The sequence below is a fragment of the Neorhizobium sp. 2083 genome (assembly GCF_031455615.1).
In the GTDB taxonomy this organism is placed as follows: Bacteria; Pseudomonadota; Alphaproteobacteria; order Rhizobiales; family Rhizobiaceae; genus Neorhizobium.
In genome coordinates, this window is record NZ_JAVDTC010000005.1 from 392,741 (window position 1) to 448,915 (window position 56,175).

The 56,175-nt window shown below is 62.9% G+C and carries 52 protein-coding genes and 2 tRNA genes (1 of these 54 running past the window's edge); 16 read left to right on the plus strand and 38 right to left on the minus strand.

What is annotated here, in order from left to right; all coding sequences use genetic code 11:
* Positions 1-263: 263 nt before the first annotated feature.
* The 5 genes from J2X76_RS21220 to J2X76_RS21240 all read right to left on the minus strand — a co-directional run bounded on the left by J2X76_RS21220 (position 264) and on the right by J2X76_RS21240 (position 5,631).
* Positions 264-3,095 (minus strand): valine--tRNA ligase, encoded by a 2,832-nt coding sequence (locus J2X76_RS21220; RefSeq protein ID WP_310219270.1) that lies wholly within the window; start codon positions 3,093-3,095, stop codon positions 264-266.
* Positions 3,096-3,214: 119 nt separating this feature from the next.
* Positions 3,215-4,096 carry a DUF2497 domain-containing protein gene (locus tag J2X76_RS21225; protein WP_310219272.1) on the minus strand — a complete coding sequence of 294 codons (882 nt, stop codon included), beginning with the start codon at positions 4,094-4,096 and terminating at the stop codon, positions 3,215-3,217.
* Between the two features lie 272 nt (positions 4,097-4,368).
* Positions 4,369-5,022, minus strand: coding sequence for a protein-L-isoaspartate O-methyltransferase (locus J2X76_RS21230; protein WP_310219274.1), 654 nt, complete (start codon positions 5,020-5,022; stop codon positions 4,369-4,371).
* 164 nt (positions 5,023-5,186) lie between these two features.
* Positions 5,187-5,384, minus strand: coding sequence for a hypothetical protein (locus J2X76_RS21235; protein WP_113128855.1), 198 nt, complete (start codon positions 5,382-5,384; stop codon positions 5,187-5,189).
* Between the two features lie 173 nt (positions 5,385-5,557).
* Positions 5,558-5,631: transfer RNA gene (locus J2X76_RS21240), tRNA-Cys, on the minus strand.
* A gap of 189 nt (positions 5,632-5,820) precedes the next feature.
* On the opposite strand from J2X76_RS21240, the gene J2X76_RS21245 reads away from it, so the two are divergent.
* Positions 5,821-6,171 (plus strand): DUF982 domain-containing protein, encoded by a 351-nt coding sequence (locus J2X76_RS21245; protein ID WP_162732299.1) that lies wholly within the window; start codon positions 5,821-5,823, stop codon positions 6,169-6,171.
* Positions 6,172-6,488: 317 nt separating this feature from the next.
* Here J2X76_RS21245 and J2X76_RS21250 read toward each other — a convergent pair whose 3' ends face one another.
* A complete protein-coding gene (locus J2X76_RS21250) occupies positions 6,489-6,773 on the minus strand; it encodes a hypothetical protein (RefSeq protein ID WP_310219275.1) in 285 nt (94 codons plus the stop codon).
* A 393-nt stretch (positions 6,774-7,166) separates the two neighbouring features.
* Here J2X76_RS21250 and J2X76_RS21255 point away from each other — a divergent pair, with 393 nt between their 5' ends.
* Positions 7,167-7,823 (plus strand): exopolysaccharide biosynthesis protein, encoded by a 657-nt coding sequence (locus tag J2X76_RS21255; RefSeq protein WP_310219277.1) that lies wholly within the window; start codon positions 7,167-7,169, stop codon positions 7,821-7,823.
* A 12-nt stretch (positions 7,824-7,835) separates the two neighbouring features.
* On the opposite strand, the gene J2X76_RS21260 is transcribed toward J2X76_RS21255, so the two are convergent.
* Positions 7,836-8,090, minus strand: a complete 255-nt coding sequence (locus J2X76_RS21260; RefSeq protein ID WP_310219387.1) for a hypothetical protein — start codon at positions 8,088-8,090, stop codon at positions 7,836-7,838.
* A 191-nt stretch (positions 8,091-8,281) separates the two neighbouring features.
* Here J2X76_RS21260 and J2X76_RS21265 point away from each other — a divergent pair.
* Positions 8,282-8,356: transfer RNA gene (locus J2X76_RS21265), tRNA-Asn, on the plus strand.
* A 136-nt stretch (positions 8,357-8,492) separates the two neighbouring features.
* On the opposite strand, the gene J2X76_RS21270 is transcribed toward J2X76_RS21265, so the two are convergent.
* The 3 genes from J2X76_RS21270 to J2X76_RS21280 all read right to left on the minus strand — a co-directional run bounded on the left by J2X76_RS21270 (position 8,493) and on the right by J2X76_RS21280 (position 12,361).
* Positions 8,493-9,596 carry an amidohydrolase family protein gene (locus J2X76_RS21270; protein ID WP_310219279.1) on the minus strand — a complete coding sequence of 368 codons (1,104 nt, stop codon included), beginning with the start codon at positions 9,594-9,596 and terminating at the stop codon, positions 8,493-8,495.
* 5 nt (positions 9,597-9,601) lie between these two features.
* On the minus strand, positions 9,602-10,654 hold the full coding sequence (locus J2X76_RS21275; protein WP_310219280.1) for an amidohydrolase family protein: 1,053 nt from the start codon (positions 10,652-10,654) through the stop codon (positions 9,602-9,604).
* Between the two features lie 78 nt (positions 10,655-10,732).
* Positions 10,733-12,361: a GMC family oxidoreductase N-terminal domain-containing protein gene (locus J2X76_RS21280; protein ID WP_310219282.1), complete on the minus strand. Its 1,629-nt coding sequence runs from the start codon at positions 12,359-12,361 to the stop codon at positions 10,733-10,735.
* Positions 12,362-12,687: 326 nt separating this feature from the next.
* Here J2X76_RS21280 and J2X76_RS21285 point away from each other — a divergent pair, with 326 nt between their 5' ends.
* Entirely contained in the window at positions 12,688-14,289 is a 1,602-nt protein-coding gene (locus J2X76_RS21285) for an ABC transporter substrate-binding protein (protein WP_310219284.1), read from the plus strand.
* 198 nt (positions 14,290-14,487) lie between these two features.
* On the opposite strand, the gene J2X76_RS21290 is transcribed toward J2X76_RS21285, so the two are convergent.
* The 11 genes from J2X76_RS21290 to J2X76_RS21340 all read right to left on the minus strand — a co-directional run bounded on the left by J2X76_RS21290 (position 14,488) and on the right by J2X76_RS21340 (position 26,431).
* On the minus strand, positions 14,488-15,399 hold the full coding sequence (locus J2X76_RS21290) for an ABC transporter permease (RefSeq protein ID WP_310219285.1): 912 nt from the start codon (positions 15,397-15,399) through the stop codon (positions 14,488-14,490).
* Complete coding sequence (locus tag J2X76_RS21295; RefSeq protein ID WP_405030071.1) at positions 15,396-16,316, minus strand: ABC transporter permease; 921 nt, start codon at positions 16,314-16,316, stop codon at positions 15,396-15,398. The genes J2X76_RS21290 and J2X76_RS21295 overlap by 4 nt, the downstream gene beginning before the upstream one ends.
* Positions 16,317-16,535: 219 nt before the next feature.
* Positions 16,536-18,101: an ABC transporter substrate-binding protein gene (locus J2X76_RS21300; RefSeq protein WP_310219287.1), complete on the minus strand. Its 1,566-nt coding sequence runs from the start codon at positions 18,099-18,101 to the stop codon at positions 16,536-16,538.
* A 39-nt stretch (positions 18,102-18,140) separates the two neighbouring features.
* The gene (locus J2X76_RS21305) at positions 18,141-19,208 is read right to left on the minus strand and encodes an oligopeptide/dipeptide ABC transporter ATP-binding protein (RefSeq protein ID WP_310219288.1); all 1,068 of its coding nucleotides are present in this window, start codon (positions 19,206-19,208) and stop codon (positions 18,141-18,143) included.
* Positions 19,205-20,236, minus strand: coding sequence for an ABC transporter ATP-binding protein (locus J2X76_RS21310; protein WP_405030074.1), 1,032 nt, complete (start codon positions 20,234-20,236; stop codon positions 19,205-19,207). Before J2X76_RS21310 ends, J2X76_RS21305 begins: the two co-directional genes overlap by 4 nt.
* Before the next feature lie 210 nt (positions 20,237-20,446).
* The gene (locus tag J2X76_RS21315; protein WP_310219291.1) at positions 20,447-21,271 is read right to left on the minus strand and encodes an inositol monophosphatase; all 825 of its coding nucleotides are present in this window, start codon (positions 21,269-21,271) and stop codon (positions 20,447-20,449) included.
* Entirely contained in the window at positions 21,268-22,095 is an 828-nt protein-coding gene (locus tag J2X76_RS21320) for a glycerophosphodiester phosphodiesterase family protein (RefSeq protein ID WP_310219292.1), read from the minus strand. The genes J2X76_RS21315 and J2X76_RS21320 overlap by 4 nt, the downstream gene beginning before the upstream one ends.
* A 38-nt stretch (positions 22,096-22,133) precedes the next feature.
* A complete protein-coding gene (locus tag J2X76_RS21325; RefSeq protein WP_310219293.1) occupies positions 22,134-23,240 on the minus strand; it encodes a sn-glycerol-3-phosphate ABC transporter ATP-binding protein UgpC in 1,107 nt (368 codons plus the stop codon).
* A gap of 2 nt (positions 23,241-23,242) precedes the next feature.
* On the minus strand, positions 23,243-24,160 hold the full coding sequence (locus J2X76_RS21330; protein WP_310219294.1) for an ABC transporter permease subunit: 918 nt from the start codon (positions 24,158-24,160) through the stop codon (positions 23,243-23,245).
* Positions 24,161-24,163: 3 nt separating this feature from the next.
* A complete protein-coding gene (locus J2X76_RS21335; RefSeq protein ID WP_310219295.1) occupies positions 24,164-25,054 on the minus strand; it encodes a sugar ABC transporter permease in 891 nt (296 codons plus the stop codon).
* Positions 25,055-25,123: 69 nt separating this feature from the next.
* Positions 25,124-26,431: an extracellular solute-binding protein gene (locus tag J2X76_RS21340; RefSeq protein ID WP_310219388.1), complete on the minus strand. Its 1,308-nt coding sequence runs from the start codon at positions 26,429-26,431 to the stop codon at positions 25,124-25,126.
* A gap of 212 nt (positions 26,432-26,643) precedes the next feature.
* Here J2X76_RS21340 and J2X76_RS21345 point away from each other — a divergent pair, with 212 nt between their 5' ends.
* A complete protein-coding gene (locus J2X76_RS21345; protein WP_310219296.1) occupies positions 26,644-27,798 on the plus strand; it encodes an ROK family transcriptional regulator in 1,155 nt (384 codons plus the stop codon).
* Positions 27,799-27,812: 14 nt separating this feature from the next.
* On the opposite strand, the gene recQ is transcribed toward J2X76_RS21345, so the two are convergent.
* Complete coding sequence (recQ, locus tag J2X76_RS21350; protein ID WP_310219297.1) at positions 27,813-29,672, minus strand: DNA helicase RecQ; 1,860 nt, start codon at positions 29,670-29,672, stop codon at positions 27,813-27,815.
* Between the two features lie 220 nt (positions 29,673-29,892).
* Between recQ and J2X76_RS21355 the strand changes: the two genes are divergently transcribed.
* Positions 29,893-31,038: an NAD(P)-binding domain-containing protein gene (locus tag J2X76_RS21355; protein ID WP_310219298.1), complete on the plus strand. Its 1,146-nt coding sequence runs from the start codon at positions 29,893-29,895 to the stop codon at positions 31,036-31,038.
* 6 nt (positions 31,039-31,044) lie between these two features.
* Here J2X76_RS21355 and J2X76_RS21360 read toward each other — a convergent pair whose 3' ends face one another.
* The 8 genes from J2X76_RS21360 to J2X76_RS21395 form a co-directional block, all read right to left on the minus strand.
* A complete protein-coding gene (locus tag J2X76_RS21360) occupies positions 31,045-31,428 on the minus strand; it encodes a DUF983 domain-containing protein (RefSeq protein WP_113128999.1) in 384 nt (127 codons plus the stop codon).
* Positions 31,429-31,558: 130 nt separating this feature from the next.
* Positions 31,559-32,962 (minus strand): PLP-dependent aminotransferase family protein, encoded by a 1,404-nt coding sequence (locus tag J2X76_RS21365; RefSeq protein ID WP_310219299.1) that lies wholly within the window; start codon positions 32,960-32,962, stop codon positions 31,559-31,561.
* A gap of 394 nt (positions 32,963-33,356) precedes the next feature.
* Complete coding sequence (mnhG, locus tag J2X76_RS21370) at positions 33,357-33,758, minus strand: monovalent cation/H(+) antiporter subunit G (RefSeq protein ID WP_310219300.1); 402 nt, start codon at positions 33,756-33,758, stop codon at positions 33,357-33,359.
* A complete protein-coding gene (locus J2X76_RS21375) occupies positions 33,755-34,036 on the minus strand; it encodes a K+/H+ antiporter subunit F (RefSeq protein WP_113128781.1) in 282 nt (93 codons plus the stop codon). Before J2X76_RS21375 ends, mnhG begins: the two co-directional genes overlap by 4 nt.
* Positions 34,033-34,509 carry a Na+/H+ antiporter subunit E gene (locus tag J2X76_RS21380; RefSeq protein WP_113128780.1) on the minus strand — a complete coding sequence of 159 codons (477 nt, stop codon included), beginning with the start codon at positions 34,507-34,509 and terminating at the stop codon, positions 34,033-34,035. The genes J2X76_RS21375 and J2X76_RS21380 overlap by 4 nt, the downstream gene beginning before the upstream one ends.
* Positions 34,509-36,140, minus strand: a complete 1,632-nt coding sequence (locus J2X76_RS21385; RefSeq protein ID WP_310219302.1) for a monovalent cation/H+ antiporter subunit D — start codon at positions 36,138-36,140, stop codon at positions 34,509-34,511. The genes J2X76_RS21380 and J2X76_RS21385 overlap by 1 nt, the downstream gene beginning before the upstream one ends.
* Positions 36,137-36,475: a Na+/H+ antiporter subunit C gene (locus J2X76_RS21390; RefSeq protein ID WP_113128778.1), complete on the minus strand. Its 339-nt coding sequence runs from the start codon at positions 36,473-36,475 to the stop codon at positions 36,137-36,139. Before J2X76_RS21390 ends, J2X76_RS21385 begins: the two co-directional genes overlap by 4 nt.
* A complete protein-coding gene (locus tag J2X76_RS21395) occupies positions 36,475-39,396 on the minus strand; it encodes a monovalent cation/H+ antiporter subunit A (RefSeq protein WP_310219389.1) in 2,922 nt (973 codons plus the stop codon). Before J2X76_RS21395 ends, J2X76_RS21390 begins: the two co-directional genes overlap by 1 nt.
* 91 nt (positions 39,397-39,487) lie before the next feature.
* Here J2X76_RS21395 and J2X76_RS21400 point away from each other — a divergent pair, with 91 nt between their 5' ends.
* Entirely contained in the window at positions 39,488-39,799 is a 312-nt protein-coding gene (locus J2X76_RS21400; RefSeq protein WP_113128998.1) for a helix-turn-helix transcriptional regulator, read from the plus strand.
* A gap of 69 nt (positions 39,800-39,868) precedes the next feature.
* Here the strand turns inward: J2X76_RS21400 and J2X76_RS21405 are convergent, their stop codons facing one another.
* From J2X76_RS21405 to J2X76_RS21430, 6 genes are all read right to left on the minus strand, one after another.
* On the minus strand, positions 39,869-41,023 hold the full coding sequence (locus J2X76_RS21405) for a mandelate racemase/muconate lactonizing enzyme family protein (protein WP_310219304.1): 1,155 nt from the start codon (positions 41,021-41,023) through the stop codon (positions 39,869-39,871).
* A 28-nt stretch (positions 41,024-41,051) separates the two neighbouring features.
* A complete protein-coding gene (gene manD / locus J2X76_RS21410; RefSeq protein ID WP_310219305.1) occupies positions 41,052-42,260 on the minus strand; it encodes a D-mannonate dehydratase ManD in 1,209 nt (402 codons plus the stop codon).
* Between the two features lie 4 nt (positions 42,261-42,264).
* On the minus strand, positions 42,265-43,965 hold the full coding sequence (locus J2X76_RS21415; protein ID WP_310219306.1) for an ABC transporter ATP-binding protein: 1,701 nt from the start codon (positions 43,963-43,965) through the stop codon (positions 42,265-42,267).
* Entirely contained in the window at positions 43,962-45,116 is a 1,155-nt protein-coding gene (locus J2X76_RS21420; RefSeq protein WP_113282968.1) for an ABC transporter permease, read from the minus strand. Before J2X76_RS21420 ends, J2X76_RS21415 begins: the two co-directional genes overlap by 4 nt.
* Positions 45,113-46,099 carry an ABC transporter permease gene (locus J2X76_RS21425; protein ID WP_113128997.1) on the minus strand — a complete coding sequence of 329 codons (987 nt, stop codon included), beginning with the start codon at positions 46,097-46,099 and terminating at the stop codon, positions 45,113-45,115. The genes J2X76_RS21420 and J2X76_RS21425 overlap by 4 nt, the downstream gene beginning before the upstream one ends.
* A gap of 202 nt (positions 46,100-46,301) precedes the next feature.
* On the minus strand, positions 46,302-48,242 hold the full coding sequence (locus tag J2X76_RS21430) for an ABC transporter substrate-binding protein (RefSeq protein ID WP_113282969.1): 1,941 nt from the start codon (positions 48,240-48,242) through the stop codon (positions 46,302-46,304).
* 173 nt (positions 48,243-48,415) lie between these two features.
* Here J2X76_RS21430 and J2X76_RS21435 point away from each other — a divergent pair, with 173 nt between their 5' ends.
* On the plus strand, positions 48,416-49,114 hold the full coding sequence (locus tag J2X76_RS21435) for a GntR family transcriptional regulator (RefSeq protein WP_113128771.1): 699 nt from the start codon (positions 48,416-48,418) through the stop codon (positions 49,112-49,114).
* Positions 49,115-49,142: 28 nt separating this feature from the next.
* Here J2X76_RS21435 and J2X76_RS21440 read toward each other — a convergent pair whose 3' ends face one another.
* Positions 49,143-49,784 carry an alpha/beta family hydrolase gene (locus tag J2X76_RS21440; protein ID WP_310219308.1) on the minus strand — a complete coding sequence of 214 codons (642 nt, stop codon included), beginning with the start codon at positions 49,782-49,784 and terminating at the stop codon, positions 49,143-49,145.
* A gap of 162 nt (positions 49,785-49,946) precedes the next feature.
* Here J2X76_RS21440 and J2X76_RS21445 point away from each other — a divergent pair, with 162 nt between their 5' ends.
* From J2X76_RS21445 to J2X76_RS21455, 3 genes are all read left to right on the plus strand, one after another.
* Entirely contained in the window at positions 49,947-50,648 is a 702-nt protein-coding gene (locus J2X76_RS21445; RefSeq protein WP_310219309.1) for a DUF899 family protein, read from the plus strand.
* Positions 50,649-50,734: 86 nt separating this feature from the next.
* The gene (locus J2X76_RS21450) at positions 50,735-51,124 is read left to right on the plus strand and encodes a DUF1236 domain-containing protein (RefSeq protein WP_113128768.1); all 390 of its coding nucleotides are present in this window, start codon (positions 50,735-50,737) and stop codon (positions 51,122-51,124) included.
* A 158-nt stretch (positions 51,125-51,282) separates the two neighbouring features.
* A complete protein-coding gene (locus J2X76_RS21455) occupies positions 51,283-51,525 on the plus strand; it encodes a DUF982 domain-containing protein (protein WP_113128767.1) in 243 nt (80 codons plus the stop codon).
* A 34-nt stretch (positions 51,526-51,559) separates the two neighbouring features.
* On the opposite strand, the gene J2X76_RS21460 is transcribed toward J2X76_RS21455, so the two are convergent.
* Positions 51,560-52,201 carry a ChrR family anti-sigma-E factor gene (locus J2X76_RS21460; protein ID WP_310219310.1) on the minus strand — a complete coding sequence of 214 codons (642 nt, stop codon included), beginning with the start codon at positions 52,199-52,201 and terminating at the stop codon, positions 51,560-51,562.
* A 338-nt stretch (positions 52,202-52,539) separates the two neighbouring features.
* Between J2X76_RS21460 and J2X76_RS21465 the strand changes: the two genes are divergently transcribed.
* The 5 genes from J2X76_RS21465 to J2X76_RS21485 form a co-directional block, all read left to right on the plus strand.
* Positions 52,540-53,577: a cysteine synthase A gene (locus J2X76_RS21465; RefSeq protein ID WP_310219311.1), complete on the plus strand. Its 1,038-nt coding sequence runs from the start codon at positions 52,540-52,542 to the stop codon at positions 53,575-53,577.
* Positions 53,578-53,600: 23 nt separating this feature from the next.
* The gene (locus J2X76_RS21470; RefSeq protein WP_310219312.1) at positions 53,601-54,338 is read left to right on the plus strand and encodes an alanyl-tRNA editing protein; all 738 of its coding nucleotides are present in this window, start codon (positions 53,601-53,603) and stop codon (positions 54,336-54,338) included.
* A 24-nt stretch (positions 54,339-54,362) separates the two neighbouring features.
* On the plus strand, positions 54,363-55,229 hold the full coding sequence (sseA, locus tag J2X76_RS21475; RefSeq protein ID WP_113128765.1) for a 3-mercaptopyruvate sulfurtransferase: 867 nt from the start codon (positions 54,363-54,365) through the stop codon (positions 55,227-55,229).
* A 5-nt stretch (positions 55,230-55,234) separates the two neighbouring features.
* Positions 55,235-55,792 (plus strand): GNAT family N-acetyltransferase, encoded by a 558-nt coding sequence (locus J2X76_RS21480; RefSeq protein WP_310219391.1) that lies wholly within the window; start codon positions 55,235-55,237, stop codon positions 55,790-55,792.
* Between the two features lie 178 nt (positions 55,793-55,970).
* Positions 55,971-56,175, plus strand: partial view of a DUF1203 domain-containing protein gene (locus J2X76_RS21485; RefSeq protein ID WP_310219313.1) — the start only. 299 nt of this gene lie beyond the right edge of the window; only the first 205 of its 504 coding nucleotides appear in the window; its start codon is at positions 55,971-55,973; its stop codon lies off the right edge, out of view.

The window sequence follows — 56,175 nt, forward strand, 5'->3', positions numbered from 1 at the left end:
CGCGGATTTACGTAAGCAAACGAGGAACCGGGGGCTGCGCGCGCATTTCGGCACAAAACTACTCCTGGACCCCTAATACGGTCGTTAAAATTGGAATTTTATTATTTTAGGCCGGCCACCTGTGTCAAAGTGGCAACAATGGGGCTTTCTACAAGTGAGCAATTGCACACAAGGAAGCTTCACCGACAAAAGGTTGCGGAAAGTCAAGCGCCGCGCCTGTTTCCGGGCGCGGCGCCTTGTCGCACTGATCCACGGCGAAGAGGTCAGCCGGCTTCGCTGATGCGCTGCAGGGCGGTCCTCAGGTTCGCCATCTGGACTTCCAGCTCGGCGAAGCGTTCGCGCTCGGCCGCAACGACTTCGGGATCGGCATTGGCAACGAACTTGTCGTTCGCCAACTTCTTGCCGATGCGGTCCATCTCCGCCTCGGTCTTGCCGACGGCCTTCTCGATACGCGCCTTCTCGGCGACGAGATCGATCAGGTTGCCGAGCGGCAGGCAGACGGTGGCCTCGCCGACGACGATCTGGGCGGATCCCTTGGGGGCCGAGTCGGCGAGCTCGATGGTTTCCACACGCGCAAGCCTGCGGATGGCGGCCTCGTGGCGGCGCAGACGCGCCTGGGTCAGATCGTTGGCGCCGACGACGATCAGCGGCGCGACCGCCGATGGCGGCACGTTCATCTCGGCGCGGGCCGAACGCAGACCGGTGACGAGGTCGACCAGCCAGTTGATCTCTGCTGCGGCGGCCTGGTCTGCGAATTCCGGCGCCGGCCATTCGGCATGGCAAAGCAGGCCGTCGCGCGTTTCGGTATGGGCCCAGAGTTCTTCCGTCATAAACGGCATGAACGGATGGAGAAGCTTGTATGTCTCTTCCAGCACGTAGGCCGCACAGGCCTGGGCTTCCGCCTTGGCGTTCTCGTCCTCGCTCGCGAAGATCGGCTTCAGGAGTTCCAGATACCAGTCGCAGACCTGGTTCCAGACGAAGCGATAGAGCGAACCCGCTGCCTCATTGAACCGCTGCGTCTCGATCGCCTCCGTCACGTCGCGGATCGTCTCGGAAAGCTCCGTGAGGATCCAGCGATTGACGGTGAGCTTCGTCGCCTCCGGCACGAAAGCCGGATCGCGCTTGACGCCGTTCATCTCGGCAAAGCGGGTGGCGTTCCAGAGCTTGGTGCCGAAATTGCGATAACCGGCGATGCGGGCCGGATCGAGCTTCACGTCGCGCCCCTGGGCGGCCATGATCGCCAGCGTGAAACGCAGGGCGTCGGCACCGTATTCGTCGATCAGGTCGAGCGGATCGATGACGTTGCCCTTCGACTTCGACATCTTCTGACCGTTCTTGTCGCGCACCAGGGCGTGGACATAGACGGTGTGGAACGGCTCGACCGGGTTGCCATCCTCGTCCTTCATGAAGTGAAGGCCCATCATCATCATGCGGGCAACCCAGAAGAAGATGATGTCGAAACCGGTGACCAGCACGCTGGTCGGATAATATTTTTCGAGCTCCCGCGTCTGATCAGGCCAGCCGAGCGTCGAGAACGGCCAGAGCGCCGACGAGAACCAGGTGTCGAGCACGTCCTCGTCGCGGGTCAGGATCTCGCCCGGCTTGAAATTCTCCAGGAGATCTTCAACCAGGGCCTTCATCGGGCCCTCGTGCGACAAGTAATGCTGGATGGCGGCCTGCAGCGCCTCTTCCTCGGTCTTTTCGACAAAAACCTGGCCGTCCGGGCCGTACCAGGCCGGAATCTGGTGTCCCCACCAGAGCTGGCGGGAAATGCACCAGGGCTGGATATTCTCCATCCATTCGAAATAGGTCTTGTCCCAGTTCTTCGGCACGAACTTCGTGCGCCCTTCCTTGACGGAAGCGATCGCGGGCTGCGCCAGCGTATGGGCGTCGACATACCACTGTTCGGTCAGCCGCGGCTCGATCGGCACGCCGCCTCGGTCTCCATGCGGAACCATGTGCTTGTGCGGCTCGATCTTGTCGAGCAGGCCGGCTTCCTCGAAGATCTCGACGACGATCTTGCGGGCGGTGAAACGGTCCTGGCCTTCGAGCCGGTCCCAGGCGCCGTGAAGCGCGGCTGGATGATCGAGCCCTTCGAGGAAATCCTCGTTGTCCTTGATGGTGATCGTCCCGTCGATATTCATGACGTTGATGGCGCGCAGCCCGGCCCGCTTGCCGACTTCAAAATCGTTGAAGTCGTGCGCGGGCGTGATCTTGACCGCACCGGTGCCGGCCGTCGGATCGGCATAGCCGTCCGCGACGATCGGGACCCTGCGGCCGACGATCGGCAGGATGACGTGCTTGCCGACGATCGCCTTGTAGCGATCATCCTCGGGGTTCACGGCGATGCCGGTATCGCCGAGCATGGTTTCGGGACGGGTGGTCGCGACGACGATATAATCGCGCGTCTCGAATTCGGTCGCATTGCCGTCTTCGTCAAAGGCGACCGGATACTGGTAGGTGACGCCTTCTTCCAGCGGATAGCGGAAATGCCAGAGATTGCCGTTGACTTCGTGCTGCTCGACTTCGAGATCGGAGATCGCCGTCAGCAGCTTCGGGTCCCAGTTGACGAGGCGCTTGTCCTTGTAGATCAGGCCCTGCTTGTAGAGCGTGACGAAAACTTCCAGGACGGCGGCCGAAAGCCCCTCGTCCATGGTGAAACGCTCGCGCGACCAGTCGCAGGAGGCGCCGAGGCGCTTCAGCTGGTTGAAGATCAGGCCGCCGGATTCGGCCTTCCACTCCCAGACCTTGTCGACGAAGGCCTCGCGGCCCATTTCGCGGCGGCCCGGAAGCTGGCGCTCCATCAACTGGCGCTCGACGACCATCTGGGTGGCGATGCCCGCATGGTCCATGCCCGGCTGCCACAGCACGTCCTTGCCGCGCATCCGCTCGAAGCGGATCATGATGTCCTGCAGCGTGTTGTTGAGCGCGTGGCCCATGTGCAGCGAACCGGTCACGTTCGGCGGCGGGATGACGATCGTGAAGGCTTCCGCCCCCGGCTTGGCATTGGCGCCGGCGCGGAAAGCATCGGCCTCGTCCCAGGCCTTGGCGATCCTCGGTTCTACTTCTGCGGAATCATAGGTCTTTTCGAGCATTTCCTGACCCGTTTTTGTTCTTGGGGAGCTATCGGGGTGTAAATAGGATGGGGTGTTCCAAGTCAATAAAAAAGCCGCCCCGTCACCGGAGCGGCCGTCTTGGTCGAGCTCTAAACGGATCAGCGGCGGGTGCCGCGGGACACGCGCTCGATTTCCTCGCGCACCAGGCGCTCGACCAGCGTCGGCAGGTTGTCGTCCAGCCATTCCTGCAACATCGGGCGCAGCATGTCGCCGGCCATGTCTTCCAGCGAACGGCGTTCCATGCCGTTGAATACCGAGGCGAGTTCGCTGAAGGATTTCGCGACCTGGGCGCCGGCTTCGGCGGAGAGAAGGTTCGCGGTCTCCTCGATCTTGGCGGGCAGGCTGCGCGGAGCCGGTTCCGCTGCGAGCTTCGGTTCAATCTTCGGCTCCGGACGGACCGGCGCTTCTGCTCTCACCGGAGCAGACAGCGGCGGGTCGAAGACCGGCATCATCACGCGCGGGGCAGGTTCGGGCTGCGGCGCCGCGGGCTGCGGAACCGGAGCAGCCTGCATGGCCTGAGCAACAGGCTCGCGAAATTCCGGCATCTGGGGACGAAGCGGAGCCGGCTGTTCCTGGCGTGCCGCAGGCGCGGGCGACGACGAGGCCTGTGCGGAAGGGGCTGGTGTCGGTGCGGTCGAAGCGGTGGCAAGGCGCACGGTGCCGGTTTCCTGCTGGCGGGCCGACGCGGCACGGACCCGTGCGGCGACATCGGCGAGCGACAGGGTGCGATCCGGCTGGCCCGAGGGGCCGGACGGGTAGTTCATCGGCTCGTTGCGCAATGGCGCGCCGCGGTCATTGGCAGCCATTTCGGGAACAAAGCCCGGCTCCTCGCCGTCTTCGATTTCGTCCTCGGCATAAACCGGGGGCAGCTGGCCGTTGAGCACGTTCTCGGCGTTCGGCTCATTGCTTTCAATGATCCGGCGAATGGACGCCAAGATTTCTTCCATGGAGGGTTCACGCGCTACATTTGGCTGAGCCATTTTCATCCCCGCTGTTACCGGCACTCGAATCGGCCCCGTGGAGGGTGAACCGAATCGTCGTTACTCTAAGGTGTTGGGGGGGCTGGAAACAATGACAAGTGCCCCAGGCTTCCTACCGATACACAGTTTTGTTGGCGTTGTGAATCCCGTAAGTCACACTTGCCCGAAACCGGTGACACCAGCGTGAAAAGAAACCGGCAGCGGCGACAGAAACGACAAAGGGGCCGTAAGGCCCCTTCCCGTTCATGGCAATCCGTCCGTTATAGCCCCGGTCAGAACACGAATTCCTTCGCCTTGCGGAAGCCGGGCAGCGGCTTTACCGAGGCGTTGAAATAGGCGCTCTCGGATACCGCGCCCTGCTCCTTCACCAGCACCTTCGCCTGGGCGGCATTGCCATAACCGACGACAGCGACCAGCCGACCGCCGTCGCGCAGCTGCTCGAGAAGAGCGGAGGGCACTTCCTCGACGGCGCCATTGATGAAGACCAGATCATAGGGGGCCTCTGCGGCGTAGCCCTGCTCGAGCTCGCCGGCAACGACTGCGACATTGTCGTAACCGAGCGCCGAAAGCGTTCCGGTTGCCTGCGCAGCCAGCGCCTCGTCCGCTTCGAGCGAAACCACGGAGCCGGCAATCAGCGACAGGACCGCCGTCGCGTAACCGCAGCCGGTGCCGATTTCGAGCACGACGTCATCCTTGGTGATCGCCGCAAGCTGGAGAAGCTTGGCCAGCGGCGAAGCCTCCATCAGATAGCGGCCGTCGGCCACTTCGATATCCGTGTCGATATAGGCGAGCGACTTTGCCTTGGCCGGCACGAAAGCTTCGCGCGGAACATTGTAGAAGGCCCGCAGAACCGAATGCGACGTGACGTCGGTGGTGCGGATCTGATTTTCGACCATCTTTGCCCGTGCTGCTTCGAAATCCATCATCTCAGTCGTTCCAATTACCCGGCCCAAATCACCGGCGATGCGCCGGCTGATGCATGACCGTCTTACTGACGCCAAGACATGCTTTCAAGACATGCTTTCAAGACAGCGTCCGGTTCCGAACCAAAAAAGCGCGGAGGGATCGCTCCCCATGCGCGTCTTCGCGTTCAGGCAAAAGCCGGCGGCGCTTCTTCGAGCTTGCGGATGGTGAGATAATCCCGGCCATAGGAGGAGCGCAGGCCGTGGTCCTTGTCGAAAGCCAACTGTTCGCCGGAGGTCAGCGGAAACATGCCGTCGGCGAATGTGCCGGTACCATCGACCTCGTTGGCCGCCTGGCGGTGTACGTTGATTATCCTGGTGATCATGACGCCTTCCCTCCGTTCCACCCAATAATCGTTGAGCGGGCCTTTCCGTTCCAAGCCTAGGAGGAGAAGGTTAAAAATTAACCATGTTGCAGCGCACACAAAAATGCGTGGTAAATGCTTGGTATCAAAGCACGATTGGATTTGAGGAACAGGGGCAGGAGATAGGGGGAGAGTGGAGGCCTCGCCGAGAATCGAACTCGGGTGCAAGGATTTGCAGTCCTCTGCGTCACCACTCCGCCACGAGGCCATCCGAACGCATAAAGAGCGAGTGGTATCGGGCGTTTAGAACGAATCGAATAACGGTGCAAGCGGGTTTGGCCCGATTGTCATTTTTTTCTGCACGAGATGAAAAACGCGGTTACCGGCTGGCCGATATCCACATCCGCGCCCGGCGCCGACGTTCGAAAAAGTGGGCCGGAATGGGTGCCGAAGTGTCGTGCCGATCGGCTTCATAAAAAATTCACCAAAAATTGCGGAACCAATATCCCTGGAGGGAGTTGTTTGTGCCGCAATGCAAGGTGTGAACATGACGAGTAACGTAACTGAAGCAAATGATGCCGTGTGGAGTTCGCCGGTCAGAGTACGCGTTGGATACGGTTTCCCCGAAACGATCCGCGGGCCGAAAGAAGCCCTCGAATATCTGAACTGGCGTTGGCCGGTGCGCGAAGGCACCTATTATATCAAGGCCTTGAAGGAATGCGCCGCCTGCCTGCAGCGCAAGCTCCCCCTGGAAAACGTGCGAGAAACCTTCGTTCTCGCCAGCATCGAAGCAAAGATGCTGAACTGATCCCTATCCTTTTATATGCAGGCCGGGTTCCGCCATGTGGCGGAGCCGGAAGGCGGCGGGCGCCCGGATAAAGGGTTTGTTAAGCTTTCTTATCAGGCCGTTTGTTAAAGGATTCTCCCTAGGACTGTAGGCGACGGCGATGTTGTCGTCTTTTATCCTTATGAGAAGGATCGCCATGACGGCGATGATCGGTATGAAACTCAGTGTCTCTGACGCCGTAGCGGCGTGCGCAACCGTTGGTTCGCTTTCCAGCATCCTTTATGTAGGCCATCTGTTCATGGCCCTATTCTAGAGCCCTGCCGATAAACCGGCGACGCTCACGCTGGCCAATAGAAATCGGAACGAAAATCGGCCGGGATATCGGCCAGTCTGCCGATCGCGTCGGCGGCGTAACCGATCTGCATGGCCAGATAGCGGATTTCGCGCGGCACCGGCGCGCCGGTGAGCGTTTCGCGATTGCGCCAGGTCTCGTATCCTGTGGACCTTATCCGCCGTTCGGCTTCCAAAAGCACGTCTTCGCGGCTGGGCATCTGACCGTCCGCCAGATCGGCAGGCTTCGCCACGCGGGCAGCAAGCCCACCCTCGATCACTCTCAAACCCATGTTCACCCTCGTCTTCAATCCCGGGAGCAATCCTAGTGATTCGGGACGGCGTGCGCCAGAGTCGCTCGGAAAATGCCACGTGGCCGCGGCGGGGCGACCATGCTAGAATGGCGTGGTTGCCGGGTGGGGGAGCACCGGGCGGCGAACATGCGGGAAGAGGAGACCGGCATGCAATATCTGGAATTCATCACCACGCTCAATCCCGTCGTGCTGGCGATCCTGCTGATCGTACTGGCCTGCGGAGCTTACGACTACTGGGCGCAGTCCCGATAACGGACAGCGTAGCCCTTTGATTTTGCATGAAACGCCGGGCGTTCACGTTTCCGGCAGGTTGTGGTTCGCGCCTTTGCGAGGCCACGGTTTGTTGTTATCCATGCCGCCGTTTGAAGCGGAATGGAGAGACGAAGAGTGAGCGCAAGCATCGAATTCGACGATACCTCAACTTCACTGAGCGGCACGCTGCGCCAGCTCATCGACGGCATCAAGGGGCAATCGGTGACGCTGCGCCAGTTGATGGACGCGGTGGGCGAACAGGGTCTTCTGCTCATCTGCGCCGTTGCCTCCCTGCCCTTCCTCCTGCCCGTGTCGATCCCCGGCGTCAGCACCGTGTTCGGTGCGGCGATCATCCTGATCAGCCTGGCGATCACCGCCAACCGCCTGCCCTGGCTGCCGAAGAAAATCCTCGACCGGGAACTCGATACGCAGAAACTGCTGCCGGCGCTGGAAAAGGGCGCGGGCATCGTATCGCGCCTCGACCGGTTCCTGAAGCCGCGGATCCTTACCCTGACCAATGGGCGGCTCATCAACCGGGTCAACGGCCTGGCGATTGCAGCGGGCGGCGTGCTCCTGATGTTTCCGCTGGGCCTCGTGCCCTTTTCCAACACGCTGCCGGGGATCGCCATCCTGCTTCTGTCGACAGGCATGATCCAGCGCGACGGGTTGATCGTGCTCGGCGGCTACCTCTTCAACGTGGTCACGGTGATCTATTTCGGCGTGCTCGCCTACGCGGCGTTCAGCGCCGGCCAGGGAATCGCTTCGATGTTCGCCTGAACCGGGCCTGCCCTAACGCTGCTCGGCCTTGCGCGACCGCCGCCTTGCCCACCAGAGCGCGATACGGCGCCGCTGACGCCGGACGAAGGGCAGATCGTGGGAGAGGACCAGAAAGCCGAGCGGCAGCATCCAGAAGCCGAGAATCGGCAGGAAGCCGAGCAAGCCGCCCAGAATCAGGACAAGACCGACAATGACGCGGCCGATCCGCGAGCGCGGCATGGGAATCTCCACGCCGCCGAGCATCAGCTTGCCGCTCTGCGGGTCCATTCCAAATCGCTTCGGCTTACTTTCGCCTGCCACGCTCGATTATCCTCATCGGTTAAAGCCTGTCTTTGCCCGGGAAATGGGGCTTTACCGGGGATAAAACAATCAAGTTGGATTTTTTTGTAAAAACCGCTTGGCAAAACGGCAAAGCATTTGTATTACCCGCCGCACACGCCGCGGCCCTTCGCGGATGATCCCTGGTAGCTCAGCGGTAGAGCATTCGACTGTTAATCGACAGGTCGCCGGTTCGAATCCGGCCCGGGGAGCCAGTTTTGCAAAAGCGCGCCTGACGGCGCGCTTTTGTCGTTTCAGGCTCGCGCAAAACCTCCACGTCCCTTCACGCCGCCGCCCGGTGCCCGGGCGGCGAGATCTGCTTCATGATGTCGAGAGCGGCCGAGGCCGTGTTTACTTCAGGCCGAACAATGCCACCGCGTTGTCGCGGAAGATGGCGGCGCGTTCGGCCGGCGTCAGCGGCACTTTGAAGGCGAAGCGCGGGTCGTCGAAATCCCAGTGCGGGTAGTCGGTGGAGAACATCAGCCGGTCGGTGCCGATCCAGCGCAGGATATCGAGCAGATGGCGGTTGTTCTCCGGCTCCTCGATCGGCTGGGTCGTGTACCAGAAATTCTCGCGCACATATTCCGACGGCTTGCGCTTCACATGCGGAACCTCGTCGCGCATGCGCTTCCATTCCCGGTCGAGCCGCCAGACCAGCGACGGCAGCCATGAAAAGCCGCCCTCGACCAGCACGATCTTCAGCTTCGGGAACTGTTCGAACACGCCTTCGAGGATCATGCTGGAGAGCACCGTCTGGAGGCTGTTGGAGGCTGCGTAGTGCTCCTCCAGGTAAAACGAGCTCCAGCCGGACGGCGTATTCGGGCGGTAGCCGAAGGCGCTGGTATGCAGGCCGATCGGCAGGCCGTAATGCTCGGCCGCCTCGTAGATCGGCCAGTAGCGACGGCGGCCGCAGGGCTCCAGCGTGCGCGGCGGCATGGCGATCTGCACGAAGCGGCGGTCGGTGACACGCCGCTCGATCTCGGCGACCGCGTCCTTCGCATCCTCCTGGGAGATGCAGATGGATGCCTTCAGGCGTGGTTCCGGCCCGGCAAACTTGTCGATCTGCCAGTCGTTTAGGGCCGCACACAGCGCTGCACCGAGCTCCTGGTTGAAGGCGACGCTGCCGGCTGCGAGCGGCTGCAGGATGCCGTAATCGATATTGCACTCGTCGAGCAGCTGTTGCCGCAGGAAGGCAAGGTCCGACGCCGGCGGGCCGCCGTTCGGCGGCCAGGAATCGCGGCGCATGCCGTTGCCGGGCGTCATGCGCGGATAGGGCAGCGTGCCGAGCAGAGGGTTTGCCGTGCGCAAGGCATAATCCTTCACGTGTTTTTTCCAGCGTTCGGGCAGATAGTCGAACAACTGGTCCGGCCGGGAGAAAGCCGGATGCACATCGCAATCGACGACACCCTGTGTCTGGGCTTTTTCCTGGCTGCGTTCGAGTACTGGGGTTTCCATGGGGATCAGCCTCCAAATCTCGGATAGGTAGCGAGAACGTTGTCGCGCAGGATTTTGTTCACCCTGGCTTCCGGCAGGCCTTCGGGCAGCACGTCCAGCCCCTCGAAATGCCAGTGCGGATAGTCCGAGGAAAACAGCAGCATATCATCGCTGAGCAGGTGGTCGAGCGTCTTGGCGACATCCTCGACGTCGTCCGGCCCGTCGAAGGGCTGCGACGTCATGCGGATGTGCCGGCGGATGATGTCGGCCGGCGCGTCCTTGACCCACGGCACCTCGATGCGGGTACCGCGCCAGTCCTTGCTCATGCGCCACATCAGCGCCGGCATCCAGGTGACGCCGGATTCGATCATGACAGCCTTCAGCTTCGGATATTTGACGAACACGCCTTCGGAAATCAGGCTGGCGACCTGGGTGGAGAAGCCCTGCGGCTGCACCACGTGGTCCTCGATCAGGAAGGAATGGAAGCCGCTGTGGCTCGGCGCATGGCGGAAATTCGATCCGGCGTGGATGCCGATCGGCAGGCCGTGTTTCTCGGCGGCCTCATAGATCGGCCAGTAGGTGCGGCGGCCGAGCGGAAGCTCGGTCATCGCAAGCGTCAGGACCTGCACGAAACGTTTGTCGTCGGCGCGGCGCTCGATCTCCTCGACCGCCGCCTCGACGTTCTGGAACGGCACCAGCATCGACGCCCTCAGCCGGTTGTCGCGGCTCAGCCACTTGTCGGCGAGCCAGTCGTTGGTGGCGCGGCATATGGCGGCTGCGAGATAGGGATCGAACAGGGCGTGGGCGCCGGAAACCACGTTGAGGATGGCGCCTTCGAGCCCGAGCGGGTCGAGCAGGTTCTTCTGCATCTGCGCGAGCGGATCACCGGTCCATTCCCAGCCGGGCCGCATATAGGGGCGCGTGCGCTCGGGATAGCCCATCAGTTCAAGCGCATCGACTTCGCGCGAGGTGACGATCTCCTGCCAGTAGTCGTCGAGATAGGGGATGAGATCGGCGCGACGCGGTGTCGGCGGATGGACGTCGCAATCGATCGCCCCGGCGGTTTCGAATCTAGCCATTGTCGTAAACGTCTCGCTCATTGTTGATCGATGAATTATGCTTAGGCGCCTGCCTTGCGACGTCCTTCCTTGCCGGCCTCATGCCGCCTCGACCCCCATCTTTTCCTCGCGGATGAAATCCGCCGCCTTTTCCGCGATCATCACGGTCGGGGCCTGGGTGTTGCCGGAAACGATGGTCGGCATGATCGAGGCATCGACGACGCGCAGGCCGGCAAGGCCGTGGACCCGCAGCCGATCGTCGACCACCGCCATGCGGTCGCGACCCATTTTGCAGGTGCCGACCGGATGGAAAGTCGTGTTGAGGGTGCGGCGCGCATAGTCGAGCATGTCGTCATGCGACTGCACAGCGGCAGTCGGCGCGATCTCCTCCGGCTCGAACCGCGCCATGGCGGGGCTCGCGGCAATGCGCCGGACCGCCTCGATCGACCGTATCAGGATCTCCCGGTCCGCTTCCTCTTTCAGGAAATTGTGCAGGATGCGCGGCTGGGCGGAAGGATCGCTCGCCCCGACATGGCAATGGCCACGGCTTTCCGGCCTGAGGATGCAGGCCGACGAGGTGATGCCGGGGAACGGATGCATGGCGCCGCCGAAACTCGGCGAGGTGGAGCCGGAAACATGGATCTGGATTTCCGGCGCCGGCGCATCCGGCGTCGCCTTGAGGAAGGCGCCAAGCAGGGTCGGCGAACCGCCGAGCGGTCCCCGTTTCGTCGCAAGATACTGCATGCCGAGCAGCATCCGGCCAAGCCTCGTGCCGGCGCGGGTATTGAGCGTATGGGTATTGCGAAGGCGGTGCTGCACCCGGATATGCCAGTGGTCCTGCAGGTTTTCGCCGACACCCGGCAATGCATGCAGTACGTCGATCCCGGCCGCGGCCAGAACGTCCGGCGCGCCGACGCCGGAGCGTTCGAGAATGGCCGGCGAACTGTAGGCCCCGGCGGACAGGATGACTTCCCTCCCCGCCTTCGCCTCGTGATTCTGGCCATCGAGGCTGAAGACGACGCCATTAGCCCGCCTGCCCTCGAAGATGACGCGATCGACGAGAGCGCCGGTGACGACGGTCAGATTGCGGCGGTTGCGGACAGGCTCCAGAAAGGCCCGGGCGGTCGAGTGGCGGATACCGTTCCGGATGGTGGCGACGAAGAAGGCCACACCTTCATTGTCGCCGGAATTGTAGTCGCTCGCAGCGGGAATGCCCTGCTCGATCGCCGCCTGGCGATAGGCCTCCAGAGCCTCCCATCGCACATTGGGATCGGAGACCGCCCATTCGCCATCCGTGCCATGCGCCTCGGAATCGGCGCGATGGAAGGCTTCGGAGCGCTTGAAATAGGGCAGCACGCTTTCCCAGGACCAGCCGCGATTGCCGAGCTGCGCCCACTGGTCGTAGTCGTAGGCATGGCCGCGCACGTAGATCAGGCCATTGATCGCGGAACTGCCTCCGAGCATCTTTCCACGCGGCAGGGCGAGCTGGCGTCCGTTGAGATAGGGCTCAGGTTCGCCCTTGTACAGCCAGTCATAGCGCGGCCTGCCGATGAGATAGGCGAGACCCAGCGGCATGTCGACATAGAAGCCCCGCCCCTCGCCGCCGCCCTCGATCATCAGCACCTCGACCGTCGGATCCGCCGACAGCCGGTTTGCCAGAACGCAGCCTGCCGTACCGCCGCCCACGATGACGTAGTCGTAGATACGGGAATGCTCGAACGCACCCATGGTCTCTCCTCCACTTTCCGCAACCGGCACCGCCACGTACCTCGCGGTTGCGGCGCCGGACCAGGCGCCGAAAGAGCAAAGGACAGAGCGGCCACGCCATCGCAGCCTCCCATACAACCATGGCACATGGCCCCGCCGGAAGGAAGTCATTTGCTGCAAAACCGAATGCAAAAGTATACATCGGCATCCTCCTGCTGTAGGCTTTCCCCACGGCAGGTTGCCGCAATTCGGGAGGAGGAAGCCGAATCGCGGTTTCGATGTATGCATTGCCAAGCCTGTCGGCGGAGTTGTTTCATCAGTTTGTTTCATTGGGGAGGAGCCCAGAGATGAGCAAGACGAAGGGCGGCGTGCCGTCCGTCATCCATGACAGCAGGATCAACCGAAGAACGTTTCTGGCATCGGGCGCGGTGCTGGGAGGCGCAACGCTGTTGCCCAGGTCGATGTTCGCGCAAGTGTCCGCTCAGGCATCGACGCCCAAACCGGGCGGCACGCTGCGTATCGCCATGCCGTTCAACCCGGCCGCACTCGACCCGATGACCGGCCGCAACGTGCCGGACTTCAACGCGCTCTACGCGCTGTTCGACGCACTGATCGCCTTCGACCCCGCGACGCTCGAACTCAAGCCGATGCTTGCCAAGGACTGGACCTTCGCCGACCCGACGACGCTGGTGCTCAACCTTATCGACGGCGTGAAATTCCATGACGGCACGCCGTTCAACGCCGAGGCCGTGAAGTTCAATCTGGATCGTTTCATGAGCGACCCACGCTCCAACGTGAAGTCGGACCTGGTTTCCGTCGCGTCGGTTGCGGTCACAAGCCCGAGCCAGGTGACGATCAAGCTCAAGCAGCCGAACTATTCGCTGCCGACCATCCTGACCGGCCGTGTCGGCTGCATCGTCTCGCCCGCTTCCATCAAGGCGGCCGCCGACGGCAATGTCGATCGCAATCCGGTCGGCACCGGCCCGTTCAAGTTCGCCGAATGGCGCGACAACGACCTGATCCGCGTCGAGAAGAACCCGAACTACTGGCAGGCAGGCCTGCCCTATCTCGACGGCATCAACTTCCGCATCATCAACGAGCTGAACACGGCCGCCCGCACGGTCACCGCCGGCGAGACCGATCTTGCGCTCAACATGGCCGCGCAGCAGATCGCCACCGCCCGCCGGGTGCAGGATCTCACCGCCGAAGCCAATCCTTCGATGATCTTCTTCACCCTGATGATGAATTTCGCCAAACCGCCGCTCAACGACATCCGGGTGCGGCAGGCGATGAACTACGCGATCAACCGCACCGAACTGAACCAGGTTCTGATGCTCGGCCTCGGCGAGCCGACCTCGACCATGTTCCCCAAGGATTTCTGGGCCGTGGATGCCGGGACGGCGCAGTTCTACCAGCACGATCCGGACAAGGCGCGCAAGCTGCTGGCCGACGCCGGCTATCCGAAGGGGCTGGAAGTCGAGACCTGGAGCTGGCCGGACCAGACGTCCGTCCAGCGCCTCGAAGTGGTCGGCGAACAGCTTTCGCAGGTCGGCATTCGCCTCAAGGTCACCCCCTCGCCGCCCCAGGTGGTGAACCAGGCCTTCTATATCGAAGGCAAGGGCGCGATGATCCTCAATCCGCAAGGCGGCTGGCTCGATCCGAGCCAGACCTATGAGCGTCTGTTCGGCGCGACCGGCCAGTTCAACGCCGGCAAGGTGGAAGATCCACAGTTCCGCAAGCTGCTGGACGCGACCGGCACCTCGGCCGATGCCGGCAAACGCAAGGAGGCCTTTGCCGCACTCCAGCGCTTCGTCGTCGAGCAGGCGCTGCACCTGCCACTGGTGACCTCGGCCGCCATGTCGATCCGCAACAAGAAGGTCAAGGATTTCCGGTACGACCGGCTGCATTCGCCGCGGTTCCATCGCGTCTGGCTCGACCAGACCGCTTGAGACCGATACCCTGCGGCCTGCCGCCAGCCCCACCGCCCTCATCCTCGGGCTTGTCCCGAGGATCTGACTACATCGTCACGCATTAGGCGTGGATGGATGCTCGGGACATCCTCGGGTTAAACCCGAGGACTAGCATGACGAAACGAAAGGCCCGACCTTCCAGCCGGGCCTTTTCATATACGTTGCGAAACCCGCCCCTTACCTCCTCTTGATGGTCGGATCGAGGAGCACGCGGATCGATTCGCCGAGCGTGTTGAAGGCGAGCGCGGTGAACAGGATGGCGAAACCGGGCGCATACATCTGCTCCGGCGCCACCTCGACATAGTGGTAGGCGCGCGCCAGCATGCCGCCCCAGCTCGACTCGGGCGGCTGGACGCCGAGCGACAGGAAGCTCAATCCGGCTTCCGCAAGGAGCGCGACGGCGAGCATCAGCGTCACCTCGACGATCACCGGCTGGATCGCATTGGGCAGGATATGGCGCAGGATGAGGTGCAGGCGCGAGGCTCCGAAACCGGTAGCGGCCTCGACATAAAGCGCGTTCTTCACCACCAGCGTCTGGGCCCGCATCGTGCGGGCAAGCACCGGCGCGAAGGCGAAACCGACGGCGATCATCGCATTGGTGAGGCCGATGCCGAGCGCGCCGGTGACGGCGACGGCGAGCACCAGCGGCGGAAAGGCCAGCACGCCGTCGATGATGCGGCTGCCGACCTGATCGATCCAGCCGCCGACGAAGCCGATGAAGACGCCGAGCGGCACGCCGATCGCCACGCCGATGCCGACGGCAAGGCTTGCGGCATAAAGCGCATTGTAGGAGCCGTAGATCAGCCGGCTCAGCGTGTCGCGGCCCAGATCGTCTGTGCCGAGCCAATGCGCGCCGCTCGGCGGCGCCAGAAGGTCCATCAGGTTCTGCTTGTTGGGCGCATAGGGCGCGATCACCGGCGCGAAGACCGCCGCCAGGATCAGAATGGAGAGATAGGCAAGGCTGATCAGCGCGCGTTTATCGCCCCACAGCCAGGCCCAGAAGCGGAAGCGGACGGGCGGCGGCAGGGTCGCTCTGGCTGCGGGGGCGGCAGCGGTTCGGGTCATACTGGTCATGTTGGTATCGGTCATGCGGAGGCCGCCACTCTGGGATCGAAAGTCGCGTTGAGCACGTCGACCAGGAGATTGGTGAGGATGACCACCAGAACAAGCACGAGCGCCACGCCCTGCACGACCGGGAAGTCCTTGTTGAGCGCCGAATAGCTGATCAGGTTACCGACGCCGGGAATGGCGAAGACCGCCTCGATGATCACGGCGCTGGAAAACAGCCGGTTCACCTGCAGGCCGGCAATGGTCAGCATCGTCGCCGCCACATTGCGAAGCCCGTGCTTCCACAGGATGGCCCCCGAGCTGAGCCCCTTGGCGCGCAGCGTGCGGATATATTGCGAGCCGAGCACCTCGAGCAGCGCGCTGCGCACCTGCCTTGCCAGAACCGCGACCACACTGGTCGAAAGCGCTATCGCCGGAAGGGTCGCATAATAAATCGACTCCAGCGGTTTTTCGAAGACGGATACCGCGCCGGTTGCCGGGAACCAGCGATAGCCGAGCGAAAACAGCGTCACAAGGATGATGCCGAGCCAGAAACTGGGCACCGCGACACCGAGCGAGGCAATACTGGTGATGACCTTGTCGAGCGTCGTGCCCTGGCGCGTGGCGGCGAGAATGCCAAGTGGAATGCCAAATACCGCACCGAGAACCAGCGCGTAGAGAACCAGCAGAACCGTATGCGGCAGACGTGCGAGGATCAGCCGCAGGACCGATTCGTTGGAGAACAGCGAATGGCCGAGATCGCCCTGCACGGCATTTCCCAGCCAGAAGAAATATTGCACCAGCATCGGCCGGTCGAATCCGTAGATATGGCGGATTTCCGCGATGCGTTCCGCCGTCGCATAGTCGCCCGCGATCATCATGGCCGGGTCGCCGGGCATCATGTAGACCAGCGAAAACACCACGAACGTGGCCACGATCATCACGGGCACGAGCTGCATGAGCCTTTGCGCAACCATCCCGGGGACGCCGTACATCATTGATACTCCGTCAATCCGCAATTGACGCCGGCCGTTTCGATGGCCTGCGCGGGAACACCGGACGCGCAGAAGCACTGCCGTCCGATGCGATGGAAGCGAGACGGGCAAATCCGCCCCGCTCCGGTTTCCGGGCGTTTCCCCGATGCGCCGGTCGCATCGGGCAATCGCATCGCCTGCGCGTCAGGCCTCCATCCACACCTTGTGGAAGCGGGGGCGCTGCAGCAGGCTGAAATTGAAGCCGTGCACCTTCGGCGTGCGGATGATGATGCCCGCGGACGAGAACTGCGGCAGGTGCAGCGCGTTTTCCAGCACGAAACGCTGCATCTTGAAGAGCACGTCCTTGCGCTTGGCGTTGTCGAACGTGTTCATCGACGCATCCATCAGTTCCCGGTAGCCCGGCAGCTCGATCTTGGCCGCGTTGCGATAGGCAGTCGCCGAGAACTGACGGTCGTAGGCCGTTGCCGGATCCGGAAGACCACCGGTCGGGGTCATCAGCATCTGACCCTTTTTCTCGGTGAGGAAGTACTGCATCGTCTGGGCCGGCTGCGCCGGCGTGACCTTCAGCCGGATGCCGGCTTCGGCAAGCTGCGCGCCGAGCACTTCCTGGCGCTGCACCGCCGCCTGGTCGGCCCAGGTGAAGGTGGCGATCTCGATGCCGTTTGCGAAACCGGCCGCCTTCAGCAGCGACTTGGCGCGGTCGAGGTCCAGCTTGTAGAAGTTCTCGGTGGCGGGATCATTGGCCCAGAAGCCCGACGGGAACATGCTGCAATGCCCGCCGCCGAGGCCGCCCCACAGGACCTGGTTGAGCACCGGGCGGTCGAGCGCCCAGTTCATGGCCTGGCGGACGCGAACATCCGCCAGCGGCCCCTCGCCGTAATTCAGGAAGGCCGTGTAGTAGATCATCGACGGCGTCGCTTCGGCGACCAGCTTCGGATCGCGCTTGGCCACGGCCATCTGCTGCGCGCTCATGTTGAGGACGATATCGGATTCACCGGCTGTCACCGTGCGCACGGCCGTGTTGAACTCGTTGACGATGCGCATGTCGACGCCGTCGAGATAGGGCTTGTCGCCCCAGTAGTTGGCGTTCTTGACGACCTTGATGAGCGCGTTGTCCTGCCATTCGACGAACTTGAACGGCCCGGTGCCGACGGGCGCGCGATCGACATTGCCGCCGGCCGCGGCCTTGACCGAAGCGGGCGACACGATGAGGCCGGCGCGGTCGGTGAGGATGGCGGGCAAGGTGGCGTCCGGATATTTCAGCTTGATGGAGACCTGATGGGGACCCGTCGCCTCGACCTTGCTGACGACCGCAAGGTCCGACTTCACGTTCGAGCGCTCGTAGGTCATGCAGCGCTGCAGGTGGAAGACCACCGCTTCGGCGTTGAACGGCGTGCCGTCATGGAACTCGACGCCCTGGCGCAGCTCCAGAACCAGTGTGGTGGGGTCGGTGAATTTCCACGAGGTCGCCAGCATCGGCTGCAGTTCGAGCGTCTGCGGATCGAAGCCGATCAAGGCGTCGAACATCAGGAGAAGGGCGTTGAAATCGGGATTGTTACGGCCCGTCAGCGGGTCGAGCGCCGCCGGATTGAACGGCATGACGGCCCTCAGGGTGCCGCCCGATCTCGGCTGCGGCGCCTGAGCGCGCGCCATCGCCGGCAAGAGGGCGAGGCCACCGGCAGCGGCAGTTCCGGCCAGCAGCGAGCGACGGGTGAGATCCGGTATCTTTGCAAATGGATTTATGGTCACGTCTTCTCCTCCTTGATCATGACCGGCCTTATTCGGCCCCTATGTCAGTGCATTCGTCGCAGGTGCGACATGGTCCCCGCCGTGCCCCCCGGCAGGACCAAGACCCCTCCTCTCCTTTTCGCCGAGCATCTCCTCGGCGAAGTGGCATGCAACATGCCGTCCGGGCAGCAACTCCCGCTGCCGGGGTTCCTCGGTGCGACAGATGTCGCGCACCCGCGGACAGCGCGTATGGAAGCGGCAGCCGCCGGGCGGCGCGATGGCGCTCGGTATCTCGCCCTGCAGGATAATCCTCTGCCGGGCATCGGCGGCGGCCGGATCGATCTCCGGTTCGGCCGAGCGCAACGCTTCCGTATAGGGGTGCAGCGGCGTCTCGATCACGGCATGGGCCGGGCCGAATTCGACGATCTTGCCGAAATACATCACCGCCACACGGTCGCTGATATGGCTGACAACGCGCAGGTCATGGCTGATGAAGACGTAGGTGAGGCCGAATTGTTCCTGCAGCCGGGCGAAGAGATTGAGCATGTCGGCCTGGATCGACACATCGAGCGCCGCCACCACCTCGTCGCAGACGATCACGTTCGGATCCAGCATCAGCGCCCGGGCGATATTGGCGCGCTGTTTCTGGCCACCGGAAATCTCATGCGGATAACGGTTGGCCATTTCCGGCGACAGCGACACCCGGTCCAGCATCGCGAACGCCTTTTCGCGCCGCTCGGCTTTCGTCCCCTCGCCTGCGATGTTCAAGGGTTCGCAGATGCTCTGAAGGATGGTCATGCGCGGGTCGAAAGCCGCATTCGGGTCCTGCGAGACGATCTGGTACTTGCGCCGGTGACGGTTGAGTTCGCGGCGGGAAAACTTGAAGGGATCGACGCCGTCGTGCAGCACGCCACCGCCGCTCGGGCTGAGCAACCCGACGAGACAGCGCCCCAGCGTCGATTTGCCGGAACCGGATTCACCGATCACACCGAAAATCTCGCCCTTGCGGACGCTGAAGCTGACACCGTCGACGGCACGGATCAGCGAACCGCGCCGCGCATTGCCGAAGCTGACATGCAGGTCGTCGACGTCAAGCGCCGTCTGCCCGGAAGGCGTGGCTACACTCATGCCCCGACCCCTCTCAATTCGAGTTCTTCCCAACGGTTGCAGCGCACTTCCCTGCGGACGGTGTTCTCGACGCCCTCATTTTCGATGCTCTGCGGCAGTTCGCAGGGCTGCATGGAATAGGAACAGCGCGGCCCGAAGCGACAGCCCTTCGGCATGTGACGCAGCGAGGGGACTCGGCCGGCGATCGAAGGCAGGGTGCCGCGCGCACGGTTGCTGTCGGGTATCGAATGCAGGAGCCCGGCCGTATAAGGGTGACGGGGATCGGCGATGACATCCCTCACCGGACCGCCTTCGACCACCTGCCCTGCATACATGGTGACCATCCGATGACAGCTCTGTGCCACCAGGCCGAGATTGTGGGTGATGAACATGATGGCGGTGCCGGTGCGGTCGGCAAGGCCCAGGAGCAGGTCCATGATCTGCGCCTGGATCGTCACGTCCAGTGCCGTGGTCGGCTCGTCGGCAATCAGCAGGCGCGGTTCGCAGACCAGCGCCATGGCGATCATCACGCGCTGGCGCATGCCGCCGGAAAGGTTCATCGGGTAGAGCGTGGCGACATGGCGGGGCGATGCGATGCCGACCGAATCGAGCGCTGCGACGGCGCGTTCCGCCGCCTCCCTGCGATCGATCTTGAAATGCCGCCGAAGGGTTTCCTCGATCTGGTAACCCACGGTGAATACCGGGTCGAGGGCGCTCATCGGCTCCTGGAAAATCATGCTGATGTGCCGCCCGCGAATGCGGTTCATCTGCGATTCCGAACAGGCGGCCAGGTTCTGCCCGCCGAACATGATGTTGCCGCCAAGGCGCGAATCGCGCGGCGGCAGAAGCCGGAGGATCGAGAGCGCGGTCATCGACTTACCGCACCCGCTCTCCCCGACGACGCCGAGAATCTCCTTCGGCTTCACCGACAGCGAAACGTTGTTGAGGACTTCGACCCAACCCGATTGGTCACGCAATGACAATGTCAGGTTCTGGATATCCAGAAGCGTGTCCTGGCCGGCCACCGTGATCTCGGCAAGCTGCTGCATCCGGCCCTGATCCTCCCGTCGGCCCGCTGCCTGCACGATCAACATCTGACATGCAGGCGGCACTCATGCATTTTCCTCACCGCGCCGACTATCCCATCAGGGATCCTGATACGCGATGCAGACTCCTCCCGAGAGCCTATTCGTGTATACATTACACGTCGCGTTGACGAAAGCCAGAATGAAAATCACCTTCCTCGGGAAGCCTGTTTTTCACCCCAGGCTTTCCCGGATCGCCTCCCAGCTCGCCGCATCGGGCGCAAGCAGCAGCCGCCCTTGCGTCATCGAGGGCCGGTAGGTCTCGCCGCTCAGGAGACCGCTATGGCCGCCGGCTTCGCGGTGGATCAGTTCGCCGGCCGCATGATCCCAGGGTTTCATATCGGCATTCAGCGAGAAGGTCATCGCCCCGGTTGCCACCATCCGGTATTCGAAGGCGGAGCAGCGCCATGTGGTGGTGCGGCCGAAACGCAGAACCCGCGGTGCGAAGGCCGCCTGCTCTTGCGCCGAGAACATGTGCAGCGGCACGAAGCCGCTCATTTCGGCGACCGGAACCGGAGCGGCGACGCCAAGGCGGGTATGGGCGCCATCGCGGGCGACGTGCCAAGCCCCCTTGCCCGGCCTGGCCACCAGAAAATCGCCGGTCACCGGATAGTGGATCAGGCCGGCGACGGTCCTTCCAGCCGACACGATCGCCACGATCATGCCGAACAGCGACACCCCATGGGCGAAATTCCAGGTACCGTCGACGGGATCGATGATGGCCGCGAGTTCGGCATCCGCAAGGCGGTCGAGCAGTGCCGGATCGGCGGAGACCGCCTCCTCGCCGACGATCAGCGCGCCGGGAAAATGCGCGGAAAGTGCTGCCGAAAGCCGGCGTTCGGCCCCCAGATCGGCATCGGTGACGATGTCGTCGGGAGCGGTCTTGGCGCGGATGCCATCCGCCGTCACGCCGAGGAAACGGGGCAGAACCTCCGCCTCCCCCGCCTGGCGCATATCCTCCATCAGGGACCGAAGCACGGCGTCGGAAACAATCGTCATGCCTGGCGCGCCTTTATGTAGGATTTCAACGCGGCGGGCTGGTCCGTCTGGATAACGCTGATGCCCGCGTCCATCAACCGGCCCCAGATCAGATCGGGATCGGCAAGAGCGGCACTGTCCGTCCATTCGCCGCTGCCGGGCTGGTCGAGGGTGTTGACCCACAGCGCCATCCGGGCCCGGGCGAAAGCCTCGCGGTGATGAGCGATCGTTTCGAGACTGTCGAAGCGGATTTCGCACATGAAAGGCGAGAGGTTAGCAAGGACAGCCAGCGAATCGCCGATGTTTTCGGCGGTGAAGCGCGTCATGCCCATGAACGGTACGCCGTCGATGTTCTGGTCGCGCACCCAGTGGACATCCGCCAGGCTGTGGACCTTGGTCTTGAGATCGACATAGGCAGCCGCCCCCATCTCGCGTGCGCAGGCGGCGACTTCGGAAAAAAGTCCGCGGTCCTTCAAATCCAGATCGGCGAAGATGCGGCCGCGGATGATCTCCAGCGCCTGCCTCAACGTCGGGATGGGCTGGTCGCTTACGGCACGCCCTTCGCCGCCGTCGCTCTCGCGCAGCATGATCGCCTGGAGTTCGGCCATGGTCAGGCTTTCGGCGTCGCGATCGATGCCGGCCATGCGTTCGAGCGTGTCGTCATGCATCAGGAAAAGCTCGCCGTCGGCGCTCTTGCGCACGTCGAGTTCAACGATGTCGCAGCCGAGCGCGATCGCGTTCTCGATGGCCGCCAGGCTGTTTTCCGGGGCCTCGTGCCAGGCACCGCGATGGGCAACGACGGCGCAGCTACGTGCCGGATCGGCGATGAAGTCTTTGTAGTTCATGTGGGTTTCTCTCATAGGGCGCCTGTGGCGCCGGGCTTTCATTGGGCGCCGAAGGCACCGGGTATGGCCCGGCCCGTCGCTGCATCGAAGAGATGCAGTCGCGAGGTCGGGAAGTTCAGGTCGAGTTCGAGCCGGTCGGCTATATCCGCGCCGAAGGGCGTCGCGATGCGGACGGTCGAACCGCCGAGATCGGCGGCCAGCACCGAATGGGAGCCAAGATCCTCGCGGAACCGGAGCGCCGCCCTGACCACATGGCCATTCGCCTTGCCATCGACGACGATATCCTCGGGGCGGATGCCGAGCTGGTAGGTGCCGGTCAGCGAGGCGTTCGCCACCACCTGCCCGTCGGCAAGCCGCAGCGCCGCCCCGTCTCCGGTCACGGGCAGAATGTTCATCGGCGGGGCGCCGATGAATTTGGCGACGAAGACCGAGGCCGGGTTGTGGTAGATCGCCTTCGGCGTATCGAATTGTTCGATGCGGCCCTTGTTGAGGATGAGGATGCGGTCGGCGAGCGTCATCGCCTCCACCTGATCGTGGGTGACGAAGACGGTGGTGGCGCCGATGCGGCGATGCAGGTCGGCGAGTTCGACGCGCATGTCGTGGCGAAGCTGCGCATCGAGATTGGAGAGCGGCTCGTCGAACAGCAGAACGGCCGGTTCGCGGACGATGGCGCGGCCGATCGCGACGCGCTGGCGCTGGCCGCCGGAAAGCTGTCCCGGCTTGCGGTGCAGGTAGTCGGCAAGGCCCAGCATCCTGGCGACCGCCGCGACCCGCTCGGCGCGCTCCGCCTTCGGTGTGCCGGAGACCTTGAGGCTGTAGGCCATGTTCTCGAACACGGTCATGTGCGGATAAAGCGCATAGTTCTGAAACACCATGGCGCAGCCGCGATGTTTCGGCTCGAGATCCTGCACTTCGCGGGTGCCGATCAGGATCTTGCCGCTGCTCACCCGTTCGAGCCCGGCGATCATCTGCAGAAGCGTGGACTTGCCGCAGCCGGAAGGGCCGAGCACGACGGTGAATTCGCCCGCCTTCAGCTCGACATCCATCGGCGGAATGACCACCGTCTGGGGATCGTAAGCCTTGGTGAGATCCTTGACCGTGATGCTCGCCGCGGCGGCGCGGATGGCTGTATCGATGGCGTTCATCGTCATTTCTCCGAAAGCACGAGGCCCTGCACCAGATACCGCTGCAACAGTGCGATCATCAGGAGGGGCACGAGGGAAACGATCACGGCGCCCGCCATGATCATCGGAAAGTCCGGCACTTCGCCGTCCGAATCCGGCAGCAGCCGCGCCAGGCCAACCACGGCGGTCTGCATGTCGGGTGTGGAGGAGGCGACGAGCGGCCAGAGATACTGGGTCCAGCCGCTCAGGAAGGTCAGCACGAAAAGCGCCGCGAAACTGGTGCGCGACAAAGGCAGCAGGATATCAAGCATGAAGCGGACCGGGCCGGCCCCGTCCATGCGGGCGGCCTTGAACAGATCTTTCGGCAGAGTGAGAAAGAACTGGCGGAACAGGAACGTGCCCGTGCCATGGGCGACAAGTGGGGCGATCAGGCCGAAATGGGTGTTCAGAACACTCAGCTCGAGCTGCACGGGCGCCCCGAAAGCCTTGGCGATCAGCCCGTTGAGGCCGGTGACGTCGAGCAGCGCGTTGACCGGCGAAAACACGTTCGACGCAACCTGATAGGTGGTGATGACGCGGATATCGACCGGCAGCATGATCGTCGCGAGGATCAGCGCGAAGGCGACGCCCGCCCAGCGGATGCGGAAATAGACGATCGCATAGGCCGACAGGAAAGACAGGATGCAGGTGGCGATCGCCAGGCTGAAGGCAACCGCCAGGCTGTTCAACATCTGGATCGGGATGCGCGTCTCGGTGAAGATGCGCGCCGCATTGTTGAAGAACTGGTCGCCCGGATACCAGGCAAGCCCGTTGCGCAGCAGGAATTCGTAGGACTGCGACGCAGTTGCAAGCGTCAGGTAGAGCGGCCCGAGAATGTAGAGCATGCCGGCAAGCAGGATGACGCTCGCGGCGATGTTGAGGGAGCGTGCGTTTTCGATCATCTGTCAGCGCTCGTAGTTGATGCGCCGGCCGAGGAAGACGAACTGGGCGGCGGTGAGAAGGATGACGAAGACCATCAGGATCGCGGTCTGGGTGGCGGCGCCCGACAGGTCGTAACCGCTGAAACCGTCCTTGTAGATCTTGTAGACGAGCAGCGTGGTCGCGCCGCCCGGACCGCCATGGGTGATCGTGTCGATCAGCGCGAAGGCGGAGGTGACACTTTCGGTGAATTCCAGCACCAGGGTCAGGAAGAGCTGCGGCATGATCAGCGGCAGCTGCACGTCAAAAATCCGCCGCCATGGCCCTGCCCCGTCCATCGCCGCCGCCTGCTGCATGGTGCGCGGGATCGATTGCAGCCCGGCCAGCAGGATGACGAAATTGAACGGGATGCCGCTCCACACATGCGCTGCGATCAGCGTGATGAAGGCGTCCGTGCCGTCGATGCCGGGTGCCCAGATGCCTGGAAAGGCCTTGTTGAGCGGTGCGAGGATGCCGACGAACGGATTGAAGACGAAGGCGAAAACGACGCCGATCGAGGCGCCTGCCACGCCCTTCGGCCAGACCAGCACATTGCGGGCCGGCAGCGACAGGCGGATCTTGCGATCGGCGGCGACCGCCAATATCAGCGGGATCAGTACGGCGAGCGACGATGCGGTCACCATGAACACCAGGGTGCGCCCGCCCGCCTGCCAGAATTCCCGGTCGGAAAGGACGCGGGCAAAATTGTCGAGCCCGACGAACATCGAACCGCCGCCGAACGGCTGCTCGAGAAAGAAGGACCAGTAGAAGGCCTGGAAGATCGGCACGTAGAAGAAAAGGATGATCAGCAGCATGAAGGGCGCGACCAGCAGGACCGGCAGCCAGCGATTGCTGAAGAGAGTGGATTCGGAGGTCATGGGAAAAGCCCGCAGTGAGGGAGCGGCACGGACAGGACTTGCGTCCCGCCCGCGCCGATCAAGCTTGGATCAAGGCAGCTTGACGCCCTTGTAGGTCTGCTCGAAACGACGCAGCAGCTCGTCGCCACGCTTCTTGGCATTGTCGAGCGAGACCTGCATGGTCTGCTGGCCGGCATAGGCCTTCTGGGTCTCTTCCATGAAGATTTCGCGGAACTGCACGTAGAAGCCGAGGCGAATGCCGCGGCTGTCGGCGGTCGGCGGCTGATTCATCGACTCGATGCCGATGGCAGCGGTCGCGTATTTCGCGGCCTTGGCGTCGCCGCTCTTGTTGATGGCTTCGAGCACGTCGTTGGTGACGGGGACGTAGCCGGTGGCGGCGGTAAACGCCATCTGCTGTTCCGGCTTGCGCAGGAAGTCGAGGAAAGCCTTGGCGCCATCGACCTCGGCCTGGTCATGGCCCTTCATGACATAGATCGAAGCACCGCCGACCAGCGTGTTGTGGCGCTCGTAACCCTTGTACATCGGCGCCATGTTGACGGTGATCTGGTACTTGCCGTCGAAAGCCTTGGTGGAGGCGGCGTAGGAGCCGGAGGAGCCTTCCATCATCGCGCATTCGCCGGCGTTGAAGGCAGCCGTATAATTGCCGGCCTTGGTATCGGCATTGAGCCTGACGAGGCCTTCCTTGCGCCAGTCGACCAGGTTCTGGAGGTGCTTGGCGACGAAAGTGGTGTTGAAGACATATTCGGCATCGAGGCCGTCATAACCGTTGTGCCTGGAGGCGATCGGCAGGCCGTGACGGGCTGAGAACTGCTCCAGCACGCGCCAGGTATCGCCATCGGTGACGAACGGGCAGGCATGGCCGGCGGCCTTCAGCTTGCGGGCGGCATCGATCACCTCTTCCCAGGTGGTCGGGGTCTGGGTGACGCCGGCTTTCTCGAGCTCGGTCTTGTTCGTATAGAACAGCAGCGTCGAGGCATTGTAGGGCTGCGCGAAAAGCTTGCCGCCGGATGTTTCGTAATAGGCGCGGGTGCCGGCGATATAGCTGTTCCACTTCACGTCGGGCAGGATTTCCTGGACCGGGACGACGGCGTTGGACAGCATCAGGTCGAGCGTGCCCGCGTCGAAGAACTGGATCAGCACCGGGTGGTTCTTGGCGCGATAGGCGGCAATCGCCTTCTGCATCGACACTTCGTAGCTGCCCTGGCCGACGCAGGTGACCTTGTGCTGCGACTGAGCAGCGTTGAAGGCATCGCACTGCGCCTTGATTGCGGTCTCCACCGGCCCGGTGTTGCCGTACCAGAATTCGATATTGGCGGCCTGCGCGGAACACGCACCCGCCATCACGGCGGCCGCGGCCGCCAGAATGGAAATCTTCATCATTGCCCTCGCCTGTTTTGGGATCGGCCGAGTGTGCTCGGCATCAGAACGGCGGCATTACTACACTTTATGTGTAACAATTGAATGACAGGCGGAAGCCCTTGTCGCGAAAGGGATTTCGATCTATGGAAAGGAAATTATGGGGTAAGGCGGCCGGTATAAAGCCGCCTTTATTACACTTCTATGGTAATTTTGGCGGAGGAGATGGATCAATGGCCTATTTTCCCGAGGCGCTGATCTCCCCGCAATTCCTGCGCGCAGGCGAAAGCGGAGTCGTCTCGCCGAACGAGCGCAGTCTGCTCAAACTCATCTGGCGGTATCCCGGCCTTTCCCGTTCCGAGGTGACCGATCATACCGATCTCACCCAGCAGTCGGTCTACCGGATCATCGATCAGCTGGCGGAGCGCGGCATTGTCTCGCTTGGCTCTCCGAAACCCGGTGTCGGCCGCGGGCAACCCAGCCCGACGCTCAGACTTGACAGTCGATATGCCTATTCCTGCGGGATCTCGGTCAATACCGACGTCATCGGCATCTGCCTGATGGACCTTGCCGGCAGTGTTCTGGCTGAAAGCAGCGTGACGCTGCGCGGGCATACGATGGCGCAATCCCTCGATCTTGTCAGGGAACGGCTTGTGGAGGCCCAAAAGCTCAACGACCTGTCCCCGGCGGCCCTTTTCGGCATCGGCTTTGCAATAGCAGGCTTTCATGTCGGCGGAACACGCTACAACGCGCCGCTTCCGCTCCATGAATGGTCGCTGATCGAACTCGGCCCGCTGCTGGCGGAATTTTTCGGCAAGCCGGTCTGGGTGCACAACGGCGCCAATACCGGGGCGATCGCAGAGGCGATGTTCGGCGTCGGGCGTCATATCAAGCATTTCGCCTATCTGAGCTTCAACTACGGTTTCGGCGGCGGACTGATCGGCGACGGCGAACTGCTGCTCGGCGGCAACGGCAATGCCGGCGAGTTTTCGGGCATCTATGACGAAGAGGAAAACCAGCGCAGACCGGCGCTGCAGTTGCTCATCGAAAGGCTTGCCCGCAACGGCGTCGACGTCCCTTCCATCAACTACATGCGCAGGCATTTCGACGCGCAGTGGCCAGGGGTGACCGAGTGGGTGAACGAAGTCGCGCCGGCTTACAACCGCCTGGTCAATGCCATCTGGGCGATCTTCGACCCGCAGGCGATCGTCTTCGGCGGCCAGGTGCCGCGAGATCTGGCGCAGATGCTGATCGATCGAACCCGCATTTACGACCGGCCGCGCTACGGCGTGCCGCGCCCCAGCCCCAAGCTGATCATCTCGGACATCGCCAGCGACGCATCGGCGATGGGCGCCGCGATCACGCCGTTCCACTCGACGTTCTACTGACGCGGGCAGCCGGCCTATCTCTCGTGCGCCCGGATCACCTTCAGGAAGGCATCGCCGTAACGCTCGAGCTTCGACTGTCCGACGCCGGAAATGCCAAGCAGCGCGTCGCGGCTCGTCGGGCGGTCGGTCGCGAAGGCGACCAGCGTCGTGTCCGGGAAAACGACGTAAGGCGGCACCGCAAGCTCCTTGGCGATCGCCAGGCGGGCGACACGCAGTGCCTCGAAGAGTTCCGCGTCTGCGCCTTCCAGCGCAGACCTTGCGCTTGCCGCCCCGGGCGACGCGCTTCTCGATGCCTTGCCGGTGGTCGGGCGGTCCTTGCGGAAACGGACCTCGCGTTCGCGCTTGAAGACGGCGCGGGCTTCCGGTTCCAGCTTCAGGGCGCCGAAGGCCGCGTGATCGACACTGACAAGGCCGGCGGCCAGCAATTGACGGTAAACGGACTGCCAGGTCTTTGACGGGATATCCTTGCCCACGCCGAAGACCGGCATGTCCGCATGGCCAAAACGGGTGGTCTTTTCATTGCGGTTTCCGAGCAGCACGTCGATCAGGTGGCCCGTCCCGAAACGTTCACCGGTCCGGTAGATCGCCGCCAGCGCCTTGATGGCGGCCTCCGTCCCATCCCAGGTTTCGACGGGTTTGAGGCAGGTATCGCAATTGCCGCACCGGCCGCCATGCGCCTCGCCGAAATGCGCCAGGATCGCCTGCCTCCGGCAGCCGGGAGTTTCACAGATGCCGAGCAGCGCATTCAGCTTGGCCCGTTCGACCCGCTTCACATCGTTGCCCGAACTGCCCTCGTCGATCATCCGGCCGCGCTGGATGACATCGGCCATGCCATAGGCCATCCAGACGTCGGACGGCAGACCATCGCGCCCGGCGCGGCCCGTCTCCTGGTAATAGGCTTCGACGGAACCGGGCAGATCGAGATGGGCGACATAACGTACGTTCGGCTTGTCGATGCCCATGCCGAAGGCGACGGTGGCGACCAGGCAAAGGTCCTCCTCCTTCAGGAACGCGTCCTGGTTGGCGTCTCGAAGGCTGCGGTCCATGCCGGCATGGTAGGCAAGCGCGCGAATGCCCTGCCCGTTCAGCCACTCGGCCGTATCCTCGACCTTGGCGCGCGACAGGCAATAGACGATGCCGCTCGAACCCTTGTGGCGGGAGAGGAAGCGCAACAACTGCTGCCGCGGCTGGTCGCGCTCGACGATTTCGTAGGCGATATTCGGGCGGTCGAACGACGTGGTGAAGACCTCGGCCGAACGCAGCGCAAGCCTGTCGATGATGTCGTCGCGGGTATGCGGGTCGGCGGTCGCCGTCAGCGCCAAACGCGGCACGCCGGGGTAAAGCTCGGCGAGATTGCCGAGTTCGCGATATTCCGGGCGGAAGTCGTGGCCCCATTGAGAAACGCAATGCGCTTCGTCGATCGCGAACAACGCGATCTTCGCATTGCCGATCATCTCCTTGAAGGCCGGCGTGACGATGCGCTCGGGCGTCACATAGAGAAGATCGAGATCGCCATTGCCGATCGCGCGGCGAACGTCGAGAAATTCTTCGCGCGTCAGGGATGAGTTGAGGGCGGCGGCCCGCACGCCGAGTTGCTTCAAGGCCTCCACCTGGTCACGCATCAGCGCGATCAGCGGCGAAACGACAATGCCGACGCCGTCGCGGCAAAGCGCGGGGATCTGGAAGCAGAGCGACTTGCCGGCGCCGGTCGGAAATAGCACGACGGCGTCGCCGCCCGACACGACCTGTTCGACGACAGCGGCCTGCTTGCCCCGGAAGGATGAATAACCGTAAACGCGCTTCAGCACATCGAGCGGGTTTTTCGTGCCTTCGTTGTCGAACAGGGGAGCGAGGCGGTTTTGGGTCGGCTGCATGGAATCGCTTTCATGTGGGAGCCTGGACTATGGCACAGGTCCGGCGCCCGCCGCGAGTGTATGCGAACATCGAGCTTGGATGGGAATGGCATGAATGAAACCTGATGCAACTATACCGCCGCCACTTCTGATTGCAAGCCGTGCAGCTTGAAGCGCCTTTCGCGGACGTATAAGCCTCATCTACCCGTTCCCCACCACCTCACTCCTATCGATATCCAGCATGGCCGCAGACTCCGAACCGGATCAAAATACGGACGACAAACCTGATCATGCCCGCGTGGCGATCAAGGTCGATATCGTCGTGATCGGAGCGGGCCAGGCGGGTTTGTCTTCAGCCTATCACCTGCGGAAACTCGGCCTTGCGCCGGACAGAGACTTTGTCGTTTTCGACCAGTCTCCGGAGCCCGGCGGCGCCTGGCAGTTCCGCTGGCCGTCCCTGACGCTCGCAACCGCCAACCGTGTTCACGATCTCCCCGGAATGCGGTTCGACGAGGCGGTCGATACCGCCGCCGATCAGGTGAAGGCATCCGTCGCCGTGCCGCAATATTTCGCGGCCTACGAGCAAGCCTTCGATCTGCGCGTCCATCGCCCCGTCGAGGTGACGGTCGTCTGCAACCGGGGAGACCGGCTGAGGGTCGAAACCGATCGGGGCGCCTTCTCGGCACGGGGATTGATCAATGCGACCGGGACCTGGGAATCACCCTATATTCCCGACTATCCCGGCGCTCAGCGGTTCCAAGGACGTCAGCTCCACACGCGGGATTATCGCACCGCGGAGGAATTTGCCCGCCAGCATGTCGTCGTGGTCGGCGGCGGGATTTCGGCGATCCAGCTGCTCGACGAAATTTCCCGTGTCACCACGACCACCTGGGTGACGCGACGGGAACCGAAATTCCGCGACGAGCCGTTCACGCCGGAGGCAGGACGCGCCGCCGTGGCGCTGGTGGAAGACCGTGTCCGTCAGGGCCTTCCGCCGGGTTCGGTGGTCTCGGTCACCGGCCTGCCCGTCACGCCTGCGATCCAGGCGGCGCGGGAGCGCGGTGCGCTGGACAGGCTGCCGATGTTTTCCGAGATCACCGAACACGGCGTCCGCTGGCCGGACGGTTCCGAGCGGCGGGCCGACGTGATCCTCTGGTGTACGGGTTTTCGCAGCTCGCTCGATCATCTCGCCCCGCTGCAGCTGCGCGAGACGAGCGGCGGCATCCTCATGACCGGTCGGCTGGCGACCCAGGTCGGTAAAGACCCGCGCATTCACCTGGTCGGTTACGGCCCGTCCGCTTCGACGATCGGGGCGAACCGGGCGGGCGGCGCGGCAGCGCGGGAATTGACAGGCTTCCTCGGCACTCCGGTCAATCATGGCAAATGACCGGGCCTAGCTGGCGCGTCTCGCCAGCTTGCCTTCTTCCGCCTTGTAGAAATACTGGCTCGCCACCAGCCAGCCTTTCAGCGGCCGAAGCGGCGGAATACAGGTGAGCAGCATGAAGGGCAGCGTCACCAGCAGGTGAACCCACCAGGCGGGCTGGAACTGCACCTCCAGCCAGACGCCGAGAAGCACGCTCGGCACGCAGGCAAAGCAGATCACGAAGAAGGCCGGACCGTCGGCGGGATCCGCAAAGGAATAGTCCAGTCCGCAGGCCTCGCACTTGCGATTGAGCGTCAGGAAGCCGTTGAAGAGATGCCCCTGCCCGCAGCGCGGGCAGCGTCCGCGGATGCCGGTCTGCATGGGAGGGAGAGGAGGCCATTCATGATCCATGATCATCGTCCTTGCGAAAAAGCAGTCAAAGCGAATATTGATTGCATTCATTCCTATAAATTGATGCATTCAATGTGTCGATTGGCCAGAATGCCGCAGGCATTCCGGTTCGGCGTCGCGGGACGATGAAAAATCAGAAGAAGGAGCCAGCCATTTCGGGCGAGGTTTCCAGGGCGTGCCCCATGAATTCCAGCGCCGCCTTGAGCGCCGGCCGCTGGATCGGGCCGCCCAGGCATACGCGCACCGCTTCAGGCGCCGGACCGTCGACCGTGAAGGCATCGCTTGCCACCACGCCGATGCCAGCGGAGCGCATATGACTGCCGAATGTCGAGCGGGTCCAGCCCTGCGTCAGCGGCAGCCAGATGTTGAAGCTGGCCGGGTCGCCGCGATAGCTGCCCTTCGGCAATATGTCCGCGACAAGCGCCTGGCGGGCCGAAGCTTCGGCGCGGATGAACTGCAGGATGCCGTCGGCCGTGCCATCCTCGATCCAGCGGGTGGCAAGCGCTGTCGAGAGCGGCGATGCCATGACATTGTTGGCACGCATGGCGCTGACGAAGGGCCACGCCGCCTTGGTATCCGGAGCGACCACATAGGCGAGCCTGAGGCCGGCGCCGATGGATTTGGAAAGCCCGCCGATATGCCAGGTCAGATCCGGCGCGATCGCCGCCAGCGGTGTGGGGCTCCGGAGTGGAATGAAGCCATAGGCATCGTCCTCGACGATCGGCACCCCGTATTTGCGCGCCACGGCGCAGATCTCCTCGCGGCGCCGCTCCGGAATGGTCAGCGTCATCGGGTTCTGCAGGACGGGGTTGAGATAGAGCGCCCTGGGCTTCTTTTTCTCGCATGCCTCCGCAAAGGCCGAAGGGACAATGCCCTCGTCGTCCATCGGCAGGCCGACGAGGTTCAATCGCAACTGGGCGGCGATCGAGCGGATGCCGGGATAGGTGGTGTTCTCCGACAGCACCGTCTCGCCCGGTTTTGCCAGCATACCGAGGATCGCCAGCAGGGCCGGATGCGCGCCGGGAGTGACGAAAACGCGGTCCTGCGACGGTACAAGGCCGCGCCGGCCGAGCCAGACGGCAGCCGCTTCCTTGTCCATGCCGGCGCCGCCAAAAGCCTGATAACGCAACAAAGGCACGAGGTTGGCGGCAACGGCGGCAAGCCCTTCCTGCATCCGCGCGATCAGGTCCGGATCATCCGGCTCCGGCGGCATGTTCATGGAAAAATCGACGATCGAGGCTCGGCGCGGATCCGGCGCTGCGTCGGAAACGAAACCTCGGCGCTCCTTCTCGGCACCGCCCGTCACGAACGTCCCCCTCCCCACATGCGAACTGACGAGGCCGCGCTTCTGCGCTTCCAGATAGCCCCGCGCCACCGTGGTGAAATCGACATCGAGCAGCTTGGCCAGCTCGCGCTGCGGCGGCAATCGGTCGCCTACCGTAAGGTTGCCGCTCCTCAAGTCCATCTCGATGACATCGGCGATCGCCATGTAGCGCGGGGAGCGGCTGCGGGTCAGGTCGGGCTTCCAAGTCTTCATCCATCACGTCCGATCGTTCGTCCTGGATTGACGGTATATTGTTGCTCAGTGAGTCTGTCATCAGCAAAAGAAAGGACATTGCGCCGCAGCCTTGGGGCGGGCAATATCCGCGGTATCCCTGAAGCGAAACAAGCAGAGAGATACACCTTTTCCGCGTCATCACAACGGCTTACGAACCACGCGTTGTCCACTCTCTTCGCCGCCAAACCTCCGCTCGATGTTCGGTCCGAAAAGATTGGTTCCCTCGGCATTGATCGCAAAATTGAGGGATGCATCTGTCCCGGCCTGCTCGGCCGTCATATGCGCGGACAGTCAGCAGCGTCGCGCTGAAGGACAGGCGTTATCGGGGAAATGCTCTCGAGGCGTGATTGCCGGCAGGAGGACCTTGCCGAACCTATCCGTTGCCGGGCTCGTTTCCGCCCAAGACATCCTGGGCGACCTGGCTCTTGTTCTGCTTGTCGGGAACATTGCCGTTCCCCTCCGCCCGGTCGCGGTGGAGCGCTGCGCGCGCCAACATCATGAAGGTGATCGGCGTGGTCACGGTCACGAAAATGCCGATCAGTATCTCGTGGAATACGAGACGCCCCGAGGAGACGGTGAAGAAGATCATCGAAGCGAGCATGACGCCGCCGATCCCCCAGCTCGTGCCGAGCGTCGGCGCATGGATGCGCTCGTAGAAGGTCGGCAGACGCAGGAAGCCGATCGCGCCGATCAGGGCCAGGCCGGAGCCGACCAGCAGGAAAAATGCGACCGCGATGGCGGCCCAGACGGGAATGTCGGCAGCGGAATGGATCATTCGATCACCTCCCCGCGCATCAGGAATTTCGCGAGCGCCACGGTCGCAACGAAGCCCAGCATGCCGATGACGAGCGCGGACTCGAAATAGATCACCCGGCCAGTGCCGATGCCGAAGGTCACCAGCAGCAGCATGGCGTTGATATAGAGCGTGTCGAGGCCGATGATCCGGTCCTGCGCCCTCGGGCCCCGGAACATGCGCACGGAGGCAATCGCCATCGCCGCCGCCAACATCAGCTGGGCGATCGAGACCGCGGTGAAGAGAATGATGGCGCTCATGCGAAAATCTCCATCAACAGCTTCTCATACCTGTTCTTGATCGTGTTGCGCCATTCAGCCTCGTTGTCGAGGTCGAGCACGTGCAGCAGCACCGTCCGGTCGTTGGAATCGTATTCCAGCCAGGCGGATCCGGGGGTGCTTGTTACCACGACCGCGAGGACGGCTATGGCGAGATGGTTCTCGACATCCAGCTCGACCGTCAGGAAACCGGGGTTGTGGCTACGCCGGCCGATTTTGAGGATGATCAGCGCAACCGCGATGTTCGACCTGACGATGTCATAGAGCACGATCCCGAACAGTTTCGGCAGCAGATACCATTTGGCGAGCCGCGGCTTGTCCGGGCGCAGCGACGCCATCGCCCAGGAGGCGAAGACAGCGACTAGGATGCCGAGCACGAGATGGCCGGGCGTGAAGCCGTTGAGCAGCAGCCACATCAGGACCAGCGACAGAGTAAGCAGCGGATAGGGCAGCATCACTTGGCCCCCGCTTCGGTCGAAGAGACACCGTCATAGTCGGGCACCGCCGCCGCGTTGCGCACCGCGTCGATATAGATCCTCGGATTGCTGAGGCTTCGGATCGTCGTGTCCATATACTGCATTGCGGGTCCGGCCTGGACGGTCAAAGCGAGCGTCAGGAAAAGCAGGAACATCACCGGCACGATCTCGATGACAAGGACGCGCGGCACGGTTCCCTCGAGCGAGCTCCAGAAGGTGCGGATGCCGGCGCGGGTCATCGAAATCAGCGCGGCGATGCCGGAGAGGATAACGAGAGAGACCAGGACCCAGACCGCGGCTGTCGGCGGCACGCCGATCGCACCGGTGCCCATCATCGCCGACAGCATCGCGAACTTGGCGATGAAGCCGGAGAGCGGCGGCAGGCCGGACAAGAGGATGCCGCAGGCGGCAAAGCAGATGCCGAGAATCGCCATCGTGCCGGGCATGGTGACGCCGTCGCCCTCCTCCGGCTCGTCCTCGTCCGCATCGCCATAGGCTTCCATGGTCACTGCAAGAACGATCGCACCGGCATCCTGGCCGCGTTCGACCAGTTCGATCAGCATGAAGAAGGCGCTGATCGTCAGCGTCGAACTGACGAGATAGAGAAGGGCGCCCGACGAGATCGCGCCGTCATTGATGCCGAGCACCATCAACAGGGTTCCGGACGAGACCAGAACCGAGAAGCCCGCAAGCCGTCCGAGAGCCTGCGAAGCCAGTACGCCGATCGTGCCGAAAATGATGGTGGCAATGCCGCCGTAAAGCAGCACGTCGGACCCGAAACCGGCGGATGGCCCGTCGCCGAAGAGCAGCATGGTCAGCCGAAGGATGACGTAGATGCCGAGCTTGCTCATGATCGCGAATATGCCGGCGACCGGGGCGGAAGCGGCGCTATAGGCGGTCGGCAGCCAGAAGCAGAGCGGCCACATGCCCGCCTTGATCAGGAAGGCGATGCCGAGCACGCCGGCGCCCGCCTCCATCAGCATGCGGCGGTCCGGCTCGATGTCGGGTATGCGGGCGGCGAGATCGGCCATGTTGAGCGTGCCGGCGGTGCCGTAGATCAGGCTGACGCCGATCAGGAACAGGAGCGCTGCGGCAAGGTTGACGGCGATATAATGCATGCCCGCCTTGACGCGCAGCGGGCCGGACCCGTGCAGCAGCAGCCCGTAGGATGCAGCCAGCATGACCTCGAAAAAGACGAAGAGGTTGAACAGGTCGCCAGTCAGGAAGGCACCGTTCAGCCCGACCAGCAGAAGCTGGAACATGGTGTGGAAATGGGCGCCGACTGCATGCCAGCGGGCGAGCGAGAAGACCAGCGCGGCCACCGAAAGCAGCGCGGTCAGCAGCAGCATCAGGGCCGACAGCGCGTCGAGAACGAGCACGATGCCGAAGGGCGCCGCCCAGTTTCCGAGAAGATAGACGCCGTCGAAATCGTTCGGGCCGCTTTCGATCCGCAGCAGGGCGAGCGAGACGGTGACCAGGATCAGCGTCGAGGCGAGGCTGATCATCGCCTTTGCGACACGCTGCCGCTCGTCGAAGAACAGCAGGAGTGCGGCCACGACCAGCGGCACGAGGATCGGCGCGATGATGAGGTGATAGGCCCAGCCAATCATTTCGGCTCGTTCCTCCCGTCGACATGGTCGGTGCCCGTCAGCCCCCGGGAGGCCAGAAGCACGACGAGGAACAGCGCCGTCGTCGCAAACCCGATGACGATAGCCGTCAGCACCAGAGCCTGCGGCACCGGATCGGCAAGCACCGAGGTGGGAACGCCGTCGACGAGGATCGGCGGGACATTGGTCTTCACGCCGCCGACGCCGAAGATGAACAGGTTCACGGCATAGGAAAGCAGCGAGAGGCCGACAATGACCTGATAGGTGCGCGGACGCAGGATGAGCCAGACGCCGCAGCCCGTCATCACGCCGATCGCGGTGGACAAAACGAGTTCCATCAGCCCTCCTCCGTCCTTGCCGCATCGATCGCCCGCAGGCGGTTGATACGGATCGACTGGTGCGCCAGCGCCACGAGAATGAGGACGGTCGAACCGACGACCAGCGAAAATACCCCGAGATCGAAGAGCAATGCGGTTGCGGCCGGCATCTTGCCGATCAGCGGCAGCTCGACATACTGGAAATGCGAGGTCAGGAACGGATAGCCGAAGAACCAGGCGCCGATGCCGGTCGCGGACGCGGTCAGGATACCCGCCCCCATCCAGCGCAGCGGCAGGATGCGGATACGATCTTCCGCCCAGCGTGTGCCGCCGGCCAGATATTGCAGCAGGAAGGCGATCGACAGCGTCAGACCGGCGGAAAAGCCGCCGCCCGGCAGGTCATGGCCACGCATGAAGATATAGACGGCGAAGGTGATGATGACGGGAAAGAGCCAGGTCATGATCACCGAGGGCACCAGCAGGTAGTCGCGCACCGTATCGCCCGCCGAACGCTCGGGCCGATCCTCGTCGAACCGGTTCTGGATGCGCTGCTGCTCCGGCAGGTCCATGCTGTCGTCGGCGGGGCGGAAGCGGCGCAGCAGCGCGAACACCGTCAGCGCCACGACGCCAAGCACGGCGATCTCGCCCAAGGTATCGAAACCGCGGAAATCCACCAGGATGACGTTGACGACATTGCGCCCACCGCCTTCGGAATAGGCGTTTGCGAGGAAATAGTTGGCGATCGCATCCGGCACCGGCATGGTCATCACGGCATAGGCAATGAAGGACATGCCGATACCGCAGACGACGGCAAGCGCCAGGTCCCGGAAGCGGCGGAATCGCGCGCGCAAGGTGATGGACTCAGCCAGTCCCTCGGTCCGCTTCGGCAGCCAGCGCAGGCCGAGCAGGATGAGGACGGTGGTGACGATCTCGACGAGGAGCTGGGTGATGGCGAGATCCGGCGCCGAGAGCCAGACGAAGGTGACGCAGACGATCAGGCCGACGCCGCCGAGCATGACGAGTGCGGCGAGGCGATGGTATTTGGCGAGATAGGCGGTGCCGAAGGCGAGGCATATGCCAAGCAGCCAGATCGCCGCAAAGGCGGGATCGATGCCGGAAAAGGCGATGTCACGCGTCTCGAAACCGGAGAGATAGAGCGGAAGCAGACCGGCGAGGAAACCGGTCGCCACGACCCAGCGGAGCTGCGGCTGGAGATTGCGGGTGCCGAAGCGCCGTTCCAGCGTGCGGGCCCAGCGCCAGGACACTTCCACGAGAATGCGCTCGAAGATGCGCTGGCCCTTGAGATTGCGCAGGATCGGCGGACCGTCCTCGCAGGTCGCGAGATATTTGCGCAGCGCGAAATAGATCAGCGCACCGCCGACGAGCGCGCCGGCGCTCATGATCAGCGGCAGGTTGACGCCGTGCCAGATGGACAGGCTGTATTCCGGCGTATCAGGGCCCAGAACACTGATGACGGCGGTATGGAGGAAAGGCCCGATCGAAATCGCCGGAATGATGCCGACGATCAGGCAGGCAACGACGAGGAGATCGATCGGAAAGCGCATCCAGCGCGGCGGCTCATGCGGTTTCGGCTTGGGCAGATCGGTCGGCGGCGGGCCGAAGAAGACGGTGTGGATGAACCGCAGCGAATAAGCGACGCTGAAGGCACTGGCGAGCGTCGCGACGTAGGGCAAGATGCGGTCGAGAATGGAATCCGCATGGGTTTCGACCGCTTCCGCGAAGAACATTTCCTTCGACAGGAAGCCGTTGAGCAGAGGAACACCGGCCATGGCGGCACTCGCCACCATGGCCAGCGTGCCTGTGATGGGCAAATACCGGAAAAGTCCGCTCAATCGCCGCATGTCGCGCGTGCCGGTCTCGTGATCGATAATGCCGGCGGCCATGAACAGCGATGCCTTGAAGGTCGCGTGGTTGACCATGTGGAAGATCGCGGCAACCGTCGCCAGCGGACTTCCGAGGCTGAGAAGCGTGGTGATGAGGCCAAGATGGCTGATCGTCGAATAGGCGAGCAGGCCCTTCAGGTCCTGCTGGAACATGGCGAAATAGGCGCCGAGCACCAGCGTGACGATGCCGGCCAGCCCGACCAGATAGAACCATTCATAGGTTCCCGACAAAGCCGGCCAGAACCGCACCAGCAGGAAGACACCGGCCTTCACCATGGTTGCTGAATGCAGGAAGGCGGAGACCGGGGTCGGCGCCGCCATGGCATTGGGCAGCCAGAAATGGAACGGGAACTGGGCGCTCTTGGTCAAGGCGCCGAGCAGGATGAAGACCAGGGCCGGCACGTAGAGGGAATGGCCGCGGATGACGTCACCGGCGGCGAGAATCTTGTCGAGATCGTAGCTGCCGACGATGTTGCCGAGCAGCAGCAGGCCGATCAGCAGGCAGAACCCGCCGATCCCGGTGATCGTCAGCGCCATGCGGGCGCCATCGCGGGCGGCGGCATTGTTGTGCCAGTAACTGATCAGCAGGAAGGAAAAGATGCTGGTCAGTTCCCAGAATACCGACAGGAGGATGACGTTGCCGGAGATGACGATGCCGAGCATCGCGCCCATGAAGGCGAGCAGGAAGGAGAAGAAGCGCGGGACCGGATCGTCTTCCGACATGTAATAGCGGGCATAAACGACCACGAGAAAGCCGATGCCGGCGATCAGCATGGAGAAGAGCCAGGCGAAACCATCCAAACGCAGGGTGAAGTTAAGCCCGAGCTGCGGCAGCCATGTACCCTCGAAGCGCAAGATCCCGCCATTGGTGACGCCCGGATAGAAGGACGCAACGATCAGCAGGGAGAGGAGCGCGGTGGCGCCGGCCACCCAGGACGGCAGGACGCGCGAACGCGTCCGCAGCAGAGATACGGAGACCAGGCTTCCGAGGAAAGGCAGGACCAGAAGAATGAGAAGAAGATATGGTCCCGACGTTATCCCAATGCTCCGGCCTTCCTATGTGCTGCGCATCCGTCAAGCGCCCGCTGCCAGGGGCTTACGAATACTCCATCTAGCAATCGAATCCAAATTGCCATATATGAGAGATATTGACCAATATGGGCAGTTTGGTGAGATGGGTCAAGCCGCAAAGAACGTAATTTTGACGCCGGCCTTGTGTCGCGCCGCCCGTGGGTTTCTTGACTGGACGCAGACCGATCTCGCCGATCGGTCGGGGGTGTCGAGAAGCACCATCCGTGATTACGAAGGCAGCCGGCACGATCTCCATCGCGCAACGGAAGCGCAGTTGCGCCTCGCCTTCGAGGAAGGCGGCGTCGCCTTCGTCCATATGGAAGGCGGTTGCTTCGGCGTCTGTCCGAGGGCCGTGCAGGCCCCTCAATAGATCGATATGATTTCGGCCTCCCCGCCGGACGCCAGGATGGCACCCTGCGGAGAGGCCGGAGAGCCGATGTTACCAGTTGGTGACAGAGCCGTCGCGGCGCTTCAGATGCGGCGCTTCCCAGAATTCGAAGCTCTGCTTGGCGATCAGTTCCTCGTTGACCTCGACGCCGAGGCCCGGCGCATCCGAGACCGGATAGTGAGCACCTTCAAGCCGCGGCTGGAGGGGGAAAAATTCGGAATTGTCGAAGCCGAGATGGGTTTCCGCCGGGCTGTTGCGGGTCTCCAGCCAGGAGAAGTTGGCGACCGCCGCCGAGAAATGGATGGTCGCCGCGGTGCAGACCGGACCTAGTGGATTGTGCGGCATCATGTCGACGTAATGGGTCTCACTCCAGGCTGCGACCTTCATGCTCTCCGTCAGGCCGCCGACATTGCAGACGTCGAGGCGGTTGAACTGGTGGATGTCGCGTTCGATATAGGGCTGGAACTGCCATTTGGAGGAAAATTCCTCGCCGATCGCAAACGGGATGTCGGTCATCCGGCGCAAAGCCTCGTAGGAGCTGGGCGACTCGTCGCGGATCGGCTCCTCGAGGAAATCCAGCGTGCCCTTCGGCATCTTCTGGCAGAAGCTCGCCGCTTCCGCGACCGTCAGGCGGTGGTGGTAATCAATGCCGAGCACCACGTCGTCTCCGAGCGCCTCGCGCGTCTTGACGCACCACCTGGCGGTGGTTGCGATATGCTCGCGCGGCTCATAGACCTCCTTGTTCTCGTGGCCGGAGGGCGACAGGCGCATGGCCGTCCAGCCGTGCTCGACCAGCATCTGCGCCTGCTCGACCATAGCCGGGCCCGGCTCGGCGAAAGTGGTCGCGAAGGTCGGAATGCGGTCACGCTGCTTGCCGCCGAGCAGTTCATAGACCGGCACGCCGAGCGCCTTGCCCTTGATGTCGTAGAGCGCGATGTCGATCGCCGAAATCGCCGCCTGCAGCACGCGGCCGCCCTCGAAATACTGGCTGCGGTACATTTCCTGCCAGAGCGCGCCGATCTTGAACGGATCGCGGCCGCGCAGGAATTCGGCATAATGCTCGAGCGCGCCGACGACCGCCTTTTCGCGGCCCGAAAGACCGCTTTCGCCCCAGCCGAAAATACCCTCGTCGGTCTCGACCTTCACCAGAAGCTGGTTGCGGATGCCGACCTTGACGGCATAGCTCTTGATCGCTGTGATCTTCATCGTCTTCCTCTTTCCGATCCTTGGCGAATTACCAGTGCCACAGGGTGCCGTCTTCGAGACGGTTCACCGGCAGGTAGGCGCGCTGGTATGGATATTTTTCCGCAAGCTTCTCGTCGATCTCGACGCCGTGGCCGATCGCCTCGCCCGGATGCAGGTAACCGTCCTTGAGGCTCCAGGCACTGGGGAAGACGTCGAGAATTTCCGGCAGGTAACCGGAATATTCCTGAATGCCGAAATTCGGAACCCAGAGATCGAGATGCAGGTTGGCGCCGAGGCAGATCGGCGACATGTCCATGGCGCCGTGGCAGGCGGTGCGGACATTGTAGACGCTGGCGAAATCCATGATCCGCCGCTGCGCCGTGACGCCGCCGGCGTGCACGGTCGTGGTGCGGATATAGTCGATGAGCTGCTCTTCCATCAGAAGCCGCGCATCCCAGATGGTGTTGAACACCTCGCCGACGGCAAGCGGCGTCGTGGTGTGCTTGCGGATCAGGCGGAAACCTTCCTGATATTCGGCGGCAACCGTATCCTCCAGCCAGAACAGGCGGGCGAACTCGAGATCCTTGCCGAGGCGGGCCGCCTCGATCGGCGTCAGGCGGTGGTGGCTGTCGTGCAGCAGCTCGATATCCCAGCCATGCGCCTCGCGCACCGCCTTGAACAGTTCGGGGACGTATCGGAGATATTTGGAGGTCGACCAGGTTTCCTCGTGCGGAAACGCGTCATCGGCAGCATTATTGGTGACCGATTTCTTGCCCGTGCCATAGACATCCGGCAGGCCGGGAATGCCGACCTGGACGCGGATGGCCTTGTAGCCTTGCTCGATGCGCTTGCCGACGGCTTCGACGGCCTCAGCTATATCCGTGCCCTGGGCATGAGTGTAGCAGAGCACCTTCTCGCGGCTGGCTCCCCCGAGCAGCTGATAGAGCGGCATGTTGGCGGCCTTGGCCTTGATGTCCCACAGCGCCGTATCGATGCCGGCGATCGCCGCCATGGTCACCGGGCCGCGGCGCCAATAGGCCCCTTTGTAGAAATACTGCCAGATATCCTCGATGCGGCTCGGATCACGGCCGATCAGGAGGGGCGCCAGATGTTCCTGCAGATAGGCGACGACGGCCTTCTCGCGGCCGTTCAGCGTTGCATCGCCGACCCCGGTCAGGCCCTCGTCGGTAAAGATCTTGACGGTGACGAAGTTGCGGCCGGGCGAGCAGACAATGATTTTGACGTCGGTAATTTTCATGGATCTATCCGTTGGCTGAAACTGTGCGGGCCGGGTCGTAGCGGAACCGCTTGTGGATGCGCCGGTCGCGGGGGTCGGGATGGGGAATGGCCGAGAGCAGCGCGCGGGTGTAGTCGTGCTGCGGGTGGTTGACGACCTGGTCGGTATCCCCCGTCTCGACGATCCGGCCGCGATACATGACCGCGACGCGGTCGCACATGTAGCGGATCACCGACATGTCGTGGCTGATGAACACGTAGGAGAGACCGAGCTCGTCCTGCAGCTTCATCATCAGGTCGAGCATCTGCGAACGCAACGACACGTCGAGCGCCGAGGTCGCTTCGTCGGCGACGATCAGGCGCGGCTTGACCGCAATCGCACGGGCAATGCCGATGCGCTGACGCTGGCCGCCGGAAAACGCGTGCGGGTAACGCTCCCGCCAGGCGGGTTCGAGGCCGACCTGCGCCATCAGCTCGGCAACACGGTCGTCGAGCTCCCTGCCCCTCATGCCGGCAAGCTTCAGCGGCTCGGCGATGATCTGGCCGACATTCTTGCGGGGGCTGAGCGATCCGACCGGATCCTGGAAGATCATCCGCACCTCGCGTCGGATATTTTTAAGCTCCGCCCTGTCGGCTGTGCGGATATCGACCGTCTTACCGTCCGGGCGTCGAAAATCGATGGCGCCTGCCTGCGGGTCGTAGATGCGCAGCAGGCAGCGGCCCATGGTGGTCTTGCCGGAACCGCTTTCTCCGACAATACCGAGCGTCTCGCCCGGCCGCACGGTCAGCGACACGTCATCGACCGCCTTGAGGCCGGAGGGGAAAGTCAGCGAGAGGTTCTTGACGTCGAGAAGCGGCGCGGCCTCCGCCGGGATCGCGGTACGCGTCAGGCGGACCTCGGCCTTCTTCTCCAGCTTCACGACCGAGCCGATCAGCCGGCGCGTATAATCGTCCTGTGGTGCGTGAAAGATCTGCTCCACCGGACCGCGTTCCATCACCTTGCCGCGATACATGACCAGCACTTCGTCGGCGATCTCGGCGACGACGCCCATATCGTGGGTGATGAACAGCACGGCCATGCCGTGGCTCTGCTGCAGCTTCTTGATGAGGTCGAGGATTTCGGCCTGGGTGGTGACATCGAGCGCGGTGGTCGGCTCGTCGGCAATCAGCACCTGCGGATTGCAGGCGAGCGCCATGGCGATCATCACCCGCTGGCGCATGCCGCCGGAAAACTCGAACGTGTAACGGTCGATCGCGGTTTCCGGGCGCGGGATTTCCACCTGCCGCAGCAGTTCGAGCACCCTCTCCCGCTGCTCCTTCTTCGGCGTGCCGAAGTGGATTCGCAGCGCCTCGCCGATCTGGGTGCCGATGCGGTGGACCGGTGACAGCGAGCTCATCGGCTCCTGGAAGATCATGGCGATCTCCTTGCCGCGCACCGAACGGATGTCTTTTCCGCGCGGATCGAGCTTGGCCAGATCGGTGAGCGAACCGTCGGCGCGGGTGAGCAGGACCGAGCCGCTTTCGATGCGGCCGGGCTTGTCGACGATCTGCAGGATCGAGCGAGCTGTCACCGACTTGCCGGAACCGCTCTCACCGACGACGCAGAGCGTCTTGCCGCGCTTCAACTCGAAGGAAACGCCGTCGACCGCCTTGAAGATGCCGGTGCGCGTCGGGAAGTAGGTCTTGAGGTCCTCGACCTTGAGGATCGTATCTTTGTTCATGCTCATGACACGGACTCGTAGGGGTCAGCGGCATCCCGCAGGCCGTCGCCGAGGAAATTGAGGGACAGGACCGAGATGACGATCGCGGCCGCCGGCGTGAACAGCAGCCAAGGCGCCTGGGCGACGGCGCGGATGTTCTGCGCCTCCTGCAGCAGCACGCCCCAGGAGATGATCGGCGGCTGCAAGCCGATGCCGAGGAAGGAGAGCGCCGTTTCGGCCAGGATCATTGACGGGATCGCCAATGTCAGCGTCGCGATGATGTGGCTCATGAACGACGGCACGAGATGGCTGAAGATGATGCCGATCTCGCTCATGCCGTCGAGGCGAGCTGCGATGACGAAATCCTCGCTCCTGAGTGACAGGAACTTGCCGCGCACTTCACGGGCAAGACTGGTCCAGCCGATCAGCGAGACGATCAGGGTGATGACGAAATAAGTCCGGAGCGGCGGCCAGCCGACCGGAATGGCGGCGGCCAGCCCCATCCAGAGCGGAATGGTCGGGATCGAGCGCAGCAGCTCGATGAAACGCTGGATGGCAAGATCCGCCCAGCCGCCGAAGAAGCCGGAAATGCCGCCGATCGTCACCCCGAGGATGAGGCTCATGAACACGCCGACAAGCCCGATCGAGAGCGAGATCTTGGCGCCGTGCACGACACGGGAGAAGATATCGCGGCCGAGCCGGTCGGCACCGAAGATGTAGAGGCTGTCGCCGACCTGCGGATTGGTGAGGCCGAAAAGCTTGGTCTGCATCGGGACAAGGCCGAGCAGGTAATAGGGCTGCTGCGCCTTCACGAAGAAACCGACCTTGACCGGCTTGGCCGGGTCCGGCTGGAATTCGCGGCGCATGGACTCCGTGTTCAGCGTCATCTTCAGCTGCTTGACGTTCGGCTGGAACGAGCCGTCGTGAAACAGCGAAAGGGCCTGCGGCGGCGCGTAGGTGAAGCGCGCATTGGTGGCGTTCGGATCGAAGGGCGCGATGAAATCCGCAAACGCCGCGACGAGATACATGAAGACGATGACGACGAGGCTCGCGAGCGCGATCCTGTGTTTCTTGAACTTGAGCCAGAACAGGCGCCACTGGCCGGCAACGGCCATGTCCTTGCCGGAGAGATTGAACGACGGGCCGGTATCCGGCGGGAGGCTGGTGATATCTGTCATTGGAAACGGATCCGCGGGTCGGTGAGCGCGAGCAGGATGTCCGAAATCAGCGTGCCGATGATGGTGAGCACCGAGATCAAAAGGATGAGCGAGCCGGCGAGATACATGTCCTGGGCGAGCAGAGCGCGCAGGAGCAGCGGGCCTGTCGTCGGCAGGCTCATGACCACCGAGACGATGATCTCGCCGGAAATCACCGCCGGCAGGATCCAGCCGAGCGTCGAGATCAAAGGGTTGAGCGCGAGGCGGACCGGATAGCGGATCAAAAGCTCCAGCTCGGACATGCCCTTGGCGCGCGCCGTGGTGACATAGGGCTTGGAGAGTTCGTCGAGCAGGTTGGCGCGCATGATGCGCACCAGCGCCGCGAGCGAACCGAGGCCGATGACGACGACCGGCAGCCAGACATGCTCTGCGAAATCGAGGAGCTTTCCAAAACTCCAGCCGGCATCGACATATTCGGGCGAAAACAGCCCGCCGACGCTTTGGCCGAACCAGGCGGACATGACGTACATCGCCGACAGCGCCATCAGGAAGTCCGGCACGGCGAGGAAGAAGAAGGCGAGGAACGTCGCCGTGTAGTCGGAGATCGAATATTGCCTGACCGCCGACAGGATGCCGATCGGGATGGCGATCGCCCAGACGAAGCAGAGCGTCAGCAGCGACAGCAGCATCGAGAAGCCGAGGCGGTTCCAGATCAGTTCGGTCACCGGCTTGCCGAGCTCGAACGAGATGCCGAAATCGCCGGCAGTCAGGATGCCCCAGATCCATTTGTAATATTGGAAATAGATCGGCTGATCGAGGCCGTAACGTTCACGCATCGCCGCGACCGTGCCGGCTTCCACAGCGCCGCCCTGGCTCGCCCAGTCGGCCATCAGAGTCGTCAGGTAGTCGCCCGGCGGCAGCTGGATGATGATGAAGGCGATGATGGAGACGGCAAACAGTGTCGGGATCGCGAACACCAGCCGCTTGATAATGTAACGGAGCATTTTCTTGCCGTTCTGTTTTTCAGCAGACGTTTGGGCGGGCGGCATTTGCCCCTCACCTAGCCCTCTCCCCGCGCGCGGGGATGAGGGAACTTCAAGGTTTGCCGCTCGTGTCCTTCTCCCCGTCAAAACGGGGAGAAGGTGCCGGCAGACGGATGAGGGGCAAAGCGTCACATTCAATCACCCCTCGGTCTCGGGAGGAGACTTATTTTGCCGGCTTGTCGAAATACCACTGGGTCAGCGTCGGCGCCGGGTGCCAGAGGTTGCCGGTGATCGGAATGCCGTTGACGACGTTCTTCAGGTTGTTCGACGTCATCATGTATTTCGGCATGGGGCGCGAGATACCGATGTTGAGGAAGTTGTCGGCGGACAGGTTGAGGAAATCCTTCATCTTCTGGCGACGGTCGTCATCGGTGACGGCAGCGTTGACCTTGTCGTAGGCGGCCATCAGCGCCTTGATGTTTTCCGGCGGTTCCTCGCCCGTCGCGTGGTTCGAATACCATTCGCTCCACTTCATCGCGAAGAAGATGTCGGCCTTCTGGAAGGGCATGTAGCAGCGCGGATCGGTATAGACTTCCGACAGCCCGCCGACGCAGTTCCAGATATAGGCGTCCTGCTCGTTTGCCGCCCACATGGTGTTGAGGCGGGCACGGTCCGTGGTGCGCAGCTGGATGTCGATACCGACCTCCTTGGCGTATTTCTGCACCATCTGCATCACGTCCGGATAGGACAGTCCGAAGACGTCGGCGACCATGAAGTTGATGGTGAAGCGCTTGCCGGTCTCGTCGAGACGGAAACCTTCCGCATCCTTCTTCGGCATGATCTTGTCGAGGATCGCCATCGATGCCTTGGGATCGAACTCGGTGTACTGCTTGGCCTCGCGCTCGTTGAAAAGCTCATGCTCGGGCTGAACGGCGACCTGGGCCGGAGCCCCCTGCCCGACATAAACGAGGTCGATGATCTCCTGCCGGTTGATCGACTGGCTGAGCGCGATGCGGAAATCCTTGTTCTGGAAGATCTTCTTCTTCACCGGGTCGGTGGAGTTGAGGTTGAGCAGGATGACCGCGTCATTGGCGGGCAGATCCTTGACGTCCACGAACTTGTAGTTGCCCGTCTTCTGGCCGTCGAAGAGAACCGACTTGAACGTCGAGTTGTTGATGTGGCGGAAGGCGAAATCGAACTCGCCCGAGGTCATCTTCAGCGCCATCAGCTGCGGATCGTCGAGTTTTGCCCAGGTGATGCCGTCGATATAGGGAAGCTGGTTCCCGGCGGTGTCGACCTTCCAGTAATAGGGATTGCGGGTAGCGACGACGCGTTCGCTGTCGGCATAGGGAACGGTCAGGATCCACGGGTTCAGCGTCGGCAGGGCGAGGTTCTGCCAGAACGGCGGCTGGAAGGTCAGCGAGACCTTGGAGTTGAACAGCGCCACCCAGTCGCCGGCAGCCGGATTGGCCTTCAAGAGCGCCGGAATGCCGTCCTTGTTGTACTTCTCATGGAACTGCTTGAGGTAGTGCTTCGGATAGATCACCGGCAGGTGACCCTGGCCGTAGGCGAGCTGCTGGATGAACAGGCCGTAGGGCGACTCGAACTTGAACTCGACGGTGAGGTCGTCGATCTTGGTGACCTTGACCGGCTTGCCGGCGACCGTGAATGTCGGGTTCTTGGCCGGCGAGAGCGCCGGGTTCATGAACACGTCCTCGTACCAGAACATGATATCGTCGGCATTGAACGGCTGGCCGTCGCTCCATTTCAGGCCCTTGCGGAGCTTGAACGTGTAGGTGGTCGCATCTTCCGAGGCCTTGAACTCCTCGGCCAGCGACGGCATCACCTTCTGCCACTTCGGGTCCCAGCGGACGAGCAGTTCGTTGGCGATGGTGCGGGTCAGGTTGTACTGGTCGCCATTGGCAAGGATCGTGGTGCGCAGCGTGCCGCCATACTTGCCGACGCCGTCGATCATCGTCTCGACATAAGGATGTTCCGGAAGCCGCTCGGCGACTGCCGGCAGCTTGCCCGCCTTGACCTGTTCGTCAAGCATCGGCGCCTGCTTGTAATCCGCCGCCCAGGCCGGGAGCGCCGCTCCCAAGAGCACGGTCGTCAACAACCCCGTCGACACGACGAAGCCACGCAGCTTCTGCTGGTAACCCATATTCTCTCCTCCTCTTTGACCGGCTGTCTCCGCCGGCTCCTCCCGAACGAGTGCCATCGCGGCCTTCGTGTTGCACGAAAGCTTTCAGATCGTACATTCTTTGTCAATCTGGATGTACAAAATTAAATGTTTTGCTCTTGGAAGACGATGGAAAGTGCATTAAAAGCAAGCCTATGAGCACGATCAGCAGCATCCTACAGGCAGTTCCAGAACGCGACGACTTGGCGGAGGACGGCGGCTCCTCGATCTACGAGAGGCTGCGCGACGACATCATTCACGGGCGCGTCAAGGCGAACGAACGCCTGAAAGTGGCCGAACTTGCCAGTCGCATGGGGACCTCCACCAACCCGGTGCGCGAGGCCCTGCAACAGCTGCGCGGCGAAGGTTTCGTGATCATGACGCCGAACCGCGGCGCCCGCGTCCGCCCCATCGACGAGGAGTTCGTGCGCGACATCTGCGAGATCGAGGTGCTGATCGAACCGGCGCTGACCCGCTGGTTCGTGGGCATCGCCACGAAGGCGGATATCGAGGAGCTGGAACGGCTGCAGGCGGAGATCGAGGAGCTGAATTTCGGCGACGAGATGAAACATTCCAATCTCGACCTGCAGTTCCACCGGCTGATGTACGACCGCCATTACAACCGCCACGCGGTCGATCTGTGGGTGCGTCACCGTCACATTCTCTGGGCGATCAGCCGCGGTTTCCAGACATCGCTCAGCCGGCAGTCGAACGTGCTGGACGAGCATCGCGAACTGATCGCCTGCATCAAGGCGCAGGATGCCGACGGCGCCTCGCGCGCGATCGGCCGCCATGTCGAAGGGTCCGGCCGGCACATCATCGAGCGGATGCGCCTCGAGAAGCGGAACGGCTGACAGGCGTCGAAGCCGATCAGGACCGCGTTCAGAGCTTCAGTCTTGCGGTCCAGGCGAGAACGGCTTCCGCCATCGTTGCGAGATGGTCTGCGGTGGAAAATCCGGAAATTTTCTTGCGCGGCTTCAGGTCGTGGTCGCCGTCCTCAAGCCATAGGATCTCGATGGAGCCGGACAGATCGTAGCCGGGCACTTCTTCGCGCGTGCCGAATTCGTCGCGGGTTCCCTGGCAGATCAGTGCCGGGGTTTTCAAGCCCTGGAGGTGCTGGGTACGCAGCTGCTCCGGCTTTCCTGGCGGATGGAACGGGTAGCCGAGGCACAGCAGACCGGCGATCCTGCCTTCGGAATAGAGTTCGTCGGCAACCATGCTGGCGACCCGCCCGCCCATCGATTTGCCGCCGATGATCAGCGGCCCCTTCGCACCGAGTTCGGCGACCGCCGCCTTGTATGCGGGATTGAGCGTCTCGGCCCGCGGCGGCGGTTTGCGATCGCCGGAGGTGCGGCGCGCCGCCATGTAGTCGAACTCGAAACGCGCCAGGCGAAACCCCTTCGCCAACAGGGCCTTCGCCGCTGCCGTCATCGATGCGGAATCCATCGGTGCGCCGGCGCCGTGCGCCAGCAGGATCGTGACGCGCGCATCCTCCGATCCCTCGATCAGAAATCGGCCTGACATCTTGCTCCCTCAATTCAGGTTCATGTTTTCAGATGCGCCTGTCGGCCCGGGCCGGCGGGAAACGTCCTTGGTATGGGCGAGCCGCATTCGCCCGCGCATCTTGTTTAACAGCAGGAGCGGAACACGTCTCCTGCCGACCGGAAACATATGGAGGATATGTCAATGGATATGCAGAGCCTGGCGCCGGCCGTTGAACTCGCCAAGAAGAACGGCGTACACTTCCCGAACGAAAGCGTCGCCTACAGGGAGGCGCGGGATGCACTTCTTGTCGAGGAAATCGAGCTCCGCCGCCATATCGAACGTGTCGCCGAGCAGAGACGCCATCTGCCGCCGGGCGGGCATGTGCCGAAGAACTACATGTTCGAGGGCGTGAACGGTCCTATCTCGTTCGAGGAGCTGTTCGCCGACAAGGAAACGCTGGTCATCTACAGCTATATGTTCGGTCCGCAGCGCGAGCGGCCCTGCCCGATGTGCACGTCGCTGCTCTCTTCCTGGGACGGCGAGGTTCCCGACATTCAGCAACGCGTCGCCTTCGCGGTCGTGGCACGCTCGCCGCTGCAGCGGCTTGCCGCATTCAAACAGGAGCGCGGCTGGCACCATCTGCCGCTCTATTCGGATACGAGCGGCGAGTTCAGCCGGGACTATCACGCGATCGGCAAGGATGGCAGCGACGACGCGGCTTTCAACGTCTTCACCCGCCGGGATGGAACGATGCGGCATTTCTGGAGCGGCGAGATGGGCGGCGCAACGGCTGATCCGGGCCAGGACCCGCGTGGAGCGCCCGATCTGATGCCGATCTGGACGATACTCGATTCGACGCCGGAAGGCCGGGCGCCGCACTGGTACCCCAAACTGTCCTATTAGGACTTAGGTCCTATGCCCCGATTGCGGCGGAACGAAAAATGATGTCGCCACGTTCTCCGGCCACCTCAACCGAAAGGGAAGTGTCCATGAAAAAGCTCATCATTTTCTCTGCCGCGATCGGTCTCCTCGCGACCGGCGCCGTTGCCCAGCAGAGCACCGTCAACGGTGCCGTCGGCGGCGCGGTCACCGGTGCGATCGTCGGCGGTCCGGTCGGCGCTGCAGTGGGCGGCGTGGTCGGCGCGGTCGCCGGCACGGCAATCGATCCGCCGCCGGAACGAGTTGTCACCTATGTGCGCCAGCAGCCGGTGCAGCAGTCCGTCGTGGTTCAGGAGCGCGTCGTGGTCGGCCAGCCGATCCCGCAACAGGTGGTCCTCACGCCCATTCCGGAATCGCCCTCCTATGCCTATGCCATCGTCAACCAGCAGCGCGTGATCGTCGATCCGCGCACCCATACGGTGGTTCAGGTCGTCAACTGATTTTCTGCCTTGCTGATGGAAAGCCGTCGTACCGAAAGGTGCGGCGGCTTATCTTTTTGAGATGATCGACGGTCCCATCAAAAATTTTCCGCATTTTGGCGGAACCAAATACCGACTGGCCCGTTTTCTAGGGTTGGTATCCAGGGAGGACACGAAAGATGCCGCAAGCAAGTTGGCAAAAACCGGTGCGCGTCGCCTTCGGGCAGCTCGGGACTGAGGTCATCAACGGACCGTTCGAGGCACTCGCCTTGCTGACGGATCGCTGGCCGGACATGCGCGGGCCGCACTTTGTCAAGGCGCGCAGCGTCTGCCGGGCAGCGCTCGACGGACGACGGTCGCCGGAAGAAGCACGTGTGCAATTCGAAGAAGCCGTCAGCGAAGCGCAACTGCATCTGAACTGAACGAACCGGCCGGCAATGGTCGGCCTTTTGCGGTTCAGAGGCCGATGATATCGCCTAACAGCCGGAGGGTGGAGCCGGAAAGGGCGATCGGCGCGAACAACACGGATAGACACAGGCACGGCCCGCGCTTGCCCGCGATCGGCCGATGGTCCAGCGTTTCGTCCGCGACCGAGACATCACCCTCGCTGAAATTGCCGCGATGATCATGAAACTCGCCTTCGAGGACCAATGTCAGTTCAAGCCCGTGATGGCCGTGCTGGGGGAGTGCCCTTCCGGCACGCACCCATAGGAGACTCGTTTCGACATCCTCCGACTTTTCGATGACGTGATGACGCAGGCCCGGGAGTTTCGTTTTCCATCGGATGTCGGCGAGGTCCTTGCCCGCATAGGCCCGCAGCGATGCGGGAAACCTCGATTTTGCGGCGATCCTGGATTCGGGCTCCGGCGGCGCCGCGGAGGCGAATATCTCGTTCAGACGACGCTCCCGTACGGACAATGCCATAGGTGGAACAGCGCTCAGGGCCTCCCCTGCGAACCCCTCCATCACTCCCGCAAGCCTGGCTGCCGAAAGCTGCATTTCCAGATGCGAGCCAACGAGAACATGAGCCGGCTCAGGAAGTGAGCCGGACACGTAATGCGCGATCAGAAGATCCAGCCGTTCGCGGTTCTGCAGCATGTCCAAATGCCAGTTTATGCATGAAATCCGGTCAAAGCGCGGTCAATTCATCGCGCTGCCCGGATCCGTATCTGCTTCAACTGCATGTCTATACGTCTGGAGAGAAATTTGGATTACCACTTCCGATATAATGAAGGCGATTTTTTTAACGGCACGTCGATACATTAGAAGACTGTGCTCCCGGCGTTATCCCGGCCGCTCCCCGCAATTTGAATCCGGCTGCGGAAAGATGGATTTTACCGGGGCCAACCCTTTCCGGAAACAGAATTTCTTGCCCTCCGGTCCTTGTCCGCCGAAAAGACCCTGTTTACATGTGCGATGAACAAGAAGGCACCCCGATGACCTCCCATTCCTCAGTACTCGACGTGATCGGCAACACGCCCCTCATCCGGCTGAACGGCGCTTCCGAAGCGACCGGCTGCGAAATCCTGGGCAAGGCGGAGTTCCTGAACCCCGGCCAGTCCGTCAAGGACCGCGCCGCGCTCTACATCATCCGCGACGCCGAGAAGAAGGGCCTGCTGCGCCCCGGCGGCGTCATCGTCGAAGGCACCGCCGGCAATACCGGCATCGGGCTCACCCTGGTCGCCAAGGCGCTCGGCTACCGCACCGTCATCGTCATCCCGGAAACCCAGAGCCAGGAAAAGAAGGACGCGCTGAAACTGCTCGGCGCCGAACTGGTCGAGGTTCCCGCCGTTCCCTACAAGAACCCGAACAACTACGTGAAGATCTCGGGCCGGCTTGCCGAAGAGCTTGCGAAGACCGAGCCTGCCGGCGCGATCTGGGCGAACCAGTTCGACAACGTCGCCAACCGGGAAGCGCATATCCAGACCACGGCGCCGGAGATCTTCGAACAGACCGGCGGCAAGGTCGACGGTTTCATCTGCGCGGTCGGCTCCGGCGGCACGCTTGCCGGCGTCGCCATGGGGCTGAAGGCCAGGAACCCGGATATCAAGATCGGCATCGCCGATCCGGAAGGTGCCGCCCTCTACGAATTCTACGCCCATGGCGCGTTCAAGTCGGAAGGTAATTCGATCACCGAAGGCATCGGCCAGGGCCGCATCACCGCCAATCTCGAAGGTTTTACGCCGGACTTCGCCTACCAGATCCCGGATGCGGAAGCGTTGCCCTATATTTTCGATCTCGTCGAGCATGAGGGCCTGTGCCTCGGCGGCTCGACCGGCATCAATATCGCCGGCGCCGTCCGGCTTGCGAAGGATCTGGGCCCCGGCCACACGATCGTGACCGTGCTCTGCGACTACGGCAACCGCTACCAGTCAAAACTGTTCAACCCGGATTTCCTGAAGTCGAAGGGCCTGCCGGTGCCGGTATGGCTGACCCAGAAGCGGCAGATCGACATTCCCTTCCAGACGGCCTGACACTTTCAAGAGCAGAGCGACTTATGCCCGTTGAAGCCCTCTATCGCGACGATTTCTATCTATCGACGGCCGAAGCGGTGGTGACGGCCGTCCACGAGGACGGCGGGATCGAGCTGGATCGCACCTGTTTTTATGCGGCATCCGGCGGCCAGCCGGGTGATACCGGCTTTCTCGAACGGGCCGACGGAACCCGCATCGAGCTCGGCCAGACCAGGCATGGCGCGACCAAGGACATCGTCATCCATGTGCCGCTGGAAGGCCAGCCGCAGCCGCTGGTCGGCGAAAACCTGGTCCTGCATATCGACTGGCAGCGCCGCTACAGGCTGATGCGCATGCACACCGCCTGTCATCTCCTCTCCGTCGTCTGCCAGTATCCGATCACCGGCGCCGCCGTCGGCGAAGACGAGTCGCGCGTCGATTTCGACATGGCCGAGACGATCGACAAGGACGACGTAACCGCCAAGCTGATGGAATTGGTCGGCCAGAACCATCCCGTCTATGTGCAGTGGATCACCGACGAGGAGCTTGCCGCCAATCCGGGCATCGTCAAGTCGAAGAACGTCCGCCCGCCGATCGGTCTCGGGCGCGTCAGCCTTGTCTGCATCGGCGAAAATTCCAGCGTTGACAGCCAGCCCTGCGGCGGCACACATGTCTCCGAAACGCAGGAGGTCGGGGCGATTCATATCGCCAAGATCGAGAAGAAGGGCAAGGAAAACCGCCGTTTCCGCATCCGGTTCGGCGAGCCCGGCGCAGAGGCCTGACAGCAGGTCCAAAGGAGATTTGACATGAGTGAAACCAGCCGTTTCGTCGTTTCGTCCGAGTGGCTTCACAACGAGCTCGGCAGTCCCGACCTCAAGATCCTCGACGCCTCCTTCTACCTGCCGGCGCAGAACCGCGATGCCGACGCCGAATATGCGGCCGGGCATATACCGGGCGCGATCCGCTTCGACCACGACAAGGTCGCCGATCATTCGACCGGCCTGCCGCACATGGTGCCGGCGCCGGACGTGTTCGCCGAAGCGGTCGGCCGGATGGGCATCCGCGAGAACGACCGGATCGTCATCTATGACGGTCCCGGCATCTTTTCGTCGCCGCGCGGCTGGTGGCTGTTCCGGATCATGGGCGCGGGCCAAGTCTTCGTGCTCGACGGCGGCATCGACGGCTGGAAGGCCGAAGGCCGGCCGCTCGAAACCACCGTCCCCTCGCCCGAACCCGTCACCTTCACCCCGAATTTCCGGGTCGACAAGGTGATCGACTTCCAGACGATGCTGTCGATCGTCAGCGACGGCACGCGCCAGATCGCCGATGCGCGGCCGGCCGGCCGTTTCGCCGGCACCGATCCCGAGCCCCGCGCCGGCATGCGCTCGGGCCATATGCCGGGCGCCGCCAGCCTTCCGTCGGGTACGTTCTCGGTCAACGGCAAGCTGCGTTCGCTGCCGGAGCTGCAAAAGGCGATCGAGGATGCCGGCATCGATTTCGGCCGGCCGGTGGTGACGAGCTGCGGCTCCGGCATCACGGCCGCCATCATCACGCTGGCGCTCGAATCGCTTGGCCATGAGGACAACGCACTTTACGATGGCTCCTGGACCGAATGGGGCAGCCGCCAGGATACGCCCGTCGTCACCGGCCCGCCCTCGCCGAAAGCGGCGTGAGCGCCATGGCCAAGAAGCCGGCTCCACTGAAAGCCCATGTCACCAGCCTGGAAATGACCGCACCGCCGAAGGCAAGCCTGCCGGTGCCGGTCAACATCCAGACGGCGATCATCCGCGCGCCGGAAATCCCGCTTCACTATTACCGCTATCTCTATCGGCAGGTGGGAAAACGCTGGCACTGGTACAAGCGGCTGCGCATGAGCGACGAGGAACTTGCCGCGACGCTCCACAACCCGCGCACCTCCGTCACCGTGCTTTACGTCAACGGCGCGCCGGCGGGTTTCTTCGAGCTGTTCAAGGAAAGCGACGACATTATCGAGCTCTCTTATTTCGGGCTGTTCGAACGGGCAATCGGGCTCGGCATCGGCAAATGGTTCCTGCTGCAGGCGCTTTACGCTGCCTGGCAGGACAATCCGCAGAAGGTGACCGTCACCACCAATACGCTTGACCACCCGCGCGCCCTGCAGCTCTACCAGATGATGGGTTTTTCCCCTGTCTCGACCTATGAGGCTCTGGTCCCGCCGATGACGGATGCCGAGCTCCTGAAAGCGCTTGGCGGCTGATGTCCGTCGCCTTCGCCGGCTGATCCAGCCCGTGCCAACCTGATACGCCCGCCGCCACAGACCGTTGTTACGGTGCCGCTTGTGTAACGGATTCCATATTCCTGACCAGCGGCAAGTATCGGGTGGCGGGACAGCTCCCGCAGGCGCATCTCTTGTTCGACACGCACAGGAGAGCCCGATGACCATTTCCTTCACCGCCATGCCCGCCGCAGATGCCGAACACCTCTGGGACGGTGGCGCCGATGCCTACGGCCGCCAGCCGGAAACCAAGACCTCCGACGGCCCCGGTCATCCCTGCCGCCATTGCCTCAGGAATATCGATGCCGGCGAGGAATTGCTGGTTCTGGCCTACCGCCCCTTCCCAGATCTGCAGCCCTATGCGG

Excerpts from the sequence above, each read along its gene's own strand:
- J2X76_RS21435 (WP_113128771.1), top strand. The coding sequence starts at position 48,416 with ATGAGCACGATCAGCAGCATCCTACAGGCAGTTCCAGAACGCGACGAC.
- manD (WP_310219305.1), bottom strand. The coding sequence starts at position 42,260 with ATGAAAATTACCGACGTCAAAATCATTGTCTGCTCGCCCGGCCGCAAC.
- J2X76_RS21345 (WP_310219296.1), top strand. The coding sequence starts at position 26,644 with ATGGCCTATTTTCCCGAGGCGCTGATCTCCCCGCAATTCCTGCGCGCA.
- recQ (WP_310219297.1), bottom strand. The coding sequence starts at position 29,672 with ATGCAGCCGACCCAAAACCGCCTCGCTCCCCTGTTCGACAACGAAGGC.
- J2X76_RS21290 (WP_310219285.1), bottom strand. The coding sequence starts at position 15,399 with ATGACCGATACCAACATGACCAGTATGACCCGAACCGCTGCCGCCCCC.
- J2X76_RS21415 (WP_310219306.1), bottom strand. The coding sequence starts at position 43,965 with ATGAGCATGAACAAAGATACGATCCTCAAGGTCGAGGACCTCAAGACC.
- J2X76_RS21275 (WP_310219280.1), bottom strand. The coding sequence starts at position 10,654 with ATGGCTAGATTCGAAACCGCCGGGGCGATCGATTGCGACGTCCATCCG.
- J2X76_RS21420 (WP_113282968.1), bottom strand. The coding sequence starts at position 45,116 with ATGACAGATATCACCAGCCTCCCGCCGGATACCGGCCCGTCGTTCAAT.
- J2X76_RS21480 (WP_310219391.1), top strand. The coding sequence starts at position 55,235 with ATGGCCAAGAAGCCGGCTCCACTGAAAGCCCATGTCACCAGCCTGGAA.
- J2X76_RS21455 (WP_113128767.1), top strand. The coding sequence starts at position 51,283 with ATGCCGCAAGCAAGTTGGCAAAAACCGGTGCGCGTCGCCTTCGGGCAG.
- J2X76_RS21320 (WP_310219292.1), bottom strand. The coding sequence starts at position 22,095 with ATGAACTACAAAGACTTCATCGCCGATCCGGCACGTAGCTGCGCCGTC.
- J2X76_RS21280 (WP_310219282.1), bottom strand. The coding sequence starts at position 12,361 with ATGGGTGCGTTCGAGCATTCCCGTATCTACGACTACGTCATCGTGGGC.
- J2X76_RS21440 (WP_310219308.1), bottom strand. The coding sequence starts at position 49,784 with ATGTCAGGCCGATTTCTGATCGAGGGATCGGAGGATGCGCGCGTCACG.
- J2X76_RS21315 (WP_310219291.1), bottom strand. The coding sequence starts at position 21,271 with ATGACGATTGTTTCCGACGCCGTGCTTCGGTCCCTGATGGAGGATATG.
- J2X76_RS21305 (WP_310219288.1), bottom strand. The coding sequence starts at position 19,208 with ATGAGTGTAGCCACGCCTTCCGGGCAGACGGCGCTTGACGTCGACGAC.
- J2X76_RS21390 (WP_113128778.1), bottom strand. The coding sequence starts at position 36,475 with ATGGAACTCGTTTTGTCCACCGCGATCGGCGTGATGACGGGCTGCGGC.
- mnhG (WP_310219300.1), bottom strand. The coding sequence starts at position 33,758 with ATGATCCATTCCGCTGCCGACATTCCCGTCTGGGCCGCCATCGCGGTC.
- J2X76_RS21365 (WP_310219299.1), bottom strand. The coding sequence starts at position 32,962 with ATGAAGACTTGGAAGCCCGACCTGACCCGCAGCCGCTCCCCGCGCTAC.
- J2X76_RS21270 (WP_310219279.1), bottom strand. The coding sequence starts at position 9,596 with ATGGAAACCCCAGTACTCGAACGCAGCCAGGAAAAAGCCCAGACACAG.
- J2X76_RS21335 (WP_310219295.1), bottom strand. The coding sequence starts at position 25,054 with ATGACCTCCGAATCCACTCTCTTCAGCAATCGCTGGCTGCCGGTCCTG.
- J2X76_RS21250 (WP_310219275.1), bottom strand. The coding sequence starts at position 6,773 with ATGGGTTTGAGAGTGATCGAGGGTGGGCTTGCTGCCCGCGTGGCGAAG.
- J2X76_RS21225 (WP_310219272.1), bottom strand. The coding sequence starts at position 4,096 with ATGGCTCAGCCAAATGTAGCGCGTGAACCCTCCATGGAAGAAATCTTG.
- J2X76_RS21385 (WP_310219302.1), bottom strand. The coding sequence starts at position 36,140 with ATGATTGGCTGGGCCTATCACCTCATCATCGCGCCGATCCTCGTGCCG.
- J2X76_RS21310 (WP_405030074.1), bottom strand. The coding sequence starts at position 20,236 with ATGCAGCAGCTTGCCGAGATCACGGTGGCCGGCCAGGACACGCTTCTG.
- J2X76_RS21450 (WP_113128768.1), top strand. The coding sequence starts at position 50,735 with ATGAAAAAGCTCATCATTTTCTCTGCCGCGATCGGTCTCCTCGCGACC.
- J2X76_RS21255 (WP_310219277.1), top strand. The coding sequence starts at position 7,167 with ATGGAGAGACGAAGAGTGAGCGCAAGCATCGAATTCGACGATACCTCA.
- sseA (WP_113128765.1), top strand. The coding sequence starts at position 54,363 with ATGAGTGAAACCAGCCGTTTCGTCGTTTCGTCCGAGTGGCTTCACAAC.
- J2X76_RS21445 (WP_310219309.1), top strand. The coding sequence starts at position 49,947 with ATGGATATGCAGAGCCTGGCGCCGGCCGTTGAACTCGCCAAGAAGAAC.
- J2X76_RS21330 (WP_310219294.1), bottom strand. The coding sequence starts at position 24,160 with ATGATCGAAAACGCACGCTCCCTCAACATCGCCGCGAGCGTCATCCTG.
- J2X76_RS21235 (WP_113128855.1), bottom strand. The coding sequence starts at position 5,384 with ATGATCACCAGGATAATCAACGTACACCGCCAGGCGGCCAACGAGGTC.
- J2X76_RS21405 (WP_310219304.1), bottom strand. The coding sequence starts at position 41,023 with ATGAAGATCACAGCGATCAAGAGCTATGCCGTCAAGGTCGGCATCCGC.
- J2X76_RS21470 (WP_310219312.1), top strand. The coding sequence starts at position 53,601 with ATGCCCGTTGAAGCCCTCTATCGCGACGATTTCTATCTATCGACGGCC.
- J2X76_RS21465 (WP_310219311.1), top strand. The coding sequence starts at position 52,540 with ATGACCTCCCATTCCTCAGTACTCGACGTGATCGGCAACACGCCCCTC.
- J2X76_RS21285 (WP_310219284.1), top strand. The coding sequence starts at position 12,688 with ATGAGCAAGACGAAGGGCGGCGTGCCGTCCGTCATCCATGACAGCAGG.
- J2X76_RS21425 (WP_113128997.1), bottom strand. The coding sequence starts at position 46,099 with ATGCTCCGTTACATTATCAAGCGGCTGGTGTTCGCGATCCCGACACTG.
- J2X76_RS21230 (WP_310219274.1), bottom strand. The coding sequence starts at position 5,022 with ATGATGGATTTCGAAGCAGCACGGGCAAAGATGGTCGAAAATCAGATC.
- J2X76_RS21220 (WP_310219270.1), bottom strand. The coding sequence starts at position 3,095 with ATGCTCGAAAAGACCTATGATTCCGCAGAAGTAGAACCGAGGATCGCC.
- J2X76_RS21430 (WP_113282969.1), bottom strand. The coding sequence starts at position 48,242 with ATGGGTTACCAGCAGAAGCTGCGTGGCTTCGTCGTGTCGACGGGGTTG.
- J2X76_RS21295 (WP_405030071.1), bottom strand. The coding sequence starts at position 16,316 with ATGCAGCTCGTGCCCGTGATGATCGTGGCCACGTTCGTGGTGTTTTCG.
- J2X76_RS21380 (WP_113128780.1), bottom strand. The coding sequence starts at position 34,509 with ATGCTGCCCTATCCGCTGCTTACTCTGTCGCTGGTCCTGATGTGGCTG.
- J2X76_RS21355 (WP_310219298.1), top strand. The coding sequence starts at position 29,893 with ATGGCCGCAGACTCCGAACCGGATCAAAATACGGACGACAAACCTGAT.
- J2X76_RS21375 (WP_113128781.1), bottom strand. The coding sequence starts at position 34,036 with ATGAGCGCCATCATTCTCTTCACCGCGGTCTCGATCGCCCAGCTGATG.
- J2X76_RS21260 (WP_310219387.1), bottom strand. The coding sequence starts at position 8,090 with ATGGACCCGCAGAGCGGCAAGCTGATGCTCGGCGGCGTGGAGATTCCC.
- J2X76_RS21340 (WP_310219388.1), bottom strand. The coding sequence starts at position 26,431 with ATGAAGATTTCCATTCTGGCGGCCGCGGCCGCCGTGATGGCGGGTGCG.
- J2X76_RS21325 (WP_310219293.1), bottom strand. The coding sequence starts at position 23,240 with ATGAACGCCATCGATACAGCCATCCGCGCCGCCGCGGCGAGCATCACG.
- J2X76_RS21460 (WP_310219310.1), bottom strand. The coding sequence starts at position 52,201 with ATGCTGCAGAACCGCGAACGGCTGGATCTTCTGATCGCGCATTACGTG.